Source organism: Lentzea albida (assembly GCF_900111005.1).
GTDB lineage: Bacteria > Actinomycetota > Actinomycetes > Mycobacteriales > Pseudonocardiaceae > Lentzea > Lentzea albida.
On the sequence record NZ_FOFV01000001.1, the window covers coordinates 732,141 to 789,811 of the forward strand.

Annotated in this window: 42 protein-coding genes (1 of these 42 only partly in view); 21 read left to right on the forward strand and 21 right to left on the reverse strand. The window is 71.2% G+C overall.

From position 1 onward, the window contains the following. Positions 1-16: the beginning of a DUF4291 domain-containing protein gene (locus tag BMY74_RS03680; protein WP_089909261.1), read on the reverse strand. Its footprint begins 518 nt before the window's first position; 16 of the gene's 534 nt are visible here — the first part of the coding sequence; it begins with the start codon at positions 14-16; its stop codon lies beyond the left edge, outside the window. Between the two features lie 25 nt (positions 17-41). Between BMY74_RS03680 and BMY74_RS03685 the strand changes: the two genes are divergently transcribed. The 6 genes from BMY74_RS03685 (at position 42) to BMY74_RS03710 (ending at position 10,365) form a co-directional block, all read left to right on the forward strand. After that, positions 42-782: a maleylpyruvate isomerase family mycothiol-dependent enzyme gene (locus BMY74_RS03685; RefSeq protein ID WP_089909264.1), complete on the forward strand. Its 741-nt coding sequence runs from the start codon at positions 42-44 to the stop codon at positions 780-782. Between the two features lie 132 nt (positions 783-914). Continuing rightward, positions 915-4,469, forward strand: coding sequence for a transcription-repair coupling factor (gene mfd / locus BMY74_RS03690; protein WP_177229546.1), 3,555 nt, complete (start codon positions 915-917; stop codon positions 4,467-4,469). Between the two features lie 14 nt (positions 4,470-4,483). Beyond that, positions 4,484-5,425: an adenine nucleotide alpha hydrolase family protein gene (locus BMY74_RS03695; protein WP_089909267.1), complete on the forward strand. Its 942-nt coding sequence runs from the start codon at positions 4,484-4,486 to the stop codon at positions 5,423-5,425. Next, positions 5,422-6,342, forward strand: coding sequence for a nucleoside triphosphate pyrophosphohydrolase (locus BMY74_RS03700; RefSeq protein ID WP_089909272.1), 921 nt, complete (start codon positions 5,422-5,424; stop codon positions 6,340-6,342). The genes BMY74_RS03695 and BMY74_RS03700 overlap by 4 nt, the downstream gene beginning before the upstream one ends. A gap of 29 nt (positions 6,343-6,371) precedes the next feature. Then, positions 6,372-9,542 carry a S41 family peptidase gene (locus BMY74_RS03705; protein WP_089909275.1) on the forward strand — a complete coding sequence of 1,057 codons (3,171 nt, stop codon included), beginning with the start codon at positions 6,372-6,374 and terminating at the stop codon, positions 9,540-9,542. A 106-nt stretch (positions 9,543-9,648) separates the two neighbouring features. Next, the gene (locus tag BMY74_RS03710) at positions 9,649-10,365 is read left to right on the forward strand and encodes a hypothetical protein (protein WP_143091432.1); all 717 of its coding nucleotides are present in this window, start codon (positions 9,649-9,651) and stop codon (positions 10,363-10,365) included. A 56-nt stretch (positions 10,366-10,421) separates the two neighbouring features. On the opposite strand, the gene BMY74_RS03715 is transcribed toward BMY74_RS03710, so the two are convergent. Beyond that, on the reverse strand, positions 10,422-11,240 hold the full coding sequence (locus BMY74_RS03715; protein ID WP_089909281.1) for a lysozyme family protein: 819 nt from the start codon (positions 11,238-11,240) through the stop codon (positions 10,422-10,424). A 129-nt stretch (positions 11,241-11,369) separates the two neighbouring features. On the opposite strand from BMY74_RS03715, the gene efeU reads away from it, so the two are divergent. The 3 genes from efeU to efeB are packed head-to-tail and all read left to right on the forward strand — an operon-like array spanning position 11,370 to position 14,568. After that, positions 11,370-12,194 carry an iron uptake transporter permease EfeU gene (gene efeU / locus BMY74_RS03720; RefSeq protein WP_089909284.1) on the forward strand — a complete coding sequence of 275 codons (825 nt, stop codon included), beginning with the start codon at positions 11,370-11,372 and terminating at the stop codon, positions 12,192-12,194. 14 nt (positions 12,195-12,208) lie between these two features. Then, the gene (gene efeO / locus BMY74_RS03725) at positions 12,209-13,327 is read left to right on the forward strand and encodes an iron uptake system protein EfeO (RefSeq protein WP_425434811.1); all 1,119 of its coding nucleotides are present in this window, start codon (positions 12,209-12,211) and stop codon (positions 13,325-13,327) included. After that, the gene (efeB, locus tag BMY74_RS03730) at positions 13,324-14,568 is read left to right on the forward strand and encodes an iron uptake transporter deferrochelatase/peroxidase subunit (protein ID WP_089909287.1); all 1,245 of its coding nucleotides are present in this window, start codon (positions 13,324-13,326) and stop codon (positions 14,566-14,568) included. The genes efeO and efeB overlap by 4 nt, the downstream gene beginning before the upstream one ends. Here efeB and BMY74_RS03735 read toward each other — a convergent pair. The 3 genes from BMY74_RS03735 to BMY74_RS03745 all read right to left on the reverse strand — a co-directional run bounded on the left by BMY74_RS03735 (position 14,565) and on the right by BMY74_RS03745 (position 16,529). Further along, the gene (locus BMY74_RS03735; protein ID WP_089909290.1) at positions 14,565-14,936 is read right to left on the reverse strand and encodes a tetratricopeptide repeat protein; all 372 of its coding nucleotides are present in this window, start codon (positions 14,934-14,936) and stop codon (positions 14,565-14,567) included. The genes efeB and BMY74_RS03735 overlap by 4 nt on opposite strands. 204 nt (positions 14,937-15,140) lie before the next feature. After that, positions 15,141-15,815 carry a nucleotidyl transferase AbiEii/AbiGii toxin family protein gene (locus BMY74_RS03740; RefSeq protein ID WP_177229547.1) on the reverse strand — a complete coding sequence of 225 codons (675 nt, stop codon included), beginning with the start codon at positions 15,813-15,815 and terminating at the stop codon, positions 15,141-15,143. Between the two features lie 78 nt (positions 15,816-15,893). Continuing rightward, on the reverse strand, positions 15,894-16,529 hold the full coding sequence (locus BMY74_RS03745) for a type IV toxin-antitoxin system AbiEi family antitoxin (protein WP_245785869.1): 636 nt from the start codon (positions 16,527-16,529) through the stop codon (positions 15,894-15,896). A 107-nt stretch (positions 16,530-16,636) separates the two neighbouring features. On the opposite strand from BMY74_RS03745, the gene BMY74_RS03750 reads away from it, so the two are divergent. Continuing rightward, positions 16,637-18,154, forward strand: a complete 1,518-nt coding sequence (locus BMY74_RS03750; RefSeq protein ID WP_177229548.1) for an AfsR/SARP family transcriptional regulator — start codon at positions 16,637-16,639, stop codon at positions 18,152-18,154. A 50-nt stretch (positions 18,155-18,204) separates the two neighbouring features. Next, on the forward strand, positions 18,205-18,945 hold the full coding sequence (locus BMY74_RS03755; protein ID WP_089909299.1) for an SDR family NAD(P)-dependent oxidoreductase: 741 nt from the start codon (positions 18,205-18,207) through the stop codon (positions 18,943-18,945). Here BMY74_RS03755 and BMY74_RS03760 read toward each other — a convergent pair. After that, positions 18,942-19,637: an alpha/beta fold hydrolase gene (locus BMY74_RS03760; RefSeq protein ID WP_089909303.1), complete on the reverse strand. Its 696-nt coding sequence runs from the start codon at positions 19,635-19,637 to the stop codon at positions 18,942-18,944. The genes BMY74_RS03755 and BMY74_RS03760 overlap by 4 nt on opposite strands. Before the next feature lie 15 nt (positions 19,638-19,652). Between BMY74_RS03760 and BMY74_RS03765 the strand changes: the two genes are divergently transcribed. The 10 genes from BMY74_RS03765 to BMY74_RS03810 all read left to right on the forward strand — a co-directional run bounded on the left by BMY74_RS03765 (position 19,653) and on the right by BMY74_RS03810 (position 27,583). Then, on the forward strand, positions 19,653-20,840 hold the full coding sequence (locus BMY74_RS03765; protein ID WP_089909306.1) for a cytochrome P450: 1,188 nt from the start codon (positions 19,653-19,655) through the stop codon (positions 20,838-20,840). A 57-nt stretch (positions 20,841-20,897) separates the two neighbouring features. Next, complete coding sequence (locus tag BMY74_RS03770; RefSeq protein ID WP_143091433.1) at positions 20,898-21,563, forward strand: hypothetical protein; 666 nt, start codon at positions 20,898-20,900, stop codon at positions 21,561-21,563. Between the two features lie 149 nt (positions 21,564-21,712). Continuing rightward, a complete protein-coding gene (gene eno, locus BMY74_RS03775; RefSeq protein WP_089909310.1) occupies positions 21,713-22,999 on the forward strand; it encodes a phosphopyruvate hydratase in 1,287 nt (428 codons plus the stop codon). Positions 23,000-23,012: 13 nt separating this feature from the next. Next, complete coding sequence (locus BMY74_RS03780; protein WP_245785870.1) at positions 23,013-23,507, forward strand: FtsB family cell division protein; 495 nt, start codon at positions 23,013-23,015, stop codon at positions 23,505-23,507. Next, the gene (locus BMY74_RS03785) at positions 23,489-23,986 is read left to right on the forward strand and encodes a DUF501 domain-containing protein (RefSeq protein WP_089910470.1); all 498 of its coding nucleotides are present in this window, start codon (positions 23,489-23,491) and stop codon (positions 23,984-23,986) included. The genes BMY74_RS03780 and BMY74_RS03785 overlap by 19 nt, the downstream gene beginning before the upstream one ends. 152 nt (positions 23,987-24,138) lie before the next feature. Next, positions 24,139-25,425, forward strand: coding sequence for a lytic transglycosylase domain-containing protein (locus tag BMY74_RS44780; protein WP_177229549.1), 1,287 nt, complete (start codon positions 24,139-24,141; stop codon positions 25,423-25,425). Between the two features lie 102 nt (positions 25,426-25,527). After that, positions 25,528-26,358 (forward strand): helix-turn-helix domain-containing protein, encoded by an 831-nt coding sequence (locus tag BMY74_RS03800; protein ID WP_177229550.1) that lies wholly within the window; start codon positions 25,528-25,530, stop codon positions 26,356-26,358. A 13-nt stretch (positions 26,359-26,371) separates the two neighbouring features. Further along, positions 26,372-26,530: a DUF397 domain-containing protein gene (locus tag BMY74_RS44785; RefSeq protein WP_177229551.1), complete on the forward strand. Its 159-nt coding sequence runs from the start codon at positions 26,372-26,374 to the stop codon at positions 26,528-26,530. Then, complete coding sequence (locus BMY74_RS03805) at positions 26,527-26,970, forward strand: SUKH-3 domain-containing protein (protein WP_177229552.1); 444 nt, start codon at positions 26,527-26,529, stop codon at positions 26,968-26,970. The genes BMY74_RS44785 and BMY74_RS03805 overlap by 4 nt, the downstream gene beginning before the upstream one ends. A 49-nt stretch (positions 26,971-27,019) precedes the next feature. Continuing rightward, entirely contained in the window at positions 27,020-27,583 is a 564-nt protein-coding gene (locus tag BMY74_RS03810; RefSeq protein ID WP_089909326.1) for a GNAT family N-acetyltransferase, read from the forward strand. 248 nt (positions 27,584-27,831) lie between these two features. Here BMY74_RS03810 and BMY74_RS03815 read toward each other — a convergent pair whose 3' ends face one another. From BMY74_RS03815 to BMY74_RS03885, 15 genes are all read right to left on the reverse strand, one after another. Continuing rightward, positions 27,832-29,136 (reverse strand): aminotransferase-like domain-containing protein, encoded by a 1,305-nt coding sequence (locus tag BMY74_RS03815; protein ID WP_089909328.1) that lies wholly within the window; start codon positions 29,134-29,136, stop codon positions 27,832-27,834. Continuing rightward, positions 29,130-30,236, reverse strand: a complete 1,107-nt coding sequence (locus BMY74_RS03820; protein ID WP_089909331.1) for an alpha-hydroxy acid oxidase — start codon at positions 30,234-30,236, stop codon at positions 29,130-29,132. The genes BMY74_RS03815 and BMY74_RS03820 overlap by 7 nt, the downstream gene beginning before the upstream one ends. Further along, a complete protein-coding gene (gene hppD / locus BMY74_RS03825) occupies positions 30,233-31,300 on the reverse strand; it encodes a 4-hydroxyphenylpyruvate dioxygenase (protein ID WP_089909334.1) in 1,068 nt (355 codons plus the stop codon). Before hppD ends, BMY74_RS03820 begins: the two co-directional genes overlap by 4 nt. A gap of 91 nt (positions 31,301-31,391) precedes the next feature. Beyond that, positions 31,392-32,678: an aspartate aminotransferase family protein gene (locus tag BMY74_RS03830; protein WP_089909337.1), complete on the reverse strand. Its 1,287-nt coding sequence runs from the start codon at positions 32,676-32,678 to the stop codon at positions 31,392-31,394. Next, positions 32,675-35,737, reverse strand: coding sequence for a non-ribosomal peptide synthetase (locus BMY74_RS03835; protein WP_089909341.1), 3,063 nt, complete (start codon positions 35,735-35,737; stop codon positions 32,675-32,677). Before BMY74_RS03835 ends, BMY74_RS03830 begins: the two co-directional genes overlap by 4 nt. Then, complete coding sequence (locus BMY74_RS03840; protein ID WP_089909344.1) at positions 35,734-36,972, reverse strand: cytochrome P450; 1,239 nt, start codon at positions 36,970-36,972, stop codon at positions 35,734-35,736. The genes BMY74_RS03835 and BMY74_RS03840 overlap by 4 nt, the downstream gene beginning before the upstream one ends. Next, positions 36,969-37,184, reverse strand: coding sequence for an MbtH family protein (locus BMY74_RS03845; protein WP_089909346.1), 216 nt, complete (start codon positions 37,182-37,184; stop codon positions 36,969-36,971). The genes BMY74_RS03840 and BMY74_RS03845 overlap by 4 nt, the downstream gene beginning before the upstream one ends. Before the next feature lie 30 nt (positions 37,185-37,214). Beyond that, a complete protein-coding gene (locus BMY74_RS03850) occupies positions 37,215-38,870 on the reverse strand; it encodes an ATP-binding cassette domain-containing protein (RefSeq protein ID WP_089909349.1) in 1,656 nt (551 codons plus the stop codon). Then, positions 38,867-40,654, reverse strand: coding sequence for an ABC transporter ATP-binding protein (locus BMY74_RS03855; RefSeq protein ID WP_218159502.1), 1,788 nt, complete (start codon positions 40,652-40,654; stop codon positions 38,867-38,869). The genes BMY74_RS03850 and BMY74_RS03855 overlap by 4 nt, the downstream gene beginning before the upstream one ends. Then, on the reverse strand, positions 40,651-45,693 hold the full coding sequence (locus tag BMY74_RS03860) for a non-ribosomal peptide synthetase (protein WP_089909356.1): 5,043 nt from the start codon (positions 45,691-45,693) through the stop codon (positions 40,651-40,653). Before BMY74_RS03860 ends, BMY74_RS03855 begins: the two co-directional genes overlap by 4 nt. A gap of 17 nt (positions 45,694-45,710) precedes the next feature. Next, positions 45,711-49,445 carry a beta-ketoacyl synthase N-terminal-like domain-containing protein gene (locus BMY74_RS03865; RefSeq protein ID WP_089909359.1) on the reverse strand — a complete coding sequence of 1,245 codons (3,735 nt, stop codon included), beginning with the start codon at positions 49,443-49,445 and terminating at the stop codon, positions 45,711-45,713. Further along, a complete protein-coding gene (locus tag BMY74_RS03870) occupies positions 49,442-51,757 on the reverse strand; it encodes a non-ribosomal peptide synthetase (RefSeq protein ID WP_218159503.1) in 2,316 nt (771 codons plus the stop codon). Before BMY74_RS03870 ends, BMY74_RS03865 begins: the two co-directional genes overlap by 4 nt. A 14-nt stretch (positions 51,758-51,771) precedes the next feature. Next, positions 51,772-52,722 carry a TauD/TfdA family dioxygenase gene (locus BMY74_RS03875; protein WP_089909362.1) on the reverse strand — a complete coding sequence of 317 codons (951 nt, stop codon included), beginning with the start codon at positions 52,720-52,722 and terminating at the stop codon, positions 51,772-51,774. A 12-nt stretch (positions 52,723-52,734) separates the two neighbouring features. Further along, positions 52,735-56,256 carry a non-ribosomal peptide synthetase gene (locus BMY74_RS03880; protein ID WP_143091435.1) on the reverse strand — a complete coding sequence of 1,174 codons (3,522 nt, stop codon included), beginning with the start codon at positions 56,254-56,256 and terminating at the stop codon, positions 52,735-52,737. 90 nt (positions 56,257-56,346) lie between these two features. After that, a complete protein-coding gene (locus BMY74_RS03885) occupies positions 56,347-57,294 on the reverse strand; it encodes a helix-turn-helix domain-containing protein (protein ID WP_218159504.1) in 948 nt (315 codons plus the stop codon). Positions 57,295-57,671 lie beyond the last annotated feature (377 nt).

A 57,671-nucleotide genomic window follows, 5' to 3' on the forward strand; every position in this document is an offset into this window, starting at 1 on the left:
TCTCCCTTTGCTCCACAGCGCCGGGATGTTAGACACCCCCGGTGCAGAACACCCTGGGGTTTTCCGACCTGCTCCGCCTGATCGACGAACGCTCCGCCGCGTTCCGGGCCGCCGTCGCCGCCGCCCCGAGCCTCGACGTGAAGGTCCCGACCTGCCCCGAGTGGACGCTCGCCGACCTCGCCCGGCACATCGGCGACGGCCGCCGCGCCTGGGCCGCCACCGTCGCCGCGGGCCCCGCGACCGCGAAGGCCGCCGTCACCGACGTCCCGATGCCCGAGCAGCGCGACGAGCTGCTCGCCTGGCTGGAGGACGCCACCGCCGAGCTCCTGGCGGCCCTCGAGGCGGCAGGCCCCGACCGGGGCTGCTGGGCCTGGTGGACCGGTTCGCCGCACAACGCCGCCGCCGTCGCCCGCCACCAGCTCCAGCAGCTCGCGGTCCACACCTACGACGCCCAGGTCACCATCGGCGCCGCGGAACCGCTGCCGGAGGAGATCGCGCTCGACGGCGTCGACGAGTTCCTGCAGACCTGCGTCACGACGACGTCCCCGTGGCCGCACGAGCCCGCGACCATCGCCTACCACGCGGCGGAGGGCCCGAGCTGGTGGCTGAGGCTCGACGAGAACGGCGCGCGCACCACGTCGCAGGTCACGCCCACCGCCGAGGGCAGCGCCACCGCCAGTGACCTGGTCCTGTTCATGTACGGCCGCCGTGACCTGAGCGAGCTGGAGTCCCGGGGCGACCGGCGCGTGTTCGAAGGCCTCATCGCGTGGGAACCCGCCTGAGCGGCACTCGAACCACCCGATGAGGGTTCGCGGAACGAGCTAAAGTGGGTGGTGAGACCCCTCGTCCCAGGCAGGGGTCTGCCCGGCGTTGGCACACCCTCCGCCGCTCCGCACTCGACCGGGGTTTCTCACATGCCGCTGCTCGGCCTGCTCGATGGTGTCCTGCCCGACAAAGCACTCCGCACGCTGATCGACTCCGCCGGTGTCCCCGAGCTGGAGCTCGACGGCCCGCTCGCCGCCCGCCCCCTCGTGACGGCCGCGCTGTCCACGGTCAGGCCCGTCCTGGCCGTCACCGCCACGGGCAGAGAAGCCGAAGAGCTGACGAACGTCCTCAAAGACCTGATCGGCGCGGACAAGGTCGCGTTCTTCCCGAGCTGGGAGACGCTGCCGCACGAGCGCCTCTCGCCGCGCGCGGACACGGTCGGCGCCCGCCTGCAGGTGCTGCGCCGCCTCAAGCACCCCGAGGGCAACCCGATCAAGGTGCTGGTCACGACGGTCCGCAGCCTCATCCAGCCGATGGCGCCGGGGCTGGGCGACCTCAGGCCCGTGCACCTCGTGGTCGGGGAGGAGCAGGACTTCGTCGAGCTGGTCACGCGCCTCGCCGAGAACGCCTACAGCCGCGTCGACATGGTCGAGAAGCGCGGCGAGTACGCGACCCGCGGCGGCATCCTCGACATCTTCCCGCCCACGGCCGAGCACCCCTACCGCGTCGAGTTCTGGGGCGACGAGGTCAGCGAGATCCGGCCGTTCTCGGTGCAGGACCAGCGGTCGCTGCCCGAGGAGGTCCAGGAGTTCGTCGCGCCGCCGTGCCGTGAGCTGCTGCTGACGGACGACGTGAAGCAGCGCGCGGCCGAGTTGGCCGAGGAGCACCAGTCGGACGCGCACCTCGCGGAGATGCTGGAGAAGATCTCGGGCGGTGTCGCGGTCGAGGGCATGGAGGCGCTGATCCCCGCGCTGTGCCCCGGTGAACTGCAGCTGCTCGTCGACGTCGTGGAACCCGGCACGCACGTGCTGCTCAACGACCCGGAGAAGATCCGGGCCCGCGCGGCCGACCTGGTCCGCACCGGGCAGGAGTTCCTCGAGGCGTCGTGGATGGCGGCCGCCGGCGGCGGCAAGGCGCCGATCGACCTCGGGCGCAGCGCCTACCAGGGCATCGGCGAGGTCTCGGAGCAGGCGAAGGCGAACGACCGTCCGTGGTGGACGCTCAGCCAGCTCACCACCGACGCTCCGGACGTCGTGCACCTCGACGTCAAGCCGGTCGAGGCCTACTCCGGCGACGTCGAGCGCGCGTTCGCCGACCTGAAGGCGCACACCGCGACCGGTGGCGCGGCCGTCCTGGTCGTGCCGGGCGCCGGCACCGCGCAACGCGCCTACGAACGCCTCAGGGAAGCCGAAGTCTCCGCCGTCTGCCTCGACTCCCTCGACGAGGCGCCGAGGACGAGCACCGTCACGGTCGTGCGCGGCTGCCTCGAGGACGGCTTCTCGCTGCCCGACCTCGCGCTGGTGGTGCTCACCGAGACCGACCTGACCGGCGGGCGCGGCGGCACGTCCACCAAGGACATGCGCAAGATGCCGTCGAAGCGGCGCAACGCCGTGGACCCGCTGGCGCTCAAGGCGGGCGACTTCGTGGTGCACGAGCAGCACGGCATCGGCAAGTACGTGGAGATGGTCCAGCGCACGGTCGCGGGCGCCACCCGCGAGTACCTCGTGCTGGAGTACGCGTCGTCCAAGCGCGGCCAGCCAGGCGACCGGCTATTCGTGCCGACCGACCAGCTCGACGAGGTCAGCCGGTACGTCGGCGGCGAGCTGCCCACGCTCAACAAGCTCGGCGGCAGCGACTGGAAGAACACGAAGTCCAAGGCGCGCAAGGCGGTCAAGCAGATCGCGGCCGAGCTCGTGCAGCTCTACGCGGCCCGCCAGAGCGCTCCCGGCCACGCGTTCGCGAGCGACACGCCCTGGCAGCGCGAGCTGGAGGACGCGTTCGCGTTCACCGAGACGCAGGACCAGATGGCCGCGATCGACGAGGTCAAGGCCGACATGGAGCGCGGTGTCCCGATGGACCGCGTGATCTGCGGTGACGTCGGCTACGGCAAGACGGAGATCGCGGTCCGCGCGGCGTTCAAGGCCGTGCAGGACGGCAAGCAGGTCGCCGTGCTGGTGCCGACGACGCTGCTCGCCCAGCAGCACCTCAACACGTTCTCCGAGCGCATGCGCCAGTTCCCGGTGAACATCAAGGGGCTCAGCAGGTTCACCGACGCGCAGGAGTCCGAGCAGACCGTCGCGGGGCTCGCCGACGGCGAGGTCGACATCGTGATCGGCACGCACCGGCTGCTGCAGAAGTCCGTGCGGTACAAGGACCTCGGCCTCGTGATCGTCGACGAGGAGCAGCGCTTCGGCGTGGAGCACAAGGAGCACATCAAGGCGCTGCGCACGCACGTCGACGTGCTGACGATGTCCGCGACGCCGATCCCGCGCACGCTGGAGATGTCGCTCGCCGGCATCCGCGAGATGTCCACGATCCTGACCCCGCCGGAGGAACGGCACCCGATCCTCACCTACGTCGGCGCGTACGACGACAAGCAGGTCGGTGCCGCGATCCGCCGCGAGCTGCTGCGCGACGGCCAGGTCTTCTTCGTGCACAACAGGGTCTCGTCGATCGAGAAGGCCGCGCGCCGCATCCGCGAGCTGGTGCCGGAGGCCCGGGTCGTCACCGCGCACGGCCAGATGAACGAGGACAGGCTCGAGAAGATCATCCAGGGCTTCTGGGAACGCGAGTTCGACGTCCTCGTCTGCACCACGATCGTCGAGACCGGCCTCGACATCTCCAACGCCAACACGCTGATCGTCGAACGCGGCGACCTGCTCGGCCTCGCCCAGCTGCACCAGCTGCGCGGCCGCGTCGGCCGCGGCCGCGAGCGCGGGTACGCGTACTTCCTGTACCCGTCCGAGACGCCGCTGACCGAGACCGCGCACGACCGGCTCGCGACGATCGCGCAGAACACCGAGCTGGGCGCCGGCATGGCCGTCGCGATGAAGGACCTGGAGATCCGCGGCGCCGGCAACATCCTCGGCGCCGAGCAGTCCGGGCACATCGCGGGCGTGGGCTTCGACCTCTACGTGCGGCTGGTCGGCGAGGCCGTCGAGGCGTTCCGCAAGCACGCCGGAGCCGACGGGGGCGTGGAGGAGGAAGAGCTCGCCGAGGTCCGCGTCGACCTCCCGGTGGACGCGCACATCCCGCACGAGTACGTGCCGGGCGAGCGGCTGCGGCTGGAGGCGTACCGCAAGATCGCGGCCGCCTCCGACGAGGCCGCGCTCCAGTCCGTGTGGGACGAGCTCAAGGACCGCTACGGCACCCCGCCGGAGCCGGTCGAACGCCTGCTCGGCGTCGCCCGGCTGCGCCACGCCTGCCGCCGCCACGGGGTCACCGAGGTGATCGCGATGGGCCAGAACCTGCGGTTCGCGAAGCTGGAGCTGAAGGACTCGCAGCTGGTCAGGCTGCGCCGGCTGTTCCCGAAGGCCGTCTACAAGCAGGCCGTCGGGACGGTCACCGTGCCCCGGCCGACGGAGGGAGCGGCGGGCGGCCGGATGGGTGCACCGCAGCTGCGCGACCAGGAGCTGCTGGACTGGTGCGGTGCGTTCCTCGACTCACTCTCGGGGACTCCCGTGACCCCGGTCACCAAGGCGTGAGAAGGTAGATCCTCGTGAGCACTGTTCTGAAGCGTTTCTCGCTGGTCGGTGTGGCCGTGGCTCTCCTCGCCACCGGATGCGGCACCGGGCCCGCCAAGGCCGGGTCGGCCGCGATCGTCGGTGATCAGACGATCAACCTGGAGACCGTCCAGGACCGCACCGTGAAGGTGCTCAAGAAGGAGCCCGCCGCCCAGCAGATGCAGGACCAGGGCAAGCTCGACCAGGTCTCCAAGCTGGTGCTGGCCGACGAGATCTCCCACCTCATCGCCGCGCGGGCGGCGGAGCGCGAGAACATCACGGTCGACGAGACCAAGGTGTACGACGCGATCCAGGAGAAGGGCGGCCCCGAGGCCGCGGCCAAGCAGAGCGAGCAGGACGAGACCACGATCTACCGCCGCCAGCGCGACGTGCTGGTGATGGGCGAGCTCGCCCGCCGCAACCTCTCCACGCTCGAGGTCGTGATCGACTTCTTCCAGGTCCAGGACCCGAAGGAGGCCAAGGAGAAGGCGGCCGAGGTCGTCGCCGACTCCTCGAAGATGTCGCGGTTCGTGCAGGAGGCCCCGCGCACCAGCACCGGTCAGCAGGCCTCGGCGACGAACCAGCGGGTCCGCGTCACCGAGAACCCGTCGCTGGTGCACACGATGCTGTGGGGCGTGAAGCCCGGCACCGTCGTCGCGTTCCCGGCCGACGAGCAGCAGTCCAGCTGGATGGTCGCGCTCGTCAAGGAGCGCAACAAGGTCTCGGCGCGGCCGGGCGAGGAGGACCTGGTCGAGCGCATCGACCCGCAGCTGCTCGCGGCCTTCGGCCTGCGGATCGCGCAGTTCCTCTCCGCGGACCTGAACATCGAGGTCAACCCCCGCTACGGCGTGTGGGACCCGACCAACGCGCAGGTCGTCGGCAACGCAGGTGAGCGCGCCGGTTTCGTCGGCGTGGCCGCGACGAAGAACAAGTCTTGATCACCGTTGTCGTCCTGAGCGGGCGGCTCGACGCCGTGCTGCCCGCCGCCGCCCTGCCCGCGTTGCGCACGGCCGAGGCCGTCTACGCGGGCGAGGGCGTGCCTCTGGAGGCCTGGTCCGCGCTGGGCGTCGACGGGCCCGCGCCCGCCGTCGTCCCCGACGGCTCGGTGGTGATCACGACGGACGCGTCCGGCTACCCGGACGCCGACGTGATCACGACACCGGAGCCGCTGGGCGCCGCGCTGCTCGACGCGGCCGCGGTGATGCACCGGCTGCGGTCACCGGGCGGATGTCCGTGGGACGCCGAGCAGACGCACGACTCGTTGCGCCAGTACCTGCTCGAGGAGACCTACGAGCTGTTGGAGGCGATCGAGGACGGCGACCGCGCGGCGATGCGCGAGGAGCTCGGCGACGTGCTGCTCCAGGTGCTCTTCCACGCCCGCGTCGCCGCCGAGGACGCCGAGGACCCGTTCGACATCGACGCCGTGGCGTCCGAACTGGTCGCGAAGCTCGTCGGCAGGCACCCGCACGTCTTCGAGGGCGGTGACCCGGCCGTGCACGACGCGACCTCGCAGCAGCACCGCTGGGAGGAGCTCAAGCAGGTCGAGAAGAAGCGCGAGTCCAGTGTGGACGGTGTGGCGCTCGGTCAGCCCGCGGTCGCGCTGGCCGCGAAGCTGGTGCAGCGCACCAAACGCGCGGGCTTCCCCGTCGACCTGCTCCCCGAAGGCGACGACACGGGCACGACGTTGTTCGCCGTGACCGCTTTGTCCAAGCTCGCGGGCGAGGACCCGGAGACCGAGCTGCGCCAGGTGTGCCGCCGTTTCGCCGCGAACGTCCGCGAGGCGGAAGCCAAGGCGCGGGCCGAAGGTCTTGATTCTCTTGCAGCTGAAGACTGGCGGCGCTTTTCCCCCTCCTGAACGGGTGGCTGTGGGCTAACGTCGATCTCGTGACTTACCTGCGGTATCCGCATCTGCGCGGTGACTTGGTGACCTTCGTGGCCGAGGACGACGTGTGGCTCGCGCCCGTCGACGGAGGACGGGCCTGGCGCGCGTCCGCTGATCAGGTGCCGGCCCGCACACCCCGCTTCTCGCCCGACGGCACGCACCTGGCCTGGGCCAGCTGGATCGACGGTGCTCCGGAAGTGCGCGTGGCCCCTGTGGACGGTGGCCCCGCACGCCGTTTGACGCACTGGGGCGTCGTCCGCACGGCCGTGTCCGGGTGGACGCCGGACGGGCGAGTGCTGGCCGTGTCGACGACCGGGCAGATGTCCCGGCACCGCAAGCAGGCGCACGCCGTGCCGCTGGACGGCGGGCCCGCCGAGGTGCTGCCGTACGGGTGGGTCAACGACGTCTCGTTCGGCCCGGACGGCCAGGTCGTCACGTCGTCGAGCTACATGCAGGACCCGGCCTACTGGAAGCGCTACCGCGGTGGCACCGCGGGCAAGCTGTGGGTCGACACCGAGGGCTCTGGTGACTTCACCCGGATCCTGGGCGACCTGAAGTCGTCGCTGTCGAACCCGATGTGGGTAGGCGGGCGGATCGCGTTCCTGTCCGACCACGAGGGCGTCGGCAGCGTGTACTCGGTGCTGCCGGACGGCACCGACCTCCAGCGCCACACCTCCGGGGAGTTCTACGCCCGCAACGCCTCCACCGACGGCTCGCGGGTGATCTTCCACCAGGCCGGGGAGCTGTGGCTGCTCGACGGCCTGTCCGAACTGCGCAAGCTCGACATCAAGCTCGGCGGGCCGCGCACCGGCCTGCAACCCCACCACGTCAAGGCTTCCGGCAACGTCGAGTCGTTCAGCGTCGACCACAGCGGCCGCGCGTCGGCCGTCGAGGTCCGCGGCACGGTGCACTGGGTGACGCACCGCGACGGCCCGGTGCGCGTGCTGGCCGACCGGTCGGACGTCCGCGCGCGGCTGCCGAAGGTGCTCGGCAAGTCCGAGCAGGTCGTGTGGGTGACCGACGTCGAGGGCGAGGAGGCGCTGGAGATCGCGCCCGTCGGCGGCGTCGAGCCGGGCAGCACCGCGCGCCGGATCGCGTCCGGTCAGCTCGGTCGCGTGATGTCGCTGGCCGCCGCGCCCGACGGTTCGCGCGTCGGCGTCGCGACGCACGACGGGCGGCTGTTGCTGGTGGACGTGGCCTCCGGTGAGGTGCGCGAGGTCGTCCGCGGGGCGAACGCGCACGTCACGCACCTCGCGTTCTCGCCGGACTCGTCGTGGCTCGCGTGGTCGCATCCTGGGCCGAGCCCGTTGCGGCACATCAAGATGGTGAACGCGGCGGACCTGTCCGTTGTGGACGTGACGCCGCTGCGGTTCGCGGACTTCGCGCCGACGTTCACCGAGGACGGCAAGCACCTGGCGTTCCTGTCGATCAGGACGTTCGACCCGGTCTACGACGCGCACGTGTTCGACCTGTCGTTCCCGACGGGCTGCCGCCCGCACCTCGTGCCGCTGGCCGCGACCACGCCGTCGCCGTTCGCGCCGATGCAGGGTGGCCGCCCGGTCGGTGACGAGGACAAGGACTCCGACGACGAGGACGAGAAGACGCCGACCACGAAGGTCGACCTCGAAGGCCTCGCCGACCGCGTGGTGCCGGTGCCCGTCGCCGCCGCCGACTACGTGTCGCTGAAGGCGGCTCGTGGCGGCCTGCTGTGGCTGCGCCGGCCGTTGCTCGGCGTGCTGGGCGACAACCTGGCCTCGCCCGACGCCCGCCCGCCGCGCACGGTGCTGGAGCGGTTCGACTTCGCGAAGGCCAAGACCGAGTGCCTGGCGGACAGCGCGGAGGCGTTCGCGGTGTCCGGCGACGGCAAGCGCATCGTCATCGAGGACCGCGGCGACCTGAGGGTCGTGCCGTCCGACAGCAAGACCGACGACGACTCGCCCGAGTACGTGGAGATCGACCTCGCGCGCGTGCGGGTCGTGGTCGAGCCCGCCGCGGAGTGGGCGCAGATGTACGCCGAGAACGGCCGCCTGATGCGGGACCACTTCTGGCGCACCGACATGGGCGGCGTCGACTGGCAGGGCGAGCTGGACCGCTACCGGCCGCTGGTGGCCGAGGTGGGCAGCCACGACGACCTGGTCGACCTGCTGTGGGAGGTGCAGGGCGAACTGGGCACCTCGCACGCCTACGTGTGGGGCTCGTCGCCGCACGTGCCCGCGTCCCGCCGCCAGGGCCTCCTCGGCGCCGACCTGGCGCGTGATGGTGACTCCTGGGTCATCAAGCGCGTGATCCCGGGCGAGTCGTCGGACCCGCACGCCCGTTCGCCGCTGTGCGCGCCCGGTGTGGCCGTGCGCGCGGGTGATGCCATCGTGGCCGTGGACGGCCGTCCGGTGGGCGATGCCGGGCCCGGCGCGTTGCTCGTGGGCACCGCGGGCAAGCCCGTGGAACTGACCGTGCGTCCCGCCGGTGGTGGGAAGCTGCGTCGGGTCGTGGTGGTGCCTCTGGCCGATGAGGAGCCTCTGCGCTACCACGACTGGGTCGCGAACCGCCGTGCGTTCACGCACGAGGCCTCCGGCGGACGCGTGGGCTACCTGCACGTCCCGGACATGATGGGCGCCGGCTGGGCCCAGCTGCACCGCGACCTGCGCGTCGAGCTGGCACGCGAGGCACTGGTGCTGGACGTCCGCGAGAACGGCGGCGGCCACACCTCGCAGCTGGTGATCGAGAAGCTGGGCCGCAAGGTCATCGGCTGGTCCGTCGCCCGCGGCTACACGGCCTCCGAGTCGTACCCGCAGGACGCGCCGCGCGGCCCCGTGGTCGCCGTCGCCGACGAGTTCGCAGGGTCTGACGGCGACATCGTCAACGTGGCGATCAAGGAACTCGGCATCGGCCCGGTCGTCGGCATGCGCACGTGGGGCGGCGTGATCGGCATCGACATGATGTTCTCGCTCGTCGACGGCACGATGGTCACCCAGCCGAGGTACGCGTCGTACTTCAAGGGCCACGGCTGGGACGTCGAGAACTACGGCGTCGACCCGGACATCGAGGTGGTCATGTCGCCCGCCGACCGCGTGGCAGGCCGCGACCCGCAGCTGGAGAAGGCCGTGTCCCTGGCTCTGGAGACCCTGTCCGAGACGCCTGCCGCTCACGCTCCGGAGTTGCCGCCGCTGAAGTGAACACCCCATCGTGTGACTAAAGAACTGTGACGGACTGTTCTTTGTGGACGATCAACCAGGTGGAAGCCACAAAGGACAGTCCTCACCGTTCGGGGGTGTGCAGGAGATGAGTCACCGTGAAGAGCCGCGCAGTGGCCGCGGGTGCTTCGGGGCCGTGGTCGTGGTGCCGTTCTTGGCGCTGGGCGGCATGTTCGCGCTGATCGCCTTCACCGGAGGCGCGGCCGAGAAGCCGCTGGCCGCACCGCCGTCCTCCGTCCGGCCCACCGCGTCGTGGTGGACCGAGCCCTTCGAGACCGGCGTCTCGCTGGCCACCGTCACCGAGACCGTGGTGGCGGAGGGAGCGGCGCGGGAGGTGCGGGCCGCGCGGATGGTCACCCAGACGCGGGTGGTCGGCGGGGCGACCGTCACCGAGACCGTGCGGGTGAGTTCGACGAAACCTGCTGCGGTGGAACGGAACGAACCTTCTGCGCCCGAGGAGTCGGTACCGGCGGCTTCCGAACCGGAGGCGCCGGTGGTGACGACCACGTCGGTCGTCGTGTCCACTGTGGAGAATCCGCCGCCGCCCGTGGTGGAGACGCCGGTCGTGACACCGCCTCCGTCGGTCGAGGCGCCGCCTTCGACGCCGCGGGCCGAGGACCCGGTCGTGCCGGTGACGACGCCCGCCGAGCCCCCGTGCGACCGGAGCGAGCCTCCTGCGGAGCAGGATACGGCGGGTGGGGAGGAGCCGGCTCCTCGTGCCGGGGATCCGGCCGGCGGCTCCGAGCACCCGCTCACGGGCTTCGGGGAATCGGCGACGAACCCCGCGCCTGCGGCAGGGGCGTGAGAACCGGGGTCGGGGCCGTCTTCCCGCCCGGTCCCGGCCCTCTCTGCCGCCCGGCGCTACTGCTGTGCGCTCGCCCGCGCGTAGGCGTCCGCTCCGCTGAACACGTTCTGCCCGTACTCCACGGAGTTGTTGTACGCGAGCACGGCCGCCCACCACCCCGACCCGGTGCCGAGGTCGCGCGCCCCGCCCCCGCACAGGTACCGGGCGGCGGTCAGCGCCGCGTCGTCGATGTTCTGCGGGTCCGCGGGGAGGCCGTCGCCCGCCGCGCGCTTCGCCCAGCGGTTCCAGGTGCCCGGGATGAACTGCATCGGGCCCACGGCCCTGTCCCACGTGGTGTCGCCGTCGAGGCGGCCGCCGTCGGTGTCCTGGATGGCCTTCACCCCGGGCTTGCCGTCCAGCGGGATGCCGATGATCGGGCGGGACGGCATGCCGTTCTCCTGGAGGCGGGCGCCGTTGATGTTGCCGTGGTGCGACTCGATCCTGCCGATGCCCGCGAGGGTGGCCCAGCTGATGCGGCAGGCCGGGGCCTCGCGCTGCATCGTCAGGTCGGCCGACGCGTAGGCGTGCAGGGCGCGGACCGGGATGTCGGTCTTGGACGCGACGCGGGTCGCCCAGTCGGAGAGCGGGTTGGCGGTCTCGGTGGTGCCGGGGGACGCGGCACTGCCAGGGGCGGCGGCGCCCGGCTCGACCTCCTGGATGGGGACCAGGAACGGCGGCGGGCCCAGCGGGGCGGCCTCCCTGCGGTTCAGGGCGCCCAGGCCCCAGGCGCCCGCGGCGACCACGACGAGGAGCAGCAGCACCAGGACGATGCGGCCGGCGACGTTGCCTGTGCGGTTGCGGCGGGCGGGTTCCTGGAGTGACGACGGCGGGACCACGGCACCAAGGCTACGTGCTTCCCGGGGCGCGCGGCGGGCTGAACCGTGACGCAACCGGCACTGATGGCGTCTGGACATTCAGGTGAGGCTTACCTTAAATAGGGCGACCTAATTTTCGGAGGCGTCGGGATGCTGTTTGCCAATGGGCTCATCGGGCTGCGCGAGGGGCTGGAAGCCGCGCTCGTGGTGAGCATCCTGATCGCATTTCTCGTTAAAACGGACAGAAGGTACGCGCTCAAGTGGGTCTGGGTCGGTGTCGCGACCGCGGTGGCACTGTCCGTGACGGCAGGCGCGATCATCACCTTCAGTGCCGCCGGCATGACGTTCGAGCAGCAAGAGGCGTTCGGCGGGACGATGTCGATCATCGCGGTCGCGTTCGTCACGGGAATGATCTTCTGGATGCGCAAGGCGGCCAAGACCATTGCGGCCGAGCTGCGCGGAAAAATGGACGAAGCGCTCAAAATCGGACCTTTTGCGATCATTGTCGTGTCCCTTTTGTCCGTCGGACGGGAAGGGCTCGAGACGGCGGTCTTCTTCTATTCCAGCGTGCAGGCCGCCGGCGGCGGAACGGCGCAGCCGTTGATCGGGTTCCTGGGCGGCATCGGGGTTGCTGTGGTGATTGCCGCACTTCTGTACCAGGGCGCGATTCGATTCGATCTTGGAAAGTTCTTCACGGTCACGGGCGTGCTGCTCGTGTTCGTCGCCGCCGGCGTCCTCAGCTACGGCATCCACGACCTGCAGGAGGCCGCGATCCTGCCCGGTCTGAACACGCTGGCGTTCGACATCAGCGACACCCTGCCGGAGGACTCCTGGTACGGGGCGCTGCTCAAGGGCTTCTTCAACTACTCGCAGCGGACCTCCGTGCTGCAGGCCATCGCGTGGGTCGCCTACGTGGTGGTGGTCCTGTCCCTGTTCCTCATCCGGCCGCGCCGTCGCGCCGCCGTGGCCAACTGATCACTGGAGCAACCGTGCGCAAGGCAGCAGTCATCCTGGGTTCTCTCGCGGTGCTGGCGGCGTGCAGCAGCAACGGCGGCACGTCCGGCGCGAGCGGCAACATCGCGGTCGAGGCGAGCGACGACGCGTGCAAGGTCGCGAAGACCGAGGCGAGCACCGGCAACGTCACGTTCGAGGTGACCAACAAGGGCACCAAGGTCACCGAGTTCTACCTCTACGCCGAGGGCGACCGGATCCTCGGCGAGGTCGAGAACATCGGACCGGGCCTGAGCCGCAAGCTGATCGTCGAGGTCACGGAGTCCGGCAAGTTCCAGACCGCGTGCAAGCCCGGCATGAAGGGCGACGGCATCCGGGGCGACTTCACGGTCACCGGTGACGCCAAGAAGTCGACCGACGGCAACGCGTTGCTGGCCGAGGCGACCAAGAGCTACCAGCGCTACGTGACCTCGCAGGCCGACCAGCTGCTCGTGAAGACCGAGGAGTTCGTCAACGCCGTCAAGGCGAAGAAGGTCGACGAGGCCAAGGCGCTGTTCCCCGTCTCGCGGGTCTACTGGGAGCGCATCGAGCCCGTCGCGGAGAGCTTCGGCGACCTCGACCCCAAGATCGACGGCCGCGAGGACGTCATCGAGGAGGGCATGGCGTTCACCGGGTACCACCGCCTGGAGAAGGACCTCTGGGAGTCGGGTCTGCAGGCCGACTCGGAGAAGATCGCCGACCAGCTGCTGACCGACGTGAAGGAGATCGTCACCAAGGCCAAGGCGGTCGAGCTGACGCCCGTGCAGCTCGCCAACGGCGCCAAGGAGCTGCTCGACGAGGTCGCCACCGGCAAGATCACCGGCGAGGAGGACCGCTACTCGCACACCGACCTGTGGGACTTCCGCGCCAACGTCGACGGCTCGCAGGCCGCGATCGCCGCGCTGCGCCCCGTGGTGGAGCAGAGGGACAAGGCGCTCGTGTCCACTCTGGACGCGAAGTTCAAGGCGCTCGACGAGGCCCTGGAGAAGCAGCGCAAGGGCGACGGCTTCAAGCTCTACACCGAGCTCTCGCAGGACGAGGTCAAGGCGCTCGCCGAGGCCGTCGACGCGCTCGGCGAGCCGGTCAGCAAGGTCGCGGAAGTGGTGTCGGCCAAGTGACGGGGGTGCCCAGGCGCAGGCTGCTCGGGTTCGCGGGCGCCGGTGTGGCGCTCGCGGGCGCGGGTGCCGCCGCCGGTGCGCTCGCCTCGCGCGAGTCGACGGCCGTCGAGAACGTCGCGGCGGCCAAGGTCCCGTTCCGCGGGGACGTCCAGGCCGGCATCACCACACCCGCGCAGGACCACATGCACTTCGTCGCGCTCGACGTGAAGACGAAGAGCCGCGACGAGCTGGTGGAGCTGCTCCAGCAGTGGACCGTCGCCGCGGAACGGATGACGGCGGGCCAGGAGGCCGCGGAGAACGGCGCGGTCGGCGGCAACGCGGAGGCGCCGCCCAAGGACACCGGCGAGGCGCTCGACCTGCCCGCGTCCGCGCTGACGATCACGATCGGCTTCGGCCCGTCCCTGTTCGACGACAGGTTCGGGCTCGCGTCGAAGCGGCCGGAACGCCTGATCGACCTGCCGCGGTTCCCGAAGGACGACCTGGACCCCGCGCGCAGCAACGGCGACATCTGCATCCAGGCCTGCGCGAACGACCCGCAGGTCGCCGTGCACGCCGTCCGCAACCTGGTGCGCATCGGGTTCGGCAAGGTCGCGGTCCGCTGGTCGCAGCTCGGCTTCGGCCGCACCTCCTCGACCACGCGCGACCAGGCGACGCCGCGCAACATGTTCGGGTTCAAGGACGGCACCCGCAACATCAAGGCCGAGGACACCGACCACCTGCGCGACCACGTCTGGGTCTCGCGGGAGGACGGCCCGGACTGGCTCGTCGGCGGCACGTACCTGGTCACGCGCCGCATCCGGATGCACATCGAGATCTGGGACCGCACGTCGCTGGTCGAGCAGGAGCAGATCGTCGGCCGCACCAAGGGCGAGGGCGCGCCGCTCGGGCAGGCCGAGGAGTTCGACGAGCCCGACCTGCACGTCAAGGGCGCGGGCGGCGTCCCGTTGATCGGCGACATCGCGCACATCAGGCTCGCGTCACCGGAGTCGTTGAACGGCGCCAGGATCCTGCGCCGCGGCTACAACTTCACCGACGGCTCGGACGGCCTCGGGCACCTCGACGCGGGACTGTTCTTCGTGGCGTTCAACCGCGACACCCGCACCCAGTTCGTGCCGATGCAGCAGGCGTTGTCCACAAAGGACGACATGATGGAGTACGTGGAGCACACCGGGTCCGGGCACTTCGCGGTGCCGCCGGGCGTGCGGGAGGGCGGGTTCTGGGGAGACGGGCTGTTCCGCTAGTTCCCCAGGGCCAGCCGGGCTTTGACCTCTCCGAGCGCCTCCTGGTACTCCGGTGACGGGTGCATCGCGACCGCCATCCGGAGCTGGGCGAGCGCCTCGGGGAGGCGCCCCTGCCGTTGCAGCGTCTTGCCGAGCGCGAACCGGGCGTAGTGGTCGCTCGGGTCGAGGTCGAGGACCTTGCGGAACGCCTCTTCGGCCCGGTTGAGCTGCGCGGACCCGAGGTAGGCCCGGCCGGCCAGCAGCTGCACGGACGGCGCCTCGCCGGCCTCGTCCAGCACCGGCCTCAGTTCGCGCAGCGCGTCGAGAGGCCTGCGCTGCGCCATCAACGCCTCGGCCTTCCGAAACGCTTCGAAGGTGCCGTCCGTCATTCGATCAAGGCTACCCACCGCTCGCGCGTTCTTCGACTGCCGTCCGGGCGACAGGACCTGAAGGAGTGGCCTTCCCGAGTCGGCACGCTCCGGTCCAATTCGGACGGCGTCACGGCCACGGCGAGCGCGCCGACCGGGTGGCGGACGCCCGGACCAGCACGGTCGTGGCGGCGAAGCCGGGCCTGATCCGCGGGTGGTCCAGTCCTACCAGCCGAGTGCCTTCCCGTAGGCCTCCCGAACCACACCGAGACACCACTGCGCTGCGGGTACCTCTCCCGTCTGGTGTGCGAGTTGCGAGTGCCAGTCCAGCCCGGACGGCAAGGAGGCGAAGTCGTACTTCTGCACCGAGGCTCCCGTCGTGTCGCGGACCAGGCCTGCTGCCTCGGACGTCAGCGCACCCAGTTCGGCGAGGCGGGCGAGGTCGTACAGATCCCTGGCCGCATGCCGGTCCGCCCAGGCGAGGGTCTTCATCGCGGCGAACGCCTGCAGTGTCGGCACTCTGAGCACGACGTCCGAGGTGTCGTCGCTGTACCTGGTCTCGATCCGAACCGCTTCGCTGGGCCACGGAGCCCACTCCTCGTGATCGAGGAGCTGGACCCGGACGCGGAGATCGGACGTCGTCACGAGAACCCCGGGCTCGACCGCGGACCTCGTGGACCGCAACGGTGGATCCCAGGAGGTCCTGGGGAACTCGCGGCGCAGGAGCCCTGGAAGGCCTTCGTCGAGTGCGTCCGCGACGGCTCGGCGGTCCGGCGCCCAGAGGTCGATGTCCTCCGACAGGCGTCCTCCCGCGGCCGGGTCCGCGAGGTGTGTTCTGGCCAGTGCCGTTCCACGGACGAAGAGGACGTCGGGTGCTACTCGCGGCAGGCACGCCAACACGTGGCTGATCAGGTGATCCCGTCTGACCTGCTCCTCCGCGACGCCGAACAGGTCGGCGACCGCGCGAGCTCCTCTTGATCAAGCACCCGCCGCCTCCTTCAGCCTGGCCAGTGCCCCCGGCCGGTGCTGGTCCCGCGCGAGTTCCTCGGTGACCGCCCAATCGATCTTGCGAGCGAGAGCCCGAAGGACCGGCTCGGCGGCGGCCCTCCCCAGGCCGCCGAGTTCCGGACGTGCGGCGACGTCGAGGGCTGTCTGCTCCGGCGTCGTCATCCAGCCGGTCGTGAGTTCGGTTTCCGCGCGTTCGAGGTCGAGGCGTCGCACGTCCCGCTTCACGAAGACCACGTCACCCACGGCGGTGTGCAGGACCGGCCGCTGTTTGGGGACGGCCACGACCGCGGTGGCGACGGCGCGCGGCAGAGCGCCGTGACGACGTGCCGCGGTGACGCTCATCAGCGCGGCGGCGTCCCTGCCGTAGTCGGCCTGGGCCACTCCCAACGCGACTGCCGCCAGGTCCGGCCGCCATCGCGGGTCACCGAGCCGTTCCATCGGTGCGAGCGCGTAGTAGCCGGTGCTGATGCGCCAAAGCACCGCCTGGTCGAGCAATCGCTCGAACTCGCTGCGGGGGTGGGTGTACACGTCAGCCGCATCCCTGGGGCGCAGCACCTTGTTGGCTCTCCTGGCGAGCGCCGTCGGCAGGGTGACGCGATCCCTCATACAACCTCCGTAGGCCTGGACCCTACGCTCATAATACTAGTTTCGGTCGGGGATGCCGGGAATGCGCCCGAGCGTTGGCACGTTGCATGAGCCTGCGCTTCTCACTGATGGGTCCGGTACGAGCCTGGCGCGATGACGAGGAGATCGACCTGGGCCCTCGCCAGCAGCGCGCGGTCCTGGCGGCGTTGCTGCTGAACAACGGCATCCGCCTGAGCAACGACCAGCTGATCGGCATGGTGTGGGACGACCCCACGCCGAGCGCGGTCATGGCGTTGCGGACGTACACCTACAAGCTCCGCAAGCTGATGCCGGAGCTGGACCTGAGGTCGAAGGACGGCGGCTACACCCTGCGTGCCGAGGTCTTCGACGACTGCCGCGACGAGCCGTTCGTCGGGATGACCAGCACCTACTTCGAGGCGCAGCGCGTGCGGGTCGCCAACGAGCGGCTCCAGTGCCGGGAGGCCCTGCTCGAACGCGAGATGGACGTCCTCGAACTGCAGAAGCACGTCGCCGCCTTCCCGCACCGGGAACGCCCGCGCGCGCTGCTGATGCGCGCGCTCTACCGCGAGGGCAGGCAGGCCGAGGCGTTGGAGCAGTTCCACCAGGCGCGGGCTCTGCTGAACGACGAACTGGGCCTTGAACCCGGCCCCGACCTGCGTGAGGTGCACGCGCAGATCCTGAGGGGCGAGCTCACCGTCCAGCGACGGCCCGAGCAGCTGCCGCCCGACATCGACGACTTCACCGGCCGTGCCGAGGAGATCGCGCGGGCGCTCGACACCCTGCCGCGCACGGTCGGCATCGCGGGCATGCACGGCAGCGGCAAGACCGCGCTGGCAGTGCGCATCGGGCACCTCGCGAGGGACCGGTTCCCCGACGGGCAGATCTTCGTGCAGGGCCACGACGTCGCGAGCGAGCTGCTGCGCGCGGTCGGGGTGGAGAACCCGGTGGGGGACAGGGCCGCGCTGTGGCGGGAGAAGGCGCGCGGCAAGCGGTTCCTGATCGTCGTCGACGACCTGCAGGACCCCGTCTCCGTGAAGGACCTGCACGTGCCCGGTTCGGCCATGATCCTCACGAGCGTGCGCCGCTGGAACGAGCTGCCGGGCGTGACCTGGCTGGTCATCGCCGGGCTCGCCGTGCCGGAGGCCCGCGAGTTCTTCGCCAAGATCGCGGACCCGGCGCGGCTCGCGGCCGAGCCGGAGCTGGTGACGAGGGTCCTCGACCGCGTCTCCCACCTGCCGAACCCGATCCGCGTGCTCGGCGGCAAGCTCAGCAGCCGCCCGCGCTTCACCGTCGCGATGCTGCTGCGGCAGATGGAGCGGGAGACCGCGCTCGGCGAGGCGGTGCCGTCGGACTGCCAGGCGGTGCTCGCGCCGATGGACAAGGCCGACCGGCAGCTGACCGGCGACCAGCGGCACCTGCTGGAGTGCTTCACCAGGCAGGGCGCCGAGGAGGTCGACGTGTGCGAGGCCGCGGCGATGTCCGGCGGTGACGTCGCGGCCATCGAGCTGTTGATGGAGGCGCTCGCCGACGTGCACCTGATCGAACCGCTGGAGCTCGGCCGCTACCGCATCCCGTCGTACGTGCGCATCTACTACTCGCTCCGCACACCCGCGCTGACCAGCTGATTCATCCGCAATTTATGGCGCGACGATGTGCCGTCGGCAAGTTCGGGGACATGTCGACCAAGGAATTCCAGGGCAAGAAGGCACTCGTCACCGGAGCCACCTCGGGCATCGGCCGCGCGATCGCGGTCCGCCTCGCCGAGGAGGGCGCCACCGTCTACGTCACCGGCCGCCGCGCCGAGCTCGGCAAGGAGACCGTCGAGCTCATCGAGCAGGCGGGCGGCACCGGCCACTTCGTCGTCGCGGACGTCGGCGACCTCGACGACGTCCGCAAGCTGGTGCAGGAGGTCGGTGACGTCGACGTCCTCGTGAACAACGCGGGCATCTTCCCGTTCTCGCCGACCCCCGAGCAGTCCGTCGAGACCTACGACAAGGTGTTCGACGTCAACGTCCGCGGCACCTACTTCCTCACCGCGGCCCTCGCGCCCGCCATGGTCGCGAAGGGCAGGGGCGCGATCGTCAACGTCTCGTCGGTCGCGAGCCAGCTCGGCTCGCCGGTCGGGTCCGTCTACCACGCCTCGAAGTCCGCGATGGACGGCCTGACCAGGTCGTGGGCCCTCGAGTTCGGCGGTTCGGGCGTCCGCGTCAACTCCGTCGCGCCCGGCCCGATCCGCACCGAGGCGGCCGTGACGCAGGTCGGCGAGGTGTTCGAGAGCTTCGTCGAGGTCGTCCCGGTCGGCCGGCACGGCACGGCCGAGGAGGTCGCGGAGGCCGTGCTGTTCGTGGCCTCCGACAAGGCGGGCTTCGTCAACGGCGCCGTGCTGAACGTCGACGGCGGGCTCGTCGTGGCCTAGGTCCGGGCGAGCAGTGGCCGCAGGGACGAGGGCGACTCGACGTGCACGTTGTGGCCCGCGCCGGGGATCACCACCGGTTCGGGCACCAGCTCCTTCAGGTGCTCCTGGGGGCTCATCGGGTCGTTCTCGCCCGTCGCCAGCACGACGTGGGCCTGTGAGGCCATGACCAGCCCGGCCATGTCCGGCCGGCCCACGCCGAAGGCCCTCATGTCGAGCGACGGCGCCCACCCGCCGTCCACTTCGGACACACCGTGCCGCAGCGGCACCCCGGCCATCTTCGAGGCCCGTTCCTCCGCCTCCTCCCTGGTGGCGAACACCTTCTGCGGTTTGCCGGCCAGTGCCGCGGCCTTCGCCAGCTCCTCGTCGGTCCACCGCACCTTGATGCCGACGCCGACGCACGTGGTCACCTCGACGCCGAACCAGCCGCTCGCCAGCGCCAGCCCGACGACCCCGCCCAGCGAGTGCCCGACGACCGTGACGGGCTCCCGCGGGACGACCTTCGCGACCTCCGCCGCGAGCGCGCCGAACGAGTAGCGGTCGATACCGCTTGAACGGCCGTGACCGGGCAGGTCGGGCACGAGCCAGCTGCCCTCCCAGTCGCCGACGACGTCCCGCCACACCTCACCGGTCGCGCCCAGCCCGTGCAGCAGCACCAGCAACGGCCCGTTCCCACCACGTTCGACATGAAGCACGTCAGAATCCGTTCTATGCCCAGGACCGATGCCGACCTCATCGTCGACCCGGACACGTATACCTCGGGAGTCCCGCACGACGCACTAACCCGGCTGCGTGAGAGGGACGTGGTGCGCATCGACGACTTCTGGGCGGTCTTCCGCCACGAGGACGTCCGCACGGTCCTGCGCACGCCGTCCGTCTTCTCCTCGCACCGCGGCGCGACCCAGATCCGCGACCCGCGGCCGGACGACCTCGCGTACGTCCAGCGCATGATGCTCAACCAGGACCCGCCCTCGCACACCCGGTTGCGCCGCATGCTGACCAGGGCGTTCACCCCGCGAGCAGTCGCGTTGCTGGAGGACCGGATCCGCGCGAACGCCCGCGAGATCGTCGCGGGCCTGTCCGGCGACTTCGCCCACGACGTCGCCGACCTGCCGCTGCTGACGCTGGCCGACGTCTTCGGCGTGCCCCGCCAGGACCGCGCGCTGCTCTACGACTGGAGCAACCGCGTGATCGGCTTCCATGACCCCGAGTACGCGCTGTCGTCGAGCTCCACCGCCGGCATGACCGACATGGCCCTGCAGGCGTTGGAACTGCGCCCGGACGACGGCCGCGACCCGCGCGCACGCGACGGCATGCCCGACCTGTACGCCTACGCGCACGCGCTGGGAGCGCACAAACGCGCGCATCCGTCCGACGACGTGGTCAGCAACCTCATGCGGGAGGACCTGTCGCTGGAGGAGTTCGAGAACCTCTTCTGGCTGTTCTCCGTGGCGGGCAACGAAACCCTGCGCAACGGCATCCCCGGCGGCATGATCGCGTTGCTCTCCCACCCCGCCGAGTACGCGCGCCTGCGCGCCGACCGCTCACTGCTTCCGCTTGCGGTGGAGGAGATGTTGCGCTGGTGGACGCCCGTCATGCACTTCCGGCGGACCTGCGTGCGCGACACCTCGTTGTCCGGCCAGGAGATCAGGGCGGGCGACAAGGTCGTCGTCTGGTTCTCGTCGGCCAACCGGGACGAGCGCGTGTTCACCGACCCGCACCGGTTCGACGTGGGCAGGCGCGAAGCCGACCACCTGAGCTTCGGGCACGGCCCGCACTTCTGCCTGGGCGCGCAGCTCGCCCGGACCCAGATACGGGCGGTGTTCGACGCCGTCCTGGACCTGCCGCGGTTGCTGGAGCTCGACGGCGAGATCAGCCGGCTGCGGTCGAACTTCTAGAACGGCGTGAAGCACCTCCCGGTTCGACTAGCCTGAGCCGGTCCTGGGGGGATGAGAGTGAAGAGACTCGCAACAGTCATGTGCGCGCTTGCGCTGACGGCCTGCACGCCGACGCCGACCGGCCCGCCGCCCGCGGTGTCCCTGGCGCCGGCCTCGACGTCGGACCTCGTGAAGGCGATCGACGTGAAGGTGAAGGCGGCTCTGATGCCGCCGGAGACCTTCGACGACGTCGGTGGCCGGTTCCAGTCGGACAAGCCGAAGCTCACCGCCGAGCCCACCGGCACCCACGGCGAGCTCAGCAGGGTGTGCGAGGGGGTGAAGGCCGATTCGGGCGTCTCGACCTCGCGCAACCGGGTGTGGGCGGGGCCCGTCATCATCAACCAGATCGTGTTCGGGCTGGTGGGTGCCGACGCGCGGCACGTCCTCGGCGCGGTGCGGGACAAGGCCCGGTCATGCCGGACGTGGGTCGACGAGGCCGGCAAGCCGGAGCGCGAGGTCGAGGCCGACGTCGAACTGCCCGAGCTCGAGGGCGTCGAAGGCTCGTACGCGTTCTGCTCCAGCCTCACCGAGATCTCGCCCCCGGTGTGGGGCTGCGAGGCCTTCCTCGTGCGCGGCGATCTCGTCGTCGGGCTCCGGGTCGTGTCCGGGACCGAGCAGATGGCGAGGCAGCACCTGCCCGAGGCGGCACGGCGCGCGGCGAGGAGTCTGGCCGAGGTCGGCTGAGGGCTATAGGCAGCCCCCGAGTCGTCTGGCACGATTCAGACGACAGGCGCGGGGGCACCACTGTGATCTGGCGGTGTCGAGCCCCAGCCGGTCACCTGGCCCAAGTAGGCTCGTCGCGAGACGAGACGCAGGAGAAACAGGGAGCGCAAGTGGCGGTCATCGAGCAGGTCGGAGCACGCGAGATCCTGGACTCTCGCGGCAACCCCACCGTCGAGGTCGAGGTGGCGCTGGACGACGGCACGCTGGAGCGTGCGGCTGTTCCGTCGGGTGCCTCGACCGGTGAGCACGAGGCGGTGGAGCTGCGGGACGGCGACGCCAAGCGGTACCTGGGCAAGGGCGTCGAGCGCGCGGTCACCGCCGTGCTGGACGAGATCGGGCCCGAGCTGGTCGGCATCGAGGCCGTCGAGCAGCGCGTCGTGGACCAGAAGCTCGTCGACCTGGACGGCACGCCGGACAAGGGGCGTCTCGGCGCCAACGCGATCCTCGGTGTGAGCCTCGCGGTCGCCAAGGCGGCGGCGACCTCGAGCGGCCTGGAGCTGTTCCGGTACGTCGGTGGCCCGAACGCGCACGTGCTGCCGGTGCCGATGCTGAACATCCTCAACGGTGGCTCGCACGCCGACACCGACGTGGACATCCAGGAGTTCATGATCGCGCCGATCGGCGCGGAGACGTTCCGCGAGGGCCTGCGCTGGGGCACCGAGGTCTACCACGCGCTGAAGTCCGTGCTGAAGAGCAAGGGCCTCGCGACGGGTCTGGGTGACGAGGGCGGCTTCGCGCCGAACCTCGGCAGCAACCGCGACGCGCTCGACCTCATCCTCGAGGCCATCGAGAAGGCGGGCTACCGGGCGGGCCGCGACGTCGCGCTCGCGCTCGACGTGGCCGCCACCGAGTTCTTCTCGGACGGCGCCTACTCGTTCGAGAACAACAAGCGCTCCGCCGAGCAGATGATCGGCTACTACTCCGAGCTCGTCCGCGACTACCCGATGGTCTCCATCGAGGACCCGCTGTCCGAGGACGACTGGGACGGCTGGGTCCAGATGACCGCCGAGCTGGGCGACAAGGTCCAGATCGTCGGCGACGACCTCTTCGTCACGAACCCGGAGCGCCTGGAGGAGGGCATCTCCCGCCGCGCCGCCAACGCGCTGCTGGTGAAGGTCAACCAGATCGGCACGCTCTCCGAGACGCTCGACGCGGTCTCGCTGGCCACGTCGTACGGCTACAAGTCGATGATGTCGCACCGCTCGGGCGAGACCGAGGACACGACCATCGCCGACCTCGCCGTCGCGACCGGTGCCGGCCAGATCAAGACCGGTGCGCCGGCTCGTGGTGAGCGCACCGCGAAGTACAACCAGCTGCTCCGCATCGAGGAGAGCCTCGGCGACGCGGCGCGCTACGCGGGCGAGCTCGCGTTCCCGCGCTACACGCCGGAGAGCTGAGAGGCTGCAAGGCATGGCCGAGCGCGCGCGTCGTCCCCGTCGCCCCCGCGAAGAGCGGGAGGCGAGGCCCGCACGCGCGCGCAAGCCTCCTCGCCCGAAGGCGCCGACGCGGCGCGGTGAGGGCACGGGCGGCGCGTTCGGCATGACCGGTACGCGGCGGGCCGCGTTGTTCGCGATGGTGCTGTGCGCACTGGCGTTGAGCATCGCGGTCCCGTTGCGGACCTACCTCTCGCAGCGCGACGAGCTGCGCGACGTGGGGGCGGAGCAGCAGAAGCTCCGCGAGACGGTCGCCGCCCTGGAGAAGCGCAAGGCCGAACTGAACGACCCGGCGTACGTGGAGATCGAGGCGCGCAAGCGGCTGCACTGGGTGCGGCCCGGCGAGACGCCCTACATCGTGCAACTGCCGGGTGACGAGAGTCGCAACACGGAAACGGAGAGGCCGTCGGGCAAGCAGGCGGCACAAGGGTCTTGGTACGAGGAACTGTGGGAATCGGTGACGCACAAGTAAGTGCTGCTGACCTGGAAACGGTCGCCAAGCAGCTCGGTCGCACGCCACGCGGGACGCGTGCGATCGCTTCGAGGTGCCCCAGCGGGCACCCGAACGTCGTGCAGACCGCCCCGAGGCTGCCCGACGGGACGCCGTTCCCGACGCTGTACTACCTGACCTGCCCCAAGCTGAACTCCCTGGTCAGCACGCTCGAAAGCGGCGGGCTGATGAAGGAGCAGCAGGACCGGCTGGCCACCGACGAGGAGCTCGCGGCCGCCTACCAGCGCGCGCACGAGTCGTACCTCGCCGAGCGCGACGCCATCGAGTCGCTGGGCACCCAGGTCACCGCGGGCGGCATGCCGGTGCGGGTCAAGTGCCTGCACGTGCACGTCGCCCACGCCCTCGCGAAGGGCCCCGGCGTGAACCCCATGGGCGACGAGGCGCTGGCGATCCTGGGCGAGCAGGGCCTGTGGCCGGCAGGCGAATGCGCGGCGAGTTAACGGTCAACGGAACCGAACACACGCTTCACTCCGTCTTGGGTACACCTAGGCTTCGTAGTGGGGCAGGGTGGGACAGGTCACCGATTGAGGCATTCGCCGTAATGGCAGGACGGCGAGCCGCGATGACACACGAGAGGTGAGAATTCGTGGCAATGGCCAAACTGCGTGGACCGTCGGCGTTGAGCCCTAGGCAAAAGGGCTTCGCCGTGGCCGCGCTCGCCGCGATGCTCGCCCCGGCCATGATCGTCGGCACCAAGCTCGTCGACTGGGTCAACCTCTCGAAGCACAACGACATCGCCGTCTCCTTAGGACCGGCCGACGTCTTCAGCGCCCTGCAGCGCGACCCGGCCGAGCTGGGCGCCTCCGGCCGCCTGCCGCTGTCCGAGGAACTGAGCGCCGCCCTGCTCGCCGACCTCGAGGACGGCAGCCTCGACCTCGACGAGGGAAGCCTGCTCGACGGCTTCCCCGGCCAGCACGGCATTCCCGGCGTCATGGTGGAGGCCTACCTCCGCGCCGAGGACAAGATGGCCGAGCTCGTCCCCGGCTGCAACCTCCCCTGGTACCTGCTCGCGGGCATCGGCAAGGTCGAGTCGAACCACGCCAACAACGGCCGCGTGAACGCCGTCGGCGACGCCACCCCCAAGATCCTCGGCCCGGTGCTGAACGGCGCCCCCGGCATCGCCGCGATCCGCGACACCGACGGCGGCCGCCTCGACGGCGACACCGCGTGGGACCGCGCGGTCGGCCCGATGCAGTTCATCCCGTCGACGTGGGCGAGCTTCGGCGGCGACCTGAACGACGACAACAACGTCAACCCGAACAACATCTACGACGCCGCCCTCGGCGCCGGCCGCTACCTCTGCGCGGGCGGCGGCGACATGACCAAGCAGGCAGACAAGGCCGCGGCCGTCTTCCGCTACAACCGCTCCCCGGCGTACGTCGAGACGGTCCTCAAGTGGGCCACGGAGTACAGCGAGAACGTCGAGACCCTGCCGCCGCTCACCGACATCGGCAACGGCCAGCAGAACCCGACGCCGGGCAACCCCGACCCCGGCACGCCGACGAACCCGCCGACGACCACCACGCCGCCGACGACCACGACCACGACGACGACCACCACGACGGCGCCGAACTGCCCGACCACGACGACGTCGACCACCACGTCGACCACGACCTCCACCACCACGTCGACGACGACGCCGACCACCACGACGTCCCCGTCCACGTGCACGACGACCACCACGACGACGCCGACCACCACCACGACCACCACGACGACGACAACGACCACCACGACGACGACGGTCCCGCCCGCGCAGACGTCGGCCTCGACTCCGGTCCAGTCGTCGTCGCAGCAGCAGTCGTCGCAGGCCCCGTCGAGCAACAGCGGTGCGTCGTCCTCCACCCCGCCGGCGATCATCACGAGCACGCCGAGCTAGTACGGCGTGTCGGGTTGGAACGATTCCAACCCGTACCTCCTTCGGTGCGATTCGGGCAGAAACGTTGGAATGAAGGGGAGTTCGTCTCCTAGCTTCGTCCGCATGCCGAAGCGCAACTCGAGCGTGGTGGGCCGGGAGTTCGGCGATGGCGTCCGCGACGCCATCGAGCAGAGCGGCATGACCCAGCGCAGACTCGCCGAACTGGTGGACTGGCAGGAAGCCAAGGTCTCGGACCTGGTGCAGGGCAAGGGCGGCGTGAGCGAGATCGACCTCGTCCGGCTGTTGTCCTACTGCCGCACCCCGTACGAAGAAGTCGACCGCCTGGTCGCGCTCCACCGCGAGTCGCGGGAGCGGGGCTGGCTGCAGTTCCCCGAGGACGGCGTGCCGGACCAGGTGCACTCGCTCATCAGCCAGGAACGCCTCGCCAGCGGGATCACCGTGTGGTCGATGAACCTCGTCCCCGGCCACCTCCAGATCGCCGGCTACATCCGGGCCGCCGCCGAGAAGTCAGCCAAGATCAAGCCCGCCGACGTCGACTCGCTGATCCGTGCGAAGCTCGACCGGCAGGTGATCCTCAGGCCTGGCAGGGAGTTCGTCTTCTACGTGCACGAGCAGGCGTTGCGGCTGCCGGTCGGCGGTCACGACGTGATGCGGGCGCAGCTCACCCACATCCACGTGATGCTGGTGCGGCAGTACATCACCTTCCGGATCGTGCCGATCGCCATCGGCGCCCACTCCGGGTTGTCCGGCTCGTTCACCCGGCTCAGCTTCGACAAGTTCGAGCCGGTGGTCTTCATCGAGAGCGAGAACTCGGGCCTCTTCCTCGAAGACGCGGCCTCCCTGGCCAGCTACGACGAAGTGTTGAAGCGGTTGGATCGGGACGCCTTGGATGCGGAAGAATCGAGGAGGCTGATCACCGCGATGCTTGTCTGAGGAGGCGTGCCGCATGTCCGAGTGGCGCAAGAGCAGCTACAGCCCGTCGGCGAGCGACTGCGTCGAGGTCGGCCACGGCGTCGGCCTCCGCGACAGCAAGGCCCCGGCCACCCACCTCCCCGTGTCGGAGAGGGCCTGGACGGCGTTCCTCCAGCTCGTGAAGGCCCCGTGAGCCCGAGGTTCTCCCCGGACGTCGAGCAGAGGTTGAGGCGCGCCGGCTGGTTCCCCGGCCGCGAGGTCGACACCGAGGCGTGGCGTGTGCCGCTGGAGGAGGAAGGCTTCGTCTTTCCCGATGTGGTCGTGCGGTTCCTGCGGGAGTTCAACGACCTCTACCTCGTGCACGACGGCCGAGGGGTCGACGTCGGGCGGCAGCCGGTCGAGTTCGACCCGACCCTCGCGGTGGGCGAGGTCGACAGGTTCGAGGCGTGGGGAGCCGACGTCGGCCGGACCATCGCACCACTCGGCGAGCTGGAGCGAGGCATGTTCTTCCTCGGCATGGACGAGACCGGCGAGATCTACCTCGTGAGCAACTGGGCGGCACGGTACGGCGTCGGCGACGCGGGCCTGGAGAGGCTGCTCCTGGGGTACCGCGGCGAGGAACTCCCGCAGTGAGGCCGTAATCGGGAGGCGCGGGACGGCGGTCCTTGGCAAGGTGCGAGGTGTGCTCAAGCCCGACTACCCGCTGAAGACCGCCCGCCTCCTGCTCCGCCCGTTCGAACCGGCCGACCTCGACGACTTCTACGCCTACCGCTCGCGCCCGGACGTCTTCCGCTACCTCTACGGCGAGTCCGTCACCCGCGAGGAATGCGCGGAACTGCTCGACGCCCTGGTCGGCGACGACGAACTCACCGCGGAGGGCCAGCGACTCGCGCTGGCGGTCCACCTCCCGGAGGCCGACCGCGTCATCGGCAGCGCCGTCCTGAAGTGGCGCAGCGAGAACGACCGCCAGGGCGAGATCGGCTACAGCCTCAACCCCGACTTCCAGGGACACGGCTACGCCACCGAGGCAGCCCGCGCGATGCTCGAACTGGGCTTCCGCGACCTCGGCCTGCACCGGATCGTGGCCGAGTGCGACCCGCGCAACGAGCCGTCCTGGCGGGTGATGGAACGGCTCGGCATGCGCCGGGAGGCCCACTTCCGCGAGCTGGAGATCTTCAAGGGGGAGTGGGGCGACCTCTTCGTCTACGCGATGCTGGAGGAGGAGTACGCACGCGCTCAGGCCTGAGCGCTCGGTCATGACCGAACGGCAGGGGCTGCGGCCGTTCCAGACCACCGACCCCGACGACGTGTTCGCCTACCGCCGGCTGCTCGAGGTCATCCGGTTCCTGCACGGCGAGGCCGGCATCCGTGACGAGACTCCCGAGAGTCTCGCTATCAGGTGCCTCCTGCTTGGCGGCGATTCGCCCATGCCGACGTCCACCAGCCACATCTCGGCCTGTGATCGGAAGTGGTCGGGATCACGTTGGATGGCGGTCACCTCGCACAGTTCACGACCATTGAGCGCAGTCGGTCGAGTCCGGTGTCGATCTGCTGCGGTGAGAGTGCGCTGATCGACAGGCGCAGCTGGTTGGCACCTCCGGTGCCGTCGTAGAAGTGGGCCATTGGTGTCCACAGCACGCCGTGCCGTCGGGCCGACAGCTCCAGCGCCTCGTCGTCGGCGGTGAACGGCACCGTGACCACGGCGAAGAACCCGCCGCCGGGAGAGTTCCAGCCGACGGTGGGCACGTCAGTGAACCGCTGGGCCAATCCGGTCAGCAGGAACCGCATGTTGTGCCGGTAGACGGCGATCTCGCGCTCATTGGCCCGCAGCAAGCTGCACCCGTGCTCGAGCAGTTTGCCGCCCGCCATCGCCTGGGCCAGCGGCGAGGTGTTGACCGTCAGCATGCTCTTGATCTTGGACAGTTCGTCGGCCAGCAGTACTGGCTCACTTCCGGTCGACACCCGCTGGTCGGCGACCGCGAAGCCGATCCGGGCGCCGGGGAAGCAGGTCTTGGCGAGCGATCCGAGGTAGACCACCCGGCGCGAGGTGTCGAGCGCTTTGAGGGTCGGTACCCGAACTCCGTCCGCGGCTTGGAACAGACCGTACGGGTTGTCTTCCAGCAACAGCACGTCGTGCTGCTCGGCGAGGTGCAGGAGCGTCTTCCTGGTCTCCAAGTCCAAGCTCGTGCCCGACGGGTTCGCGAAATCCGGCACCAGGTAGAACGCTCTCGGCCGCTTGCCCCGCGCGCGAACGGCGCGGACCTGGTCGATGAAGTGGTCGAGGTCGACACCACCTCTGTTCTCCCCGACCGGCACGACCTCGCGGTCGAGCAGACGGGCGGCGCCGGTCAGCCCGACGTAGCTCGGCGACACCGCCAGCACGACGTCGTCGGGACCGGCGCACAGGGCGCGCAGCGTCAGGAAGATCGCCTCCTGGCACCCGACCGTGACCACGATCGATTCGGGGTCGACGTCGATGCCCTCGTCCAGCGCCAGGTATCGGGCCAGCAGCTCGTGGATGATCCCCTTGGTCCGGCCGTACTGCAGCAGCGTGCGACCGATCTGCGCGGTGTCCGCTCCTCGGCCGGCCAGGTGTTCCTGGAAGACGCGAAGGTAGCGGGGCAGCGCGTCGACGTCGAAGTGCTCCTCGTGAGGTCGCCCGGCCGCGAAGGATACGGCGTCGGGGAACCGCGACGACACCTCGTTGAGGAAAGTCATCCGTTCCAGTGCGGGATCGGACAGGGACGGGTGAAGATCCGCGATCGACAGTTCGTGTCCGGCGTCGGCTGCGGTCACCATCCTGGCCCCCTCGTTCCGGTGGTGGTCGCGAGGCCGGCGGCGTCGCCGAGGTCGCGGCACCCCGCCAACGCCAGCGCGTGGTCCAGTTCGGCCCGCAGGAGCGCCAGGGCGTCCTCGACGCCCCGGGTCCCGTCCAGCGCGAGCCCGTGCAGGACGGGCCTGCCCACCAGCACGCCTGACGCCCCGAGCGCCAACGCCTTCACCACGTCCACCCCGGACCGGATCCCACCGTCCAGCAGCACGTCACACGAGTCGTCGACCGCGTCGCGCACGGCAGGCAGCGCGCGGATCCCCGGTAGGGCGCCGTCGAGTTGCCTGCCGCCGTGGTTGGACACCACCACGGCGTCCACACCCGTCCGCGCCGCCCGCGCCGCGTCCTGCGGCGCGAGCAGTCCTTTCAGGACGATCGGCAGCTCGGTGGCGGACCGCAGCCAGTCGATGTCCGACCAGGACAGCGACGGGTCGAAGGCGTCCCGGGTGTGCTCGGCGACCGCGGAGGTGCCCGCGCGCTGGAGCTGTGTCGTGGCCGCGGCGTCGGGAAAGTGGGCGGCGACCACATCCCGCGGCAGTGTGAAACCGTTGCGCAGGTCTCGCAGCCTGCGCCCCATGAGCGGCACGTCGACTGTCAACACGATCGCCCGGCACCCAGCTGCCTCCGCGCGGGCCAGCAGGTCCACGGTCATCGCCCGGTCCCGCAGCCAGTAGAGCTGGAACCACAGGTCCGCCTCCGAGCGGGCGACCTCCTCGACCGCGACGCTGCTGAGCATCGGCACGGTGAAGGGGATTCCCGCCGACCGCGCGGCTCTGGCCGCGGCCAGTTCCCCGTCTGGGTGCAGCAGTCGCTGGTAGGCCATGGGAGCGACCACCACCGGCATCGTCGTAGACGTGCCGAGCAGTACCCGCGACGCATGAGGGCGGGAGACGTCCCGCAACACCCTGGGCACGAGGTAGACGTCGTCCAGTGCCGCCCGGTTGGCGACGAGGCTCAGCTCGGCGCCGCTTCCGCCCTCCACGAAGTCCCAGACGTCGTCGGGCGTGACCGACCTGGCCGCGGTGGCCAGGTCGGCCAGGCACACCGCAGAGGCGGCTGTCGTGGTCACGGCCGCTCGTCCTCGACGCGGCGCTCCTGCTCGACCGCCTCGTAGAGGGCCTTGATGTTGCCGCTGCCGAAAGTCTTGGCGCCCATGCGTTCGATCACCTCCAGGAACAGGGTCTTCCTCGGGTGCGTCGACCTGGTGAAGATCTGGTAGAGCTGCCCCGCGTGGTCGGCGTCGGCCAGCACCCCCAGCGCCTTGAGCTCGTCGACCGAGTGCGCGGCCAGCTCCATCCGGCCGGGCAGCAGGTCGTAGTAGGAGTCGGGGGTGGTGAGGAAGTCGATCCCGTTGTCCTGCAGCGTTCCCACGGCGCGCACGATGTCGTGCGAGGAGAACGCCAGATGCTGTACCCCCGCGCCGTCGTGGTCCTTGATGAACGCGTCGATCTGCCCCGCGGCGCGGGACGTGTCCGGCTCGATGATCGTGAACGTCACGTCACCCGAGGCGTTCTGCACCACCTGCGAGTCCATCGCCTGCGCGCCGACGACGATCCGCTCCTCGAAGATCTTCCGGAAGCCGAGCGCCGACTCGTAGAAGCGCACGGTCGGCTCGAGCTGGCCCGCCTCGACGCAGATCGCGACGTGGTCGAGTTCGAGCAGGCCGATCCCCGTGAACGGGGCGGTCGCCGACCGTTCGACCAGTCCGGGCGGCGGTGCGCCCGCGGGGAGGTCCTCCGGGCGCTGCACGAAGGTGTGCCGCACGTCGCCGAACCCTCCGATCGCCGCGGTCACCACGCCGTTCTGCGTGTGCGGGCGCAGCAGCGGGCGTGCCCCAGCGGCCACCGCCGTCTCGAAGGCGGCCGCGACGTCGGGCGTGCGCAGCACGATGTCGGCGACGCCGTCGCCGTGCGCGTCGACGTACGCGCTCGCGGGATGGCCGTCCTCCAGGCCCTCGATTACCGCGAGCACGATGTGCCCCTGGCGGAGGGCGGCGGTCCGGTGGGTCGTGACGGCCGGGTCGGTCTCGGCGATGACGGTGAAACCGTACTTCGCCACCATCTCCTCGACGCGGGCGTCGAGGTCCTGCACGTACAGCGCCACGTGGTCGAGGCGCAGGGCATCGTCGATCATGGCAGAGCTCCACTTCGTTCGGATCAGGACGTGTTTCTCCGCGGCGGCACGGGTCGAGCTCCGGCCACCGGGTTCACGGTCGTGAGGCGGGTCAGCCGGTGGTGGCCTCGACGGCGTCCAGCACCACGGCCAGGCCGCGGTCGAGGTCGGCGGCGGTCACGGTCAGCGCGGGCGTCACCTTCACGACCTCGTTCGACCGGCCGCAGGTCTCCAGCACGAGTCCGTTGTCGAAGCAGTGCCGCTGGAGGGCACTCGCCCGAGTGGCGTCACCGGTGTCGATGCCGACGACCATGCCGCGACCCCGAGCCAGCAACCGCGGGTCACGGGCGACCACCTCGGCCCGGAACCGGGTCATGCGCTCGGCTCCTGCGGCGCGCAGCGCGTGGAAGTCGTCCCGCTCCCACAGGTCGAGCGCCGCGGCGCCCGCGACGAAGGCCAGCTGGTTGCCGCGGAACGTGCCGGTGTGCTCGCCCGGCTGCCACACGTCGAGCTCAGGGCGCAGCAGCACCACCGAGATCGGCATCCCCGCGCCGCCGAGGGACTTCGACAGCGTGATCACGTCCGGCACGATGCCCGCGTGCTCGAAGCCGAAGAAGTCACCGGTCCGGCCGCACCCGGCTTGGATCTCGTCGCACACCAGCAGGATTCCCCGTGCGGCGGTCACGTCCCGCAGCGCCCGCAGCCACTCGGCGGAGGCCGGGTAGACGCCGCCGTCCATCTGCAGCGACTCCACGATCACCGCGGCCGGGAGGTCCACACCGCTGCTCGGGTCGTCCAGCACGGCGGTGAGCAGGGCGATCGAGTCGACGGTTCCCGCCGGCCCGTCCTCGTAGGGCAGGAACGTGGCGTGCGCCAGCGGCGCGCCGCCCGCCCGGCGTGCGGCGCGGCTGCCGGTCACGGTCAACGAGCCGTGGGACATGCCGTGGAAAGCGCCGGAGAACGCGATGACGCCCTGGCGCCCGGTCGCGTTGCGCGCCAGCTTGAGCGCCGCCTCCACGGCGTCGGTCCCGGTCGGTCCGCAGAACTGCACGCGGTGGTCCAGTCCCCTCGGGCGCAGGACGACGTCCCTCAACCGTTCGAGGAACAAGCGCTTGGCGGAGGTGTGCATGTCCAGGCCGTGCAGAACCCCGCCGCCGGTGAGGTAGTCCAGCATCCTCGCGACCACCGAAGGCTCGTTGTGGCCGTAGTTGAGCGCCCCGGCGCCGCAGAAGAAGTCCAGGTACTCGTCACCGCTCTCGGTCACCAGCGTGCTGCCGGTCGCGGTGGTGAACACCGCGGGGAACTTCCGGCAGTAGAGCCGGACCTCGGACTCCAACTCGTCGAACACCTCCGTTCCCGTGGTCGTGCCGCGAGCGGGCAACGAATGGACGTCGGTCATGGTCGTACCTTCTCCCCCTGGTCGTGTGCGTCGTGCCGGCTGGGCAAGCGAGCCGGGCCGTGCCAGGACGTCGCGAGCGCGTCGATCGCTCGGGACGTCCCCTCCGCGAGCGCGTCGACGTGGTCGGCTCCGTAGTGCCCGCTGCTCGCGCTCACCTCCACGACCAGCCCGTCCGTCGCGTCGTCGTACACCTCGACCCGCAGGGGCAAGCTGCTGTGGTCGCGGAACTCCTGCTCGCCGAACTCCACGCCGTCGCGGGCCAACTCGTCCTGCGGGTGGAACCGGGTGTAGCTGAACGCCACGTCGAACGGCCGCCCGCCCGCCACCCGTTCCAGTTCGGGGTACGGGAAACGCCGGTGGGGCAGCAGTTCGGTCTCCACTCGCAGCGCCTCCCCGGCCAGCGACCCCCAGTCCGCGCCCGCGGGTGACAGGCGGATCGGCACGTGGTTGACGAACAGGCCCAGCGTCCGGTCACCGCCGACGCCCTCCGTCCGCCCGTTCACCGAAAGCCCGACCAGCGGATCATCCACATCGGACAGCCAGGAGACAGCGGCGTAGTAGCACGCGACGAGCTGGCTCTTGATCGGGACACCGTGCCGGGCGGCGTTCTCCGCCAGCGCTCGCGCTGTTTCGGCCGCGACCCGCCGCCGTGCCTTGACCCGTGCACCGGACGCCGTGGCCGAGCTTGTGATCGGGTCCGGCCCCAGCACGCGGGCGAAGAATTCACGGCTGTGCGGGGACTCCAGCGCCTCCCGTTCCAATCGGACGAAGTCGGCGAACGGGGCGGCGGGAGGGAAGTCGACGACGGTACCGGTGAGCAGACCGCGGTAGGCCGTCAGGAGTTCCACCAGGAGCATCGACTCGCTCCAGCCGTCCAGGATCGCGTGGTGGAAGGCGAACGACAGCCGGAACGACGTCGCGTCGAGCCGGGCGGCGTTCACCCGGATCAGCGGAGCGGTCTCGGGGTCGAAGGCGGCGCTCAACCGCAGGACCGTCTCCTCGTGGCGGCGGGCGACCTCGTCTCGTTCCAGCCCGCGGTAGTCCTCGATCGTCGCGCTCAGCCGAGGCTCGTTCTCCACCACCTGCATCGGTTCGTCGTGGCCGCCCAGGTCGAAGCGGGTGCGCAGGACCTCGTGCCGCGCGGCGACGGTGCGCAGCGCGTCGTCGAGCAGGTCCGTGCGCAACGGCAGGCCGATCCGGCGGGCGACGAAGTCGACGTACAGCGAACCTTCGCTGAGCAGGCTCTCGTAGACCATTCCGAGTTGCAGCCTGCTGGCCGGGTAGGTCGTCGCGCGGTCGGTCGGCCCAGCGGCGGTCGAGGTCAGCTCGACGCCCTGGCACGCCTCGCGCAGCACCGGCGTGGTGAAGAGGGTGGCCAGGGTCAGCGGCAGGCCGCGCTCCTCGGCCGTGGCGATCACCCGGATGGCGAGCAGCGAGTCACCGCCCAGCGCGAAGAAGTCGTCGTCGGGACCGATCTGCTCGGCTCCGAGGACGTCGCGCCAGATCTCCGCGAGCAGTGCCTCGGCACCTGCGAGGGGAGTGCCACCGCCCGACCGGTCCACGACCTCGGACGAGGCCAGCAGTGCTGAGCGGTCGACCTTGCCGTTCGCGGTCAGCGGCAGGTCCTCGCGCAGGACGTAGCGGGAGGGCCGCAGGTAGTCGGGCAGGATCCCGGCGACCAGTTCCACGACCTCGGCTTCCACGTTCGGGTCTGCGGTCACCGGCACCACGTGGGCGACCAGGTGGTCCGACCCGTCCGGTGTGCGGACGTGCACCACCCCGGCCGCGCGCACCGGGGGCAGGCCCAGCAGCACCTGCTCGACCTCCTGGAGTTCGACGCGGTGGCCACGCACCTTCACCTGGTCGTCAAGCCTGCCGGTGAACACGATCCGGCCCTGGTCGTCGAGTTCACCGCCGTCACCGGTCGCGTACAGCCGGGCACCGGGAACGGCGGAGAACGGATCGGGGCGGAAGGCCAGGCTCGTCAACCCCGGCCGGCCCAGGTACCCGCGAGTGACCGGGACACCACCGATGTGGATCTCTCCCCGTGCCGCGGGGCGTCCGCGCGAGTCGAGCAGGTGCAGCCGCGCTCCCGCGATGGGCGCACCGATCGGCGCCCGCTCCCCGCCGTGGACCGGGTGCGCACTGACGAGGGTGGACGCCTCGGTCGGTCCGTACACGTTGCTCAGCGAGTTGCCCGCCGCGCGAGCGCGGTGCGCTGCGGCGTGCCGCGTCGACATGACGTCGCCCCCCACGATCAAGCGCCGCACACCGTCGAGGGCTTCGGGCCGGGTGTCCTGCAGGACGTGGAAGAGCGCGGGCGTGAGCAGGAGCGTGGTCACGCGCTCACGGACCAGCACCGAGGGCAGGTCCTCGATCGCGTCGTACGACGGCGCCGACAGCACCAGCGTGGCGCCGTTGGCGAGCGCTCCCCAGATCTCGAAGGCCGAGGCGTCGAACGCGAGCGGGGCGAGCTGGAGGAAGACCTCGTCCGGTCCGAAGTGGACGTAGCTCTGGTGCGGGCCGACGAGGTTCGCCACGCCCTCGTGGGTGACGCCGACACCCTTCGGACGTCCAGTGGTGCCCGAGGTGTAGACGACGTAGGCGAGGTTCGTCGGTTCGACAGCCACCCTCGGCGGAGGTGTCGAGGTCTCAGGCAGGTCGTCGAGCACGACCGTGCGACCGGCGGGGACCGAGCTCAGGTGGTCCGCGTTGGTGACCAGCAGGGTCGCACCGGAATCCTCCACCAGGTACCGGAGCCGGTCCGCCGGGTGGCCGACGGGCAGCGGCAGGTACGCGGCACCGGACTTGAGCACGCCGAGCAGCGCCACGACCGCGTCGACCGAGCGCTCCAGGTGGACGCCGACGACCTGCTCCGGCCCGGCACCGCCGGCGATCAGCGCGGTGGCCACGCGATCGGCCCTGCCGACCAGGTCCGCGTAGCTCACCCTGGCGCCGCCGGACACCACCGCCACCCGGTCACCGGCCTCGGCCGCCACGCGGTCGATCGACTCGTGCACCAGCGCTGCCCGCGTTCGGACGGCGTCGGGAATGGTCATGTCGTGCTCCCTTGCGACCGCGGTGTGAACCGCACGGGCAGGCTGCGGTAGCCGGACAGGAACGTGGAGAAGATCGGCTGCGGCTCGCCTGCCCGTTCGACGCCGTCGGCGAACTCCACCAGCGCGGACAGCAGCGCGCCGATCTCGATCCGCGCCAGTTGCGCACCGAGGCAGAAGTGCGGGCCGTAGGCGAAGGACAGGTGGCGGTTGGGGGACCGGTTCAGGTCGAGCCGGTGCGGGTCGGCGAACTCGGTCTCGTCGAAGTTCGCCGACCTGGTCCAGATCGTCACGACCTGACCGGGGGACATTTCAACCCCACCGACCTCGGTGGGGGACACCACCGTGCGCCCGGAGTGCATCGCCGGGGTCGTCCAGCGCAGAACCTCCTCGACGGCCCTGTCCTGGTCGACCCGGCCTGAGCGCAGCGCGTCCCAGACCTCGGGGTGCTCCGTCAGCGCCTTGACCGCGCCGATCATGCTCAGCCGGGCGGTCTCGTCCCCGCCCAGCAGCAGGCTGTAGCAGTTGAGCAGCACCTCGTCGTCCGACAGCGAGAGCGGCGGTTCGGTCATTCCGACCAGCAGGCCGATCACGTCGTCGGCCCGGCCGCCGCGCCGCTTGCGGGCCAGCTTCGCGAAGTACATCAGGATCTCGTTGCGGGCCAGGCGCGCCTGCAGGTCCGTGCCGTCCGGGGCATCGGAGGACAGGGCCGAACTGGTGTGCGCGAGCAGGTCGTCGCGGTCCGCCGCGGGTACGTCCAGCAGGTCACAGATCGCCGCCAGCGGGATGTGCTCGGCGACTTCGGTCGCGAAGTCGACGGTTCCACGTTCCACAGCGGCCTGGACCAGTCGCCGCGTGCCCGCGACGACGCCCCGCCGCACGGAGGCCAGCGCGGCGGGCGTGAACGCGGTCATCAACTCCCGGCGGATCCGCTGGTGCCGCTTCCCGTCGGACACCGCGAGCATCCGCCCGCCGGCGGAGTCGCCCCCGTTGAGCAGCGTCGCCATGACGTTGCCGCCGGTGGAGGTGAAGGCGCCGCTGTCGCGGTAGATCCGCGTCACGAGCTGATGTGGTGTGACCACCCAGAAGCCGCCACCGCCGGGGTGCCAGGCGACCGGGGACTCCCGGCGCAGGAACCGCCAGACGTCGTCGACGTCCGGCCGCAGGTACGTCGCCGGGTCGACCAGGTCCACGTCGGCGAGGAAACCGGTGCCGAACACCGGTGCCGTCGTGCTCACCGCGGCACGCCCCCTCGATCGCGGTCCATCACCCGGCGCAGGGACGCGGGCCGCATGTCCGTCCAGTGCTCGTCGACGTACTGGGCGCACTCCTCGCGGGTGCCCGTGCGACCGGTCTCCCGCCAACCGGCGGGCACCGGCCAGGAGACCGGGACCGTGGCGTACTGGTCCTCGACGTTCACCAGTACCGCGAACCGCTCTTCGTGCGTCACACCAACCTCCTTCGTGCCGTGGGCATGGAGCTAGCCGCGCTCGTCGACGTGGACGACGACGTCCGCCATCGCCCGTACCGCGCGGTTGTGGGAAACGACGACCCAGGTGGAGGGCCAGTTGGACAGGAGTTCGGTCCAGAGAGCGGCCGCGGTGGCGTCGTCCAGCGACGAGTCGCAGTCGTCGACGACGCGGACGTCGGCCGGGCGGCACAGCATCCGCGCCAGCGCGAGCCGCTGGCGCTGCCCGCCGGACAGCATGAGCCCGCCCGAGCCGACCTCCGTGTCCAGGCCCTGCCGCAGTTCGGCCGAGCCGGGCCGCAACTGCACGGCCGCCAGCGCCCTGAGCGCGAGCCCGTCGTCCACGGAGTCGTTGCCCAGCACCAGGTTGTCGCGGACCGTTCCCTTGAGGAAGACGGCTCCCTGCCGCGCGTACGCGACTCGGGGCGCGCGCCACCAGGTCTCGACCCCGGTCACGTCCTCGCCGTTCCAGTGCACCGATCCCACTGTCGGTCCGTCCAGTGCGAGCAACCCGCGCAGCGCGGTGCTCTTGCCCGAACCGACCGGGCCGGTCAGCACGGCGACTTGGCCGGCGCGCAGCACGAGGTCGATCGGAGGTGTCGTGCCGCGGTCGTCCGGCGCGCACCGGAACCCGGTGAGCCGCAGTTCCTCCAGCGGCGCGGGCGTCGGTTCGACCGGGCCCGGCCGCTCCACGTCGAGCCCGCCGATCCCTGGTGTGAGTGCCAGCAGCCGGTCGCGGGAGACCCGCCCCTGCTCGTAGCGCGCGAGTGCGCGGCCGAAGAAGAAGATCTGTTCGGCGAGCCAGCTCGTGTAAGTCAGGAACAGCGCCAGTTCGCCGATGGTGAAGTCGCCGCCCGCCATCCGCGCGCTGACCACGATCAGCACCAGCGCGCTGCCGATCGTCACGATGTTGCGGAACAGGCCGCCGAGCAGGTCGGCGACGACTTGCTGGCGGGCCTGGGCGAGCCGTCGGCCGGTGAACCGCTCGGCGAGCCGGTCCACCCGATGGCCTTCGGCGTCGGCCAGCCTCAGGTCCCGGATGCCCGCGACCAGGTCCGTCATCTGCTCGGCGATGGCGCCCTGCCTGGCGCGGGTGTCCTGGGACAGCGAGCTCAGCCGGTTCTTGAGGACCTTCGCCACCCACAGCGCGCCGACCAGCGGCAGCAATGACAGGGTGACCACGACGTCGGTGTTGAGCAGCACGACGACGGCGATGACCAGCAGCACCGAGCGGTAGACGAAGTCCGCGGTCCAGCCGACGAACTCGGCGATCTCGTCGCTGTCGTCGCGCAGCCGGTTCAGCACGTCGCCGCCACCGAGTGTGGGGCCGCGAGAGGTCGACCGGGCCGACACGGCGTCGACCACAGCGGCCTTCACCCTCGCACTGACCCGGAAGATCAGCGTGAAGTCGAGGTTCAGGCCGCCGAACAGCAGCAGCGAACGCAGCACGAGCGACCCGACGGCCAGCGTCAGCAGCCACCAGACCACCGGATCGGTCGGGCCGGTGGCCGCCTGGTCGAACAGCTTCTCGATGCCGACGCCGACGAGCAGCGGCAAGCCGTGGATCAGCGTCCAGACGCCCGCGGAGAAGAGGTAGAGCGGTCCGAAGCGGCCCGCAAGCCGCCGGACGTCGGTGGCGAAGGTCGTGCTCCGCGTCATGGCGGTCATCGCGCGCCCTCCATCGGCTCCACGAATTCGTCCACTTCGGACAGAACTTCCCGTGCGGCCGCACCGTCCAAGTAGGACCGCACATCGGCGCCGGACACGTGGTCCCGCACTTGGCCCTCGGACAGCACGAGCAGCGCGTCGACTCCCTGGAGGGTCTCCAGACGGTGCGCGATCATGATCACCGTCCGACCCTCCGCGGCTCGGTCGATCAGTTCGGACCACCGCCGCTGCGTCTCCTCGTCCAACCTGGACGTGCCCTCGTCGATGATCAACAGCCCTGAGCGGCGGATCAGCGCGCGGGCGCCGGTGACGAGCTGGGCCTGACCGTCGGACACGGTCCTGCCGCCCGCGCCGATGACGGTGTCCAAGCCGTCGGGCAGCGAACGCACCCACGACTCGATACCGAGGTCGGCCAGCGCCGAAAGGACCACGTCGTCCGGCACGGTCTCGTCGAACAGGGTGATGTTGTCCCGGACGCTCGCGGTGAACAGGTGCGAGCGCTGGCTGAGCACCACGACCGACCGGGCCAGTTCGCTGGGGTGGAGGTCGGTGACGTCGATCCCGTCCAGCGCCACCCGACCCTGTCCGGGTGCCGCGAACCCGCACAGCAGGTTGACGACGGTGCTCTTGCCCGAGCCGGTCCGGCCCACGACACCGAGCACCCCGCCCGGCGGAACCTCGAACGACACGTCGCGCAGTGCGGGCAGCGCGTTCGGTTCGTAGCCGAAGGTCACGTCGGTGAAGGTCACACGCGGGGCGCCGGTCACGCCGGCCGATGTCGAGGCAGGACCCCTGGTAGGGGTGTTCAGCGTCGCCGCGGCGACGCCGAAGGCGGCGAACATCCGCTGCACCTGGTCGACCTGGGCCGACATCTCCTCCAGCGGCCCGCGCAGCCGGTCGACGTACAGGTAGATCAGGGTCAGCCCACCCACACTGATCTGCTGCACGCCCAGCATCCGCAGACCGACGGCGAACCCGATTCCCAGGCTGACGGCGAAGAACAGCTGCGTCAGCGGCCAGAACGCCCGTCCACCGACGTAGGCCCGCCGCTCCAGCACCAGCAGGTCGTCGAACTCGCGGCGGGCCCGCGTTCCCGGCCACCGGGACTCGCCGAGCGGTAGCAGGTCGTCCCTGGCAGCGAGACCGTCACCGAGGAAACCGAACAGCTCGGCCTTGCGGGCACGCGCCGTCTTCCAGAGCCCGACCGCGCGATGGGTGAGCTTCACCAGGACGATCGCCACCAGCACCACGAGGAGCGTCACCCCGAGCCCCGCGGCGGGCACGACCGCGAAGATGATCGCGATCATGCCGAAGACCATGATGAGGTTGCCGACCACCCGGAACCCCGCCTCGGCGATGGACCTGCCGATGATGTCGGAGTTGCCCTCCACGGTCTCCAGCACCTCGCCCGCCGGCCGGGACTCCAGGTCGAGCACCCGCCCGCCGAGTACGTGCCGCAGCAACCGCAGCCGCACGTGGTCGGCGACGTGCCAGCCCGACTGGGCGGCCAGGTAGCCCAGTGCGAGGCTCGCCAGGATGCCCACCACGGCGACGGCCAGGTACCACCCGGCGATCGAGAACAGCTCACCCGCCTCCGCGTGGCCCGCCGCCTGGTCGACGTACTCGCGAACCAGCAGCGGTCCGGCGAATTCCGCCGCGACGCTCACCAGCAGCACGGCGAACCCGCCGAGCACCAGCCCCTTCGCCCCGCGTGCTCCGTCCACGGCCAGCCGCGGACCGGTTGTCGTGGCCACCGAGTCCATTCCCTTCTCGTGCCGCGTCACCGCGGCGACCTCATGAACAGCCCGACCAGCTCCGCCACGCGGGCGGGGTCGAGCACGTCCGCACTGAACTGCCACCTGATCGTCAGCCTGCGGTCGTGCAGGTACGCCACCGCGTCGAGCAGGTGGCCCCTTCTCGCGTCGAGTGGCTTCCACCGGCCTGTTCCCGCCGTCCGGCCCGCCGACAGCATCGGCGCGGTACCGCCCGCCGGGGTGTTCGCGAACCGCAGCTCCCCGTCGAAGTCGAACCTCAGCGAGGGCTGGGGAACCCCGGCGAGCGCGGATCGCACCCGCGGATCCGGGCACAGGTGCCGGGCGAGTTCGAAGTCGAAGCCGCGCCGCGGCACCGCGCGGATCGCCTCCACGACCGCGGCGCGGTGCTCGGCCCGGTCGCGGCCTCGCGGAAGCGGCAGCAGGAACGGGTAGGCGGTGGTGAACCACCCGACCGTCGTCGACACGTCGAGGTCGTCGAAGAGGTCCTCCCGGCCGTGGCCGCCGAGCTCCACCAGCAGGTTCCGGCCGTCAGCCGGTTCCAGCCACCGCTCGGCCGCTCGACCCAGCTCCGCCAGCAGGTACTCGAACAGGGTCGACTTCGCCAGTCGGGCCGAGCGCACGAGTTCGTCGGTCTCGTCCTGGTCGAACTCCGTGAACAGGGTTCCACCGTGCCGTTCAAGGCCGGGGAGCTCCTGCTCGGCGAGTGCTACGCGATCGGACCAGTCCTGGTCCAGCCAGTGGTCGACGTCGATGGCGGCGGTGCGGGCGTGCCGGGCCAGCCTGCGCGCCCACTCGAGGTAGCCCGGCCCTGGCGGTTCCAGTGGGAGCCCGTCGAGCAGCGCGGACAGTTCCGGCGTGAGGACGTCCCACGACAACGGGTCCACTACGGCGTGGTGCACCACCACGAGCAACCGATCGGGCTCGCCGTCGGGCATGAGCAGCAGCCCGACGCGACCGATCGGGCCAGCTTCGAGGTCGAGCGCGCCGTGCAACTCGTCCGCCGCCCCCGCGACGGCTCCGGTGAGGTCCTCGCCCGCGCTTCTCAGGTCGAACTCGGTCACGGGCAGCGCCCCTTCGGCCCGCGCCGCACCCTGCCGCCCGCCGCGCGCGGTCCAGGTGAACCTGGTCCGCAGGGCAGGATGCCGCTCGGCCAGCGAGGTCACGGCCTGCTCGACCCGGTCCCTCGTCACCGGTTCGCGCAAGGTGAGCAGGACCGCGTGGTTGTAGCGGTTGGGTGTGCCGGGCTCGCGGTCGAAGAAGGCGAGCTGGGTCGGGGTCAGCGGCACGAGGTCGGCCACGGGCGGACCCGTGCGGCTCCCGGCGGTGAAATCGGTCAGGAACTTCTTGAAGGCCAGGAGGAAGTCTTCGGCCGCGCCCACCGGCTGCCGGGCGGGCACGTGCTCGACGTTGACGGTGAGCCTTCCGTCCACCACCCCGGCGTTGATCTCCCACTCCAGTGGCCGCCGACCGCGCGGTGAGCACTTCCAGCCGAGGTCGTCGGCCGCGGTGAACAGCTCGTCGGGCCGGCCGGAGGACGAGTCGACCCGACCCATGAAGTTGAACGCGACCCGAGGGCCGTCTTCGTGGTCGGCCATCGGTTCGCCCGCGGCGCGGCGGGCCGCCACGAGCAGTTCGGCTGCGCGCTCGACCGCGGCGACGGGATCTCCCGTGCGACGGGCCGGGAGCGCGAGCCGACCCAGAACGGTGAACCAGCCGACGGTGCGGCCGATGCCCGGCAGGTGGTCGGCCTCCCGTCGGCCGTGCCCCTCCAGTTCCAGCGGCAGCACACCGTCGCCCCACACTGCCGCCGCCGCACGTGCCAGCGCGGCGACCAGCGCGGCGTGCAGGCCCTCGTCGGTGGTCAGGGCGGCCTGCCGCGAGATCTGCGACGTGGTGTCGGGGTCCCACTCGGCGACGGTCGTCCGGCGGTCCGCCACCAGGTTGGGCACGCGCTCGTCGGCGGGTGGCCCCACGGCGTCCTCCACGCACGCGACCGGCATGGCCGCCGGAGCGGACTCGGCGGCCAGCGCTCGTGCCCAGTGGACGAACCCGGCCGTCCGCGGTGGGAAGGACGGCTCCCCGCCGTCGGCGATCGCCAGGTACGCGGACTCCAGGTCCTCGAGCAGGACCAACCAGGAGACGCGGTCGACGGCGAGGTGGTGGACGGTCAGCAGCAGCCTGGGCCGGTCGGGGTCGTCGTCGAACAGCAGCGCGCCGAGCAGCCGACCGTCCTCCAGCGACAGCGACGCGTGCAGCCGGTCAGCCAGTTCCACGTCGGTCCCGGTGGCGACCACGGAGCCGTCGACCACCAGGTCGAACCTGCCGGGCTCGGCCGTCTGACGGGCTCGCCACGGCACGACCTCGGTAACCGGTGTGACGACCTGCCGGACCTCCGTGCCCGTGGTGAACCGAACGCGCAACTGCTCGTGAACGCGGGTGAGGGCGGTCAACGCCTCCGCGAGCACGCGGATGTCCAGCGGACGTGTGGCGCGCAGGCAGTAGGACTGGTTCCAGTGGTGCGGCTCGGTGAAGTCCTGGCGGAAGAACCACCGCTGGACCGGCGTCAGCGGCGCGCTCTCCCCGTCGGGCACCGCCGGCGCGGCCTCGGCGTCCGCACCCGCCACCTCCGCCAGCTCGGCGATGGTCCGGTGGTCGTAGATGTGCTTCGGCCGCACCACGACACCTTCGCGTGCCGCCGCCCGCACGATCCGGATGTTCACGATCGAGTCGCCGCCGAGCGCGAAGAAGTCGTCGTGCACGCCCACCGACGGGAGCTTCAGGTGCCGCGCCCACAGATCGGCGAGCACGCGCTCCACGGGCGTGCGCGGCGGGACCTGATCTCGCCGCGAGTCGATGTCCGCCAAGTGCTGCCGGAACAGCTCGCGCAGCGCGTGCCGGTCCACTTTGCCGTTGGGGCTCAAGGGGAGGCGACCGCGGACCAGCACCTCCGTCGGGATCATGTAGTCGGGTAGGTGGAGCCGGGCACGCGCCGTCACCGAGTCGGTGGGGAGCACCGCGCCCGGCAGCGGGGTCACAACGGCCACGAGCCTGGCCATCCCGTTGTCGCCGAGCAGTTCCACGACCGCCCTCGCGACCCGCGGATCGGATTCCAGCACGTGTTCGACCTCGCCGAGCTCCACCCGACGGCCGCGCACCTTCACCTGACCGTCGGCCCGGCCGAGGCACTCCAGTTCCCCGTCGGGCCGCCACCGGCCCAGGTCCCCGGTCCGGTACATCCGCGCGCCCGGCACCGTCGAGAACGGGTCCGGTACGAACGCCGCCGCGGTCAGGCCGGGTGCTCGGTGGTAGCCCCGCCCGACGCTGAGCCCACCGATGTGGATCTCACCGAGGACGCCCGGCGGCGCGGGTACGCAGTCCTGGTCGAGCACGTACACGCGGATGTTGGCCAGTGGTCGCCCGATGGTGGCCGCGGTTCCGTCGGCGTCCGCGGGCACTGTGCCCTGGGTGGCGTCGTCGGTGCACTCTGCCGGCCCGTACGCGTTGAACAACGGAACTTCCGGCATCAGGTCGTGCCAGCGGCGGGCCAGTTCGGCGCCGAGGACCTCACCGTTGCAGATCAACCCGCGCAGCACGGTCCGCAGCCCGTCGGCCCGGTCCGGCCGCTCCCGCAGGTGCTCCACCAACAGGTCCAGCTGCGCGGGAACGACCTCCAGGTACTCGAACCCGCGCTCGACCACCAGCGCCGTGAGGTCCTCCGGCGTGCGCACGGTGTCGTCGTCCACCACGTGGACGCAGGCGCCCGCGGTCAGTCCCGCGAACATCTGCCAGACAGACACGTCCGTCGTCAGCGGCACCGTCTGGGCGAACTCGACACCCGGCCGCAGATCGCAGGTCCGCGTGCGGATCGCCAGCAGGTTCAGGAACGACCGGTGCTCCAGCGCGGCGCCCTTGGGCACGCCGGTCGACCCGGAGGTGAAGATCAGGTAGGCCAGCGCCCGGTCGGGAGGCGGGGGTCCCTGTGGCACGAGCGGGCCTGCCACCGCCGCGGTCGCGATCTCGTCGAGCCGCAGCACGGGCCGCCGCAGGTCCGGCGGCAGCGGCACGGTGTCGTCGGCGATCACGGCGGACACACCGCCGAGCACCCGCCTCAGGCGTTCCGGCGGGATCGCCGGGTCGACCGGGAGGTACGCGGCGCCGGCGAACAGGACGCCGGCCCCGGCGGTCACGAACCAGGCGGTGCGGGCGCCGACGACCGCGACCACGTCGTCCGTGCCCACGCCCTCCACGCGCAGCCGTTCGGCGACCGCCGTCGCGGTCCGGCACAGCCGCGCGTAGTCGATCGCCGTGTCGCGGTCGCGCACCGCGACGGCGTCGGGACGCGCCAAGGCGTGGGCGAGCACCTGATCGCGGAACGGCGGTGCGGGCGGCAGGCCGGGCACGTCGTTGAACCCGTCCACCACGAGGGAAGCCGCTTCCGGCGACAGGAGCCCGATCCGCGCGACGATCGCGTTCGGATCGGTCAGCCCCCGTGCCACCACCTGTGCGACGCCGTCGGCGAGAAGTGCCGCTCTGGTGTCCGGAAGTCGACCCGACACTTCGATCCCGTTGAGCCGCCATGAGATCCCGACGTGCTCCGACGGGGTCGAACCCGACTCGCGGACGGAGATCGCGGAACCCGTCGCACCAACGACCGAGGCAGGCGGGAGGCCGTGTGCCCGAGCGGTGGCGATCGCCGCCCTCGCGGTCCCCAGCAGTTCCCTGAACGTCGAGAGCGGCGCGACCTCGATCAGCACCGGCGTGCCCTCGGCGACCAGCAGGACCGGACCCGAGGCGCCGAGCCTGCGCACGGCCAGCGCGCTCGCGGCGGTGAGCACCGCCAGCCGCAGCAGCGGCTCACCGCCCGTGACCTCGGTCAGCCTGTGCGCGATCGGCGCGGGCAGGTCAGCCCGCGCGGTGCCGGTCGCGGTGCCCAGCGGACCAAGGGCGTCGGCCGTGGCTACCCCGGCCGCGCGCAGCGCGTCCTGCCCGCCGAGCCAGAACTCGCGGTCGGCCAGCCCGGACGGGGCGAGGGTGGTGGTGCTCCGCATCGATGACCTCTCTGGCTTCAGAACCGGAAGTCCGGGACGTCGGGGGAGGGGCTCTGGTGGTGCTCGCCGAACAGGTTCAGCAAGGTCGCGTCCGGATCGGTGATCCGGCCCAGCAGCGCCACGAAGTCGTCCAGCAGTCCGGCGGCGCCCGCGTCGGCGTGCTCCAGGCGCACGTCCAACCGGTCGTCGTAGTCGACGCAGCTCAGGTTCAGCGCGAACTTCGCGCCGACCGGTCCCACGTCGAGCAGTTCGACCGGAGGGCCGTCCGCGCCGAGCCTGCGCAGCGGTTCGACACCGCTCTGGTAGTCGAACAGCACGTTCGAGATCTGCCCGGACGACCCGGCGGGACGGCGCGCGGCCCTGAGCACCTCGTCGGTCGGCAGCTCCTGGTGCGCCAGCGCGGCCAGCGTGCTGGCGCGCACCTCGGTGAGCAACTCCCGCAGCGGTCGGTCGGGACGCACCCGCACCCTGGTCAGCACCGTGGTGACGTAACAGCCGACGACGTGCTCGTCGGCGGGTGCGCGCCCGGCCGTCGGGGTCGCGATCGGCAGATCCCGCTGCCCGGCCAGTCGCCACAGCAGCGCGGACCAGGCCGACAGCAGCACCATCTGCGGTGTCACCCGTTCGTCCTTGGCGAACCGCACCAGCCCTTCGCGGATCGCGTCCGGCACGGTCGTGGTGACCGATCCGCCGGGCGTGCCGCCGCCGTTCCGCACGGCTGGACCGAGGTCGACCTCCGCGGGCGCCTCGTGCAGGTAGTTCGACCAGAAGTCGCGCAGGGTCCCGCCACGGGCGGAAGCCGCGGTGGCACGCTGCCCGTCGACGTGGTCGAGGTAGGTGCGAGCGGGTGGGACCGGTGCGCCCGCCAGTTCGGCGAACACCGCCCGCCAGCTCCAACCGTCGAAGAAGAGGTGGTGGAAGGACATCAGCAGCGCCGCGCGCTCGTGGTCGGAGCAGTCGAGGCGCAGCAGTGAGAAGCGCGCCGCCGGGCCCTCGTACGGGTCCACGGGCGCGCAGACCAGTGGCGTGAGCCGGTCGCGCAATTCCGCCCGCAGGTCCTCGCGCGCCACGTGCCGCAGATCGAGGCGATCGGTCGCGAGCGGGACCGCGAGCGCCGGGCGCACCCGTTGCTCCGGACCGTCCGCGCCGTCCTCGACCACGGCGCGCAGCATCGGGTGCCGGGCCACCAGCGCGTTCACCCGCTCGGTGAGCACCGCGGCGTCCACCTCGCCGTCGAAGAGCAGCACGCCGGGCACGACGTAGGCGGCCTCGTCGTCGGCCAACTGCGCGGCCGCCCAGATCGCCGTCTGCTGTCCTGACAGCGGCCCGTGGTCGGCGCCGTCCCCACGGGCGGCGGGTTCGGCGGCGAGGACGTCCGGAATTCGGGAGCGGACCAGTGCCGCCAGGTCCGCGAGGTCCGAGCAGTCGAACAGGTCGAGCACGTCGATGTCGGTGCCGAACCGCTCGTTGAGCCTGATCACGACACCGACACCGTTGATCGAGTTGCCGCCGGCGTCGAGGAAGTCGTCCGACAGGATCAGGCCGGGTTCCTTGAGCACCTCCCGGACGACGGCGAGCACGACCGCGTCCGGATCGTCGTCGTCCGGTGTCGCTCTGATCTCGTCCGCACCTGGCCAGCACGGTGTCCGGTCGAGCGGGGCGACCGGCAGGTGGGCGCGCCGTCGAGGTCGGGAGTCGGGGACCGCACGCCACCGCGGGTTCCGCCCCGACAGGAAGAGGGCCAGCAGGATCTCTTCGAACCGGGCGGCGGGGTCGGCCCCGACGTCGACGGCCACGATCCGGTCGGCGGGCAGGACTTCGGCCAGCGCCTCGGAGAGCGGGCTGCCGGGGCCCAGGTCGACGACCAGCGGACGCTCCAGACCCGCGAGCGCCTGCGCCAGCCGTTGCCGGTCCGGCGGTTCGGCATCCCTGTGGTCGGCGGCGACGCCGAGTGCCGTGCGCACGTCGACCTCCCCACGGGCGTACCTCGCCGCACCGACCCCTGCACCGTGGCCGAGCACGAGGTCCGGGTGGATCCCGAAGTCGGCCAGCACTTCGTGCCCGCCGATCAACCGCAGCACGGTTCGGCTGTCGACACCGTGGTCACCCACCTCCCGGACGAGCCGGCGGACACCGGGGTGAGCGGTGGCCAGTCCGTCCACATCGGACCGGTCCACGCCACCGCCGCCGAACGCGAACACCACTTGCGCGGGTTCCGCAGCGGCGAACTCGTCCGACACCGCCGATTCGAGGCGCGCGACGAGCTCACCACCGTCCGCGACCCGCCAGCCGCAGCGGTGGTCGAAGTGCACCCGCCCTTCGGTGGACACCCGAGCCGCCCCTCCCAGGTCGAACGCAGCGGGGTCGACGGACCTCCGCGTGGTCTCGACGTGCTCGCGCAGCAGTTCGGGACTTGGTGCGGACAGCACCAGAACACGAGGGCCGACGGCGTCCTCGCGCGGGCGCGGGACGTACTCCTCCACGACCAGGTGCGCGTTGGTCCCCGACAGCCCGAACGAACTCACGCCCGCCCGGCGCGGCGTGCCGCCCCGCTCCCAGTTCGAGAGCCTGTCCGCGACGCGGATCGGCGCACCGTCCAACGGCAGGAGCGGGTTCGGCGCGGTGAACCCGGCGGTCGGGAAGAAGGCGCGTGCGCGGAACCTGGCCAGCACGCTGAGCAGCCCGGCGAAGCCCGCCATCGCGCTCAGGTGCCCGAAGTTCGCCTTCACCGAGGAGATGACGCACCCGTCCGGGTGGCGCACGCCGTCGAACGCGTCCGCCAGGCCCTGGATCTCGATGGGGTCCCCGATCCGGGTTCCGGTGCCGTGCGCCTCGATGTAGCCGATGGTGGCGGGATCCACGGCGGCGTCGTTCCAGGCCGCCCTGATGACCTCGGTCTGGGCGACCGGACTGGGCGCGGTCAATCCGCTGCCCCTTCCGCCGTCCTGGTTCACGGCGGAGCCCCGCAGCACGCAGTGCACCGCGTCCCCGTCCCGTTCGGCATCCGCCAGTCGCTTCACCAGCACGAAGCCACCGCCCTCGCCGTAGCAGGCGCCGTCGGCGGACTGGTCGAACGGCCTGCACCGGTCTCTCGGCGACTCCACGCCGAGCCCGTGCCCGTCATCGGCCCGCTGTGGTGCCGCCCCGAGGTGCAAGGAGAACCCGCCGACCAGCGCCAGGTCGACCTCACCGGTGGCGAGCTTCGCCCGCGCCTCGTGCAGGGCGACCAAGAACGACGAGCACGCCGTGTCGATCGCGAGCGCGGGACCGCGGAGGTCGAGCAGGTAGGAGATGCGGCCCGCGGCGTTGGCGTGCAAGTTGCCCACCCAGGCCGGCCCTTTCTCCCGCACGTCGGGAGGCAGCAGGTCGTACAACCCCGGCCGGGGCCCGCCGTTGGCAGCGATGTGGACGGCCACCCGCACGCCGCGCAGCTCCTCCGGCGAGTACCCGGCGTCACCGATCGCGAGCACCGCCAGTTCGAGCGCCCGGCGCTGCCGGGGGTCGGTCACCTCGGCCTCGGCGCGGGACATGCCGAAGAAGCGGTGGTCGAACCCGGCGATGTCGTCGATCCAGCCCGCCTCCCTATCAGCGGGACCCCGATCGACTCCGGTGACCTTCGCCCGTTGCTCGGGCAGCGGACGGATGGTGTCGCGCCCGGAGGCCAGCAGGTCGACGAGGTCGGTCCACGTGCGCGCTCGCGGCAGTTCGAAGGCCACGCCGATCACCGCGGTCGCACGGGACGGGGCGCTCACAGTTCCACCCCCGCGGGCGCGGTCCGGCTGTCGGCGGGGGCCGCGGCGCCGTCCAGGGCGGCCGCCAACTCGGCGATCGACGGGTGCTTGAACAACGTGGCGATGGTCAGTGCCGGGTAGTGCCTGCGCAGCTTGCCGAACACCGCGAGCGACTTCAGCGAGTCACCTCCGACTTCGAGGAACTTCTCGTCCCGGCCGATCCGGGGCTTGCTCAGGACCGTGAGCCACACTGAGGCGACCAGCCGCTCGGTGTCGGTGCGGGGGGCGTCGACACCGACCTCGACGTCGGGCGGTCGCTCACCGCGCAGCCCCGCGAAATCGATTTTCCCGTTGGCGGTCAAGGGGATCGCGGTCACCGGGTGCACGGCGGCCGGAACGAGCGCCGCGGGCAGCCTGCCGCGCAGCGCGCCGAGGTCGACCGGGGAGGACGAGACCACGTAGGCGACGAGTTCGACCTGCCCCGCGGGAGTCGGCTCCCCGGTCACGACGGCGTCCGCCACCCCGGGTAGCGCGGTCAGCGCGGCTTCGACCTCAGCGGGCTCGACCCGGTGGCCGCGGATCTTGAGCTGCCGGTCGACCCGGCCCAGGAACTCGACGTCGCCATCGGCGTTGCGCGCCACCAGGTCCCCGGTCCGGTACCAGCGGGTCCCGTCGGCCGAGCGCACGAAGGCGTCGTCGGTGTCGCCGCCGGCGGCGAGATAGCCGTTGGCGAGCCCGCGTCCGCCCAGCAGGAGCATGCCGGGAACCCCGTCGACGACGGGTTCGCCGGCCTCGTCCACCACTTGCGCCACGACCCCGGTCAACGGGGTGCCGATGGGAATTCGCGGACCCCTGGTCGACGTGACCCGGTGGACCAGTGACCCGACGGTGGCCTCTGTCGGGCCGTAGTGGTTGTAGAGAGCGAGGTCGGGCTGGGCGTCGAGGACTCGCCGCGCCAGTGCGGGCGGGAACGCCTCGCCCCCGACCACGAGGACCCGGCGCGGCAGGACGGAGGCGGTGTCGCCGTCGGCGGTGAGCGCGGCGAGGTGCGACGGCGTGCACTTGAGGAGGTCGACGGGGTGCTCGGCGAGCTCAGCCCTCAGCGCGAGCGGGTCGAGCACGAGGTCGCGGTCGTAGACGTCTAGCCGCCCGCCGGACAGCAGCGCCCCGTACACGCTCGTGTTGCCCAGGTCGGAGGCGAAGGTGGTCGACGTCCCAAAGGACGCCGGCAGGGCGGGACCGATCCGTTCCAGAAGCGCGTCGACGTACCCCACGAGCGCCCGGTGCGGGACCTCCACCGCCTTCGGCCTGCCCGTCGTTCCCGACGTCAGCACCAGATAGGCGCAGTCGGTGTGGTAGCCGCGCACCGGCCGGTAGGGGGCTCGCCCGGCGTCGGTGATCTGGAGCACCGGAAGTCCGACGTCTGAGAACCTCGGCGCGGACGACTCGTCGCAGACGACGGCGCGCGCGCCGATCCGGGACAGCGCGTCGACGATCCGCCCGTCCGGCTCCTCGGGATCGAGGTGCGCGTAGGCGGCGCCCGCTGCCCAGCACCCCAGTGCCGCGACGACCGGGTTCACCGACCGGTCGAGCACGGTGGCCACGACGTCGGTCCCGCTGATCCCGTGCACCCGCAGCCACGCGGCGACACCACCCGCGCGCTCGCCGAGTTCGGAGTAGGTCAACGCGGTCCCGCGGTGCCGAACGGCGATGCCGTCCGAGCCGGACTTCAGGACCTTGGCGAACACCTCGGCCGCGGTGCGCGTGTTGCGCGGACCGTTCACGTGCGGTGGGCGACGCGTGGCGATGGCGGCGCTCAGCACCGCACGGGCGTCGGCCACCACGTCGCACCCGCCGAGTCCGTCCACCAGGGACAGCACACAGGCCAGCAGTTCCTCGGCGGTGTGGTCGGGAACGAACTTCCTGGCGTAGCCCAGCTCCACTGAGCCGTCGTTCCAGTCGAGAGTGAGGACGGCGTCCTCCGCCGGGCGTCCCAACCCGATCGGGCCCATGCGCTCCGAACCGGTCGCCGCGAGCGCGGAACCCGCTTCCACCACCAGCCGGAGGATCGGTGTCCCCTCGTGGAGCCGCACCGCCCAGGTGGTGCCGCAGGCGAACCGGAGCGGGACGTCGGCCCGCGAGAACAACCGGTCGAGCACCAAACGCCAGACCACGGCGATCAGCGCTTCGGGCGGCACGTCCGCTCGGCGGGCCAGAGCGGTGACGTGGCCAAGCCGGTCCGCGTCGAGGTCGGACGAGAGCTCGGAGCTCCCGTCGCGTTCGGGCACAGGGGGAATCGGCCACCCGATGCCGCCCAAGTCCACTTCGGACATTCCTGGTCCTCCGCTCACTGCCCGGCGAGCCGGGATCGGGTGATGCCGGACATCGCCACGCACACGCGTCGGGCGCCGGTGAACGGCTCCCGGCCGTGCGCGACGGAATGGTTGTCCACCACCAGGACGTCGCCCGCCTCCCACGGTCGTCGGACCGTTTCCGCGTCGATGGCCGCGCGGACCTCGTCGAGCATCTCCTCGGGGATGTCGCCGCCGTCGCCGAACCTCGCCGTCCGCGGCATCCCGTCCACGCCGAGCGCGTCCTCCAGCGCCGCACGGACCTCTGCGGGCAGTGAGGACGGGTGGAACAGGTTCGCCTGGTTGAACCAGCTCACCATCCCGGTCCTCGGATGGGTGACAACGCCCTCGACGACCTCCCTGGTGCGCAGACGCTCGTCGTCCAGCCATTCGAACTCGACCTCCTGCGCCCGCAGGCGCTCCTCGAGGTCGGCGCGGTCGTCAGTGCGGAACACGTGCTGCCAGGTCAGGTCGACCCCGGTGTTGTAGACGCGCTCGTAGAGGACGTGCCTGGTCTCGAACGCCTTCCGCACCGCGGAGGACAACCGGTCGAGGACACGGCGGTAGTCCGCCAGCGTCGTCTCTCCGCCGCTGTCCGAAGCCGTGCCGCACCAGAACCACAGGTACTGCGGCCACGTGCGCCGGTAAGCCATCTCGTTGTGCAGCGGGATCCGCTGGTCCGCCGGGTACTCGGTGGAGGTGAAGACCCGCCCGGAGATCTCGGTGCGGGGCGTGGAGGGCTCCTCGTAGTCCAGCAGGTCGGGCATCGCAGCCGTCACGACTCGGCGGAACGACTCGACGTCGGGGACGTCGAACCCGCGGAAGAGCACCGCCCCGGCGCGGTCCAGGTGCCCGAGGACGTTCGGCCACTCGTCGGTGATCCGCTCGTCGAGCGGTCGTCCGTCGGGTGCCTCGACGAGGTGGGGGAGTGCGGAGGTGCGCTGCACGGTCGTCGCCCTTCAGTCTCGGAGGAGATCGGTTGTGGGGCCGGCAGGGTCGCCGACCAGCCGTGCCAGCCGGTCCAGGTAGCGGTCGAGCCACCCGATGACCGTGGCCTCGTCGAACAGGTCGCTCGCGAACTCGGCGGTCACGGTGGGGCCTGTGGAGGTCTCTTCGACCTCGACCACGAGTTCCAACTTCGCCGCGCCCCGGTCCACCAGCACCGGAGTCACGGTGGTGCCGGCGAACGCGGCGCGGGTTCGCTGCGCGCCGTGGTAGGCGAAGAACGTCTGGATCAGCGGTGGCCTGGAAGGATCGCGATCGGTGACCAGGCCCGCGACCAACTGTTCGAACGGGACGTACTGGTGGTCCAGGGCGGCTGCGGCCATGCGGGCTGTCACCGCGAGGAATTCCCGCACCGACGTGTCCGGGTCGACACGGAGCCGGAGCACCATCGTGTTGGCGAAGAATCCGACCACCTGTTCGGTCTCCGGCGTCGGCCGCCCGGCCGAGGACGAGCCGACCAGGAAGTCGCGTTGACCGGTGAGCTCGCTCAACACCAGCCCGAACGCCGCCAGGTGCACGACGTAGGGCGTGACGTGCGCCGACCTCGCCAGTACCTGAGCCGCCCGCCACGACTCGACCGGGACGGGCCTGGACACCTTGCCGCCGCGGTGACTCGCCCGTGCGGGCCTGGGCCGATCGGTCGGCAGGTCCACCGCTGTCGGCGCTCCGTCCAGCACCGCGAGCCACTCCGCCGTCTCCCGATCGGTGGTGGACCGGTCGCGGCCCGCCAACCAGTCGAGGTACCCGGCGGTGCTCGGCGCGGGACCCCACGACGGCTTCCGGCCCGCCACGCGCGCGGCGTAGGCCGTCGCCAGGTCGCGGTCGATCACGTCGATCGAGACGCCGTCGCAGACCAGGTGGTGCTGCACGAGGAGGACGAGGTGTTCCTGAGGGGAGGTCCGGAACACGGACGCCCTCACCAGTGGGCCTGTGGCGAGATCGAACGGGGTGGCCGCCACCGCTCGCGCGGCGTCCAGCGCCGCCGTCCAGTCCGCTGCCTCCACCACGGGAACGAGCACGTCGACGCGGTCCACTGCGGAGGCCCTCAGTTCGCCACCCCGCAACGAGAACACCGTGCGCAGCGAGGGGTGCCGCGTGACCACGTCGTTCACCGCCGCGCGGAGTGCCGCGGTGTCGAGTTCGCCCACGACCCGCAGGGCAGCGGGCTCGTTGTAGGCGACGCCCGCCACAGCCCCGAACTGGCAGACGAACCAGATCCGCTGCTGGGCGGGTGACACCGTGGACGTGGTGGTCACCCGGACGGGATCGGGGACTGACGGCAACGCGGCGACCACGGCGGCCACCTCGGCGAGCGTGGATCGGCCGAGGAGCAGTCCGACCGGGACGCGGGTACCGCCGCACCGCTGGGCCGTCCGCGCCGCCACCGCGACGGCCTGGAGCGACGTGCCACCGAGTCCGATGAGGTCGTCGAACCTGCCGACCGGCCGGATTGCGAGCACCTCGGCCCAGATCTCCGCGAGCGCCGACTCCGTTCCCGGCTCCGCAGGTGTGTACGGCAGGTGCTCAGGCCGGTCGGTGACCTGCCAGCACCGCAGCGCGGCGCGGTCGACCTTGTGGTGCACGGTCGTGGGCAATGCCGCCACGGGCACGAACACCGAGGGCACGAGGTAGGCGGGCAGCCGGGCGGCGACGTGGTCGCGCACCTCGGTCACGCCCACGCCCTCGTCGAGCACGACGAAGGCGACCAGCCGACCGGAGGAGCCCTCGCCCTGGGCCACGACCGCGCACGACCGCACACCAGGAGCCGCGGTCACCACCGTCTCCACCTCGCCCGGTTCGACGCGGTGACCCCGAACCTTGACCTGCCCGTCCAACCTCCCCGCGAACTCCAGTTCGCCATCGGCGTTCCAGCGGCCGAGGTCTCCCGTCCGGTACATCGGCGCGTCCGCCGCGCCGGTGAGGGGATGTGGCACGAACCGCTCCGCGGTGAGGTCCGACCGGCCCAGATAGCCGCGGGCGACACCCGCGCCGCCGATGTGGATCTCCCCGACCACTCCCACCGGCACCGGTTCCCCGCCGCCGTCCAGCACGAGGATCTCCACACCCGCCAGCGGTCGGCCGATCGGGGGCGGCTTGCCGGGAGTTGTGGTCGTGCTGACCGAGGCCAGGACGCTGGCCTCGGTGGGGCCATAACAATGGACGAACCGCTGGCGGCCGCGGCTCCAGCGGGCGGCCGCGTCCGCGCTGCACGCCTCGGCGCCCGTGTAGAGGTGCGTCAGTTCCGGCAGGTCGTGCTCGGGGAGTTCGGCGAGCAGCGACGGCGGCAGATGGGCGCTGGTGATCCGCCGCTCCCGCAGGAAGTCCAACAGTTCCGGCCCGGCGGCGGCGACGTCCGCCGGAACGAACACCACGGTTCCGCCCGCTGCCAGTGCGGGCAGGATCTCCAGCACCGATGCGTCGAACGTGGTGGCGGCGAACTGCAGGATCCGGGTGTCCGGGCCGAGGTCGTAGGGGGCCCTGATGGCGCGCATCAGGTTCGTGACGCCGCGGTGCTCCACCAAGACGCCCTTCGGCCTGCCGGTCGATCCCGACGTGAAGATCACATAGGCGAGGTCCCGCGGTGACACCTCCGGCAGGCCGACCGCAGGCGCGTCGTCCGGCGAGCTGCCGTCGATCAGCACATAACCCGTGGCGGGCAAAGACTTCCGCCACCGCTCGTCGCTCACCACGATGGAAGGGCGCGCGTCAGCGAGCAGGTCGGCGATCCGCTGGGGCGGATGGGCCGGGTCCAGCGGCACGTAGGCCGCGCCCGCCTTGAGCACGCCGAGCATCGCGACCACCACGGAGGGCTCGCGCGGGAGACAGATCCCCACCAGGTCGCCCGGCCGGACGCCGCGGTCGACCAGGCGACGGGCCAGCCTCTCGGCCCGGTCGTCCAGCTCGGCGTGCGTGACGCGCTCGTCACCCAGTTCCAGCGCGACGGAGGTGGGCCGGATGCGGGCCTGTCGCTGGAGCAGCGCGGGGATCGTGGCCTCGGTCCACGTGGGTGCGGGACCGTGTGCCAGCACACCGGTCACGTGCCGCCGTTCCTCCTCGGTGAGCATCGGGAGGAGGCCGACGGGTGAGCGCGAATCGGACGCGACGGCCTGGAGCACCGTCATCAGGCGACCCGCGTGGGCGCGGGCGATCAGTCCCACCAGGTCGACCCGGTCGTCATCGCCGAAGACCAGGTCGACGTCCGGGTGTTCGACGACCGCGCCGACGCGCTCGCCCACCTCGGACCGGACCCGGCGGAGCAGCTCGTCGAAGCCGGGCCCGTCCGCCAGGTCGACCTCGACGACCCGGCGAGTGCTCCGCAGGACCACCGCGGCCTTCCCGGTGCGCGAGCACCTCGCCAGCACGACGAGGTGGGCTGCCAGCACCCCGACGGGGTTCCCGGCCCAGTGGCCGGTGACCACCTCCGCGGAAGTTCGGTTCGACGTCGTGCTGTCGTGTTCGACCCCAGTGCGAGACACGGCGATTGATCCCCCAGTCCGACAGCCGCTCCCGGCCGCCGGGTCGTCAGGTGCCCCGTCGGGTTGATGTGGATCCCGACGACCCGAGTCTCACGACGGAGGTGGCGTCGGTCGACACCATTCGGGCTGTGCCGAATTCACGGCAGGCCAAGGCGCGTCGTCACCCGCCACGAGGCTCGACCCCAGACCGGTCAGGCTGTGCACCACCCCGCGTCCCTGCCGTCGGGACGCCAGCAGCCCGGAGCCGCGCAGCACGCCGACGTGCTCGCTCACCGACGCGGGGGAGACCCGCAGCCGTCGTGCGATCTGGCTCGTGGTCCCTCCGTAGGTGATCGCGCGCAGCACCGCAGACCGCGTCCGGCCCAGCAGCGCCTCCAACTGGCGCTCCGGCGCGGACGCGCGCATCCAGTCCCTGCCGGGCGCGATCGGGTAGACCAGCACCGGCGGCAGGTCGTCGTCCGCCAGGCTCACGGGTGTCCCGTGGCAGAACAGGGAGGGGACGAGGAGCAGCCCCCTGCCCGCGAGGTGGACCTCCCGGTCCACCGGGTAGTCGACCTCCAGGACCGGGTCCCGCCAACGGACAGCGGGACCCAAGCCGGACAGCACCTGTTCGGCGCCGCCCGTGAGCATCGCCGCACCCGTGGTCGCCCGGTCGGCCTCCAGCCGTCGCCGGATCCGCTCCCAGTGCGGTTTGAGCATCCCGTCGTGGTAGGTGCGCATGGCTGTACCGAGCGATCCGAGCGCGGCCGGATCGCCGTCCGCCAACCCCTGTGCCCACCCCGGCAGCCGGCCCAGCCTGCCGAGGTTGGCGCGCAGCTTCCGCCGTGGTGTCCGGAGCACGGCGTCGATCCCCTCCTCCAACGACGGCGAGCCGTCAGCCGGGGTGAGGAAGTCGGGGAAGTAGCCGCGCGACGGGATCAGCGAGCCCAGCACCCGTGCGGCCGAGCGCACGCGCAAATCGTCCACGTTGCGCGTCCAGGCCGCCCATTCCGCGTACGGTTCGGTGACGTTCGGCCGGTACAGCTTGGTAATGCTCAACGCGACTTCCCAAAGCGGGTCCGGCGCGGCGGACAGCCGGACTCGCGCCAGGTCTTCGCGGGAAAATCTCATCCTCAGCGTCACGATCGACCCCCATCGACGTCACTGGCAAGAGCGGAGTCGACTGTGATCCGCATCTGCCGTTTTCCGTCCAGGCAGCAGCGGTGGCTGGTCAGCAGCCCGCGGTCCCCCCGGAGGTTCCATCGTGCTACGGGGATCTCATGGTTCGCCAACAACCTTTCGATACGCGATGGAATGCCCGTCACTCATAGTGATTCAAGCGAATGCCTCTTGCTCGTCAAGTATCGAAAGGTCGAATATCTACGACCTTCTTCAGGCGTGATGCAGGTGCATCGGGTGAGTGCTTCGGCAATGCA

Coding starts and splice junctions, on each gene's coding strand:
- BMY74_RS03765 (WP_089909306.1), top strand. CDS start 19,653: ATGCCCAGGACCGATGCCGACCTCATCGTCGACCCGGACACGTATACC.
- BMY74_RS03750 (WP_177229548.1), top strand. CDS start 16,637: ATGGGTCCGGTACGAGCCTGGCGCGATGACGAGGAGATCGACCTGGGC.
- BMY74_RS03815 (WP_089909328.1), bottom strand. CDS start 29,136: ATGGTGACCGCAGCCGACGCCGGACACGAACTGTCGATCGCGGATCTT.
- BMY74_RS03835 (WP_089909341.1), bottom strand. CDS start 35,737: ATGACCATTCCCGACGCCGTCCGAACGCGGGCAGCGCTGGTGCACGAG.
- mfd (WP_177229546.1), top strand. CDS start 915: ATGCCGCTGCTCGGCCTGCTCGATGGTGTCCTGCCCGACAAAGCACTC.
- BMY74_RS03860 (WP_089909356.1), bottom strand. CDS start 45,693: ATGCGGAGCACCACCACCCTCGCCCCGTCCGGGCTGGCCGACCGCGAG.
- BMY74_RS03755 (WP_089909299.1), top strand. CDS start 18,205: ATGTCGACCAAGGAATTCCAGGGCAAGAAGGCACTCGTCACCGGAGCC.
- BMY74_RS03850 (WP_089909349.1), bottom strand. CDS start 38,870: ATGACCGCCATGACGCGGAGCACGACCTTCGCCACCGACGTCCGGCGG.
- BMY74_RS03830 (WP_089909337.1), bottom strand. CDS start 32,678: ATGACCGACGTCCATTCGTTGCCCGCTCGCGGCACGACCACGGGAACG.
- BMY74_RS03780 (WP_245785870.1), top strand. CDS start 23,013: ATGGCCGAGCGCGCGCGTCGTCCCCGTCGCCCCCGCGAAGAGCGGGAG.
- BMY74_RS03870 (WP_218159503.1), bottom strand. CDS start 51,757: ATGTCCGAAGTGGACTTGGGCGGCATCGGGTGGCCGATTCCCCCTGTG.
- BMY74_RS03745 (WP_245785869.1), bottom strand. CDS start 16,529: ATGAGGGATCGCGTCACCCTGCCGACGGCGCTCGCCAGGAGAGCCAAC.
- BMY74_RS03735 (WP_089909290.1), bottom strand. CDS start 14,936: ATGACGGACGGCACCTTCGAAGCGTTTCGGAAGGCCGAGGCGTTGATG.
- BMY74_RS03800 (WP_177229550.1), top strand. CDS start 25,528: ATGCCGAAGCGCAACTCGAGCGTGGTGGGCCGGGAGTTCGGCGATGGC.
- BMY74_RS44785 (WP_177229551.1), top strand. CDS start 26,372: ATGTCCGAGTGGCGCAAGAGCAGCTACAGCCCGTCGGCGAGCGACTGC.
- BMY74_RS44780 (WP_177229549.1), top strand. CDS start 24,139: ATGGCCAAACTGCGTGGACCGTCGGCGTTGAGCCCTAGGCAAAAGGGC.
- efeU (WP_089909284.1), top strand. CDS start 11,370: ATGCTGTTTGCCAATGGGCTCATCGGGCTGCGCGAGGGGCTGGAAGCC.
- hppD (WP_089909334.1), bottom strand. CDS start 31,300: ATGATCGACGATGCCCTGCGCCTCGACCACGTGGCGCTGTACGTGCAG.
- BMY74_RS03710 (WP_143091432.1), top strand. CDS start 9,649: ATGAGTCACCGTGAAGAGCCGCGCAGTGGCCGCGGGTGCTTCGGGGCC.